Genomic DNA, 57671 nt, shown 5'->3' with positions numbered 1-57671 from the left:
CAGCAAAATCCACTATGTCGTTGCCTTTGGCATAAACAGATGCTCCCCCTGCCGATCGCCTTCCTTCCAATAGGTCAAACTGAACAATGGGTTTTCCCATTGCCATGTACTCCATAATCTTGTTCATGGTTGAACTATCATTGTAGGGCATTTTTTTATCGGGATTAGCGCATACATCACAGCTAGAAAGACGTGCCAAAAGTTCATTATCAGGAATACGCCCCGTAAATTCTACAAATTCCTGAACTTCTAACTCTTCAGATAGTGCCTGAAGCTTCTCAAACATCGGTCCACTACCGATGAGCATAAAGTGAATATCCTGGCGTTTTTTTTCATAGACAATGTAGCGCACCGATTGCAGCAGGTAATCGATTCCCTCCGGTTCTCCCATGACACCAACATACCCCACCAAATACTTTCGACCTTTACGGTAGATTGGGTTGGGCGATACGGGTTGAAAACGGGAAAGATCAGGCCCACTGCGAACAACAAAGACATCCTCTGAACTTTTGCCTCCACGGGTAAGTGCTACCGAGAGGTAAGACTCATTAGTTGAGATAACTACGTCTGCTGTCGCAAAGGTTAATCGTTCAACTAAAGAGAGTCCATAGTAGAAAATGTCTCGTCGTCCATACTTAGCTTCGTACATCTCCAGATTTATATCATGGTGGTCAAATATAACTTTTACACCTTTGAATAACTTAAACCATCCCGCCACCAAAAACAGTAGATCTGGAGGATTGCAAACGTGAACGATATCAAACCCTCGCTCTCGCCACACTCGATGTGCAAGGCGAAACTCCCAAAAAAGCGCTGTAGCATACTCCCGTAGATAACCTGAGACCGAACTGATATCAGGTGGCATTTCATGACGATAAATGTGAACCCGATCAATTACCTCGTATTCTTGTTCAAATCCTTTACCTTTAGGACAAATCACTGAAACTTCATACCCAGCTTTTGTCAGGGTAGTGGCTTCCATCCATACACGGCGATCAAAGGGAAGCGGGAGGTTCTCGACAATAATCAGTACCCTACCATGCGATGCCATGATAATCTAACTCCTTAGTTGTTTGATTAAAGACCCCTGCTAGATCCAAAATTTGCATTCCTTTAGGGGCTTCGAGTAGTACTTGGCGAAACTCTGGCGTAGTATGGGTAACCACTGCCAGATCTGCTCCCTCCAAAGCTTTCTGGGAATTTGGCACTAGTAACGCCTCAAAGTGAGGGAGGTTACTCTGAATATAGGCAAGGTTGGTTCCCATTAATCGAGCCTCATAGACGGCTGGGTCGTAAATTTTCACCTGGCAGCCTTCTCCAATCAACCGCTTAACCAGCAATACTGCTGGACTTTCTCTTAAATCATCTGTTCCTGGTTTGAATGCTAATCCCAACACAGCAATCTGCCTTGCCCCAAGGCGTAACACCTGTTGGGCAGCCAAATCAACTTGAAGGGTGTTAGTAGTTGGCAGGGCGTTTAGTAGGGGAACTGGTACATCCATGTTGCGTGCGTAGTAAAGCAAAGCACTCAAATCTTTGGGTAGACAGGAACCACCGTAGGCAAATCCAGGACGCATATAAACAGGCGAAATGTTTAACTTCGTGTCCTGCACGATAATATTCATTACTTCCCGTCCATCTACGCCAAAGGCTTTGGAGACTCGTCCGATTTCATTAGCAAATCCCACCTTGGCAGCGTGCCAGCAATTGGCCACATATTTAACCATTTCTGCGACAGAAGGTTTAACTACGGTGAACGGTGCATCTACTGTGGCATACATCTGTCGTACTACTGCTTCTGCCACAGGAGATTCAGTACCGATAATAGTGTAAGGTGGTTGGTCGTAATCTTTGATAGCCGAACCTTCACGTAAAAACTCTGGGTTAAACGCTAGATGAATAGAATTATTATCACCTGTGAGACTATTTAGCAGATTTTGACACTTTTCTAATGTTCCTGGTGGGACAGTGCTACGCAACACAACTACATGGCTTTCAGTCTTATGGATAGAGGCTTTCCCAATCTGCTTGCATACATTCCAAACGTAGGTAAGATCCGGTTCTCCCCTCTCTATTGGAGGTGTGCCAACGCTAATCAGCGAAACATCTGATCCTAGCACCGCTGCTTCAGCATCTGTAGTAGCTCTGATTAATTTAGCTGCTACTCCGTCAAGCAGCAACTGACTCAGATAAGGCTCTACAATGGGCGACTCTCCCTTGGCGATCAAATCCACTTTTTCGGGATTTACATCTACCCCAATTACTTCGTGTCCATCTCGTGCTAAACAAGCTGCTGTTACGGCACCGACATATCCTAAACCAAAAATGCTAATTTTCATATCTACCAGTTGTTATTCTTTCTTAGAGTACAAAACAATCAAGCCATTGGGGCAATTTTCATATGGCATCTTAATTTAATACTAAGCGCAGAAATGTTAATCGCTCATACAAAACTTTATCTAAATATCTAAAGTAACTCTAGAAAATATAAATTATTGAACATAAAATCATCTCCTCGAAACCAATGAACATAACTAATTCTTTAACACATCAAGATTTTAAAGAGAAGAATTTATCTAATAGTATATTTTCCCATTGTGCCAGAATAAATAAAAGCTGTAAAATTCAGATAGACTTGAGCATCATCAGATGAACCAAATTTGACCAGCATAGGTTACCTTTTAAAGTCTAGTTTACAATTATTTTTTATCTGTAAAACAAAGTATTTTTCTGTTACTAATCTGTTCAATACTAGAGAATCATTTTTTGGCAGCCCTCTCAGGATACCTTTGACAATCTTGGAAAATCAATTTATAATCACTCACAATTAAACTAATATAATTTAATCCTCCGCAAAAAATAATATTTTTTGGGTAATTTTTGTCGGAATTTTGTTAATATCAACTTTTTTGTACTAAGCGATATAAATCCATAAAGTGAACCCAATGTTTTTTTATATCTAGAGGAAAAACACTTGTTCTCGCCTTTGCTCCTAGAGAAAGCCTCACAGCCTTATTTTCAATCAAATACTTAACGGCATCTGATAACTGCTCAATATGACCTGGATTAACGATTAATCCATTTTCAGATTGAGTAACTATCTCAGTTATGCCTCCCACTGGTGTAACGATAACTGGTAACTCCCAAGCCATTGCCTCTAGCATTGCTAGGGGAAGACCTTCATTGTAAGAGGGCAACACAAAAACATCTGCTTGAGTTAGAAGAATATCACGTTCATCTGGCCCTATCCAGCCAGGCAATTTTATATAATTCTCTAGATTTAGAGTTTTAATTAAATTGCCTGCTTGTTCAATGTCTCCGTCTCCTGCCATAATCAGATTTGCTCTAGTTTTATATTCAATCGGCAAAAGAGAAAAGGCTTTAATTAAATCAAATGCTCCTTTACGTTGACCAATTCGTCCTAAAAATAGTAAGTTCACTTTTTGAGAGACTGAACGCTCTGGAACTTCGTCAGGAACTTTTACTGGATTATAAAAAACTACAACTTGTTCAGGTTTAAGACCAAGATTTTCTATATAAAAAGTTTTCCAACTTTCTGATAAGACAATTAATCGTTGACACTTACAAAATATCCAACTTAGCAATTGCTGTATCCATCTTGCAAGTTCAGCGTAGAAAACATGAAATTGACTACCATGAGCATGTATGATTATCGGTTTGTGAAATACCCAAGCTAAAAATGTCATAATTGCTTGTCGGAAAACACTACCGCGCTGTGAAATTTCCAGTTGAACAATATCAACTTCTTCCCTTAGTAACATCCACAGAAACTTCCATATAGCTTTCAAAAACACCATAATTTTGATTGCTGTAGCTCCTTCTTCGTGAGTAATAATATGACAAATCTGGACTTCAGAAGGAGCATAGTCCAAAAAAAGCTTCTCATAATTGGATATGCCACCTTGCTGGAGTAAGCTAGGACCTAATAGAATAATCTTGATAGTTTTAGTTCGACACATCTGCTGCACTTTTTCTATAATTGAGTTATCGTTAGTTAATGCATCAACTAAACAATCTAAGTTTATCATTTTAAGGTTTTTTTAAAAATTAGAGTGAACGCATAAAATATTCTCCATAAATAAGTGCTGATATAATTATTTTGCGAGCTATTGAGTAAGATTGAAAAGTCTTTATTAAAAAATTGATTTGCCCAGCTTAGAAAACGACTAGATCAATTGCCTGTGGTGTAAATTGCCATCATAAAAATAATAGCTTCAAAAGTTTTTGCAATATCTATGTTATTCTTCTGTGTTTGTTTAATTTCATGATTTTACTTTTATTTCATGTGTCATTCTTACTGATAGAGAAGCTGCCACATAGAGCATCCAATTCAAACTATTAGATTCTAACAAGGAAGATTCAGTAGTGCTAGCTAATGCTATATATGTCATATGTATAAGTGGCCAAATATCTAATGCTGTTTTACTGCGACGCATCGAAGCGAATCCTTGCAGATAACTGCGCCAATATCCTAATAAGAATAGCCCTAACCCTAAAAGACCCAAATCCAGGCAAAGAGCCAAATAACCATTGTGGGGGTGACTCGGCACCCATCCAACTATGCGCCAAATATAAGCAGATTCGCCATCCCATCCTTGCCAGAATCCGCCATAACCATAACCAAGCCAAGGATGTTTCCAAATCCTATCGATCACTAATGGCCAAATCTCTGTTCGACCCGTCAGTGTCGCATCTTTACCAAGTGAAGTAAAGAGGAGTTCACTGTTGTTCGAAAACCAAAAATAGAAAGTTTGGATGATAGTTGCCATCATTATTATTGTTGGGACCATGACCAGGTATGACCAACGCCAAATTTGAAAAGCAAAAAATGCCAATATTAGAATTAATAGATTAATTAGAGATGAAGTGGAAGTGGAAAGTAGTAAGAGTAGTACTGACAAGCTAAACCCCACCCAGAAAATCCAGCTACGTCTTTGAGTTTGATAACCAAGGATAAAAAAAACTATACTACTGGTTACCATCCTGGATCCCAGACCGTTTTTATGCATAAATACTCCACGCAACTTAGGGCTACCAATGTCTGTCTGTATCCCGTATTTAGGCAAAGCCACAGCAAAAACAAAACTCAATACTATAATAATTCCAAAGTTCAAAGCAAGTAAATGTAATTGCTGTTTTAAGCTGTATCGCGAGGCAAAATATACGCCAAATAGACTGGAACTAATTAGGGTAAAACTATTTTTTAATGTTATTGCCGGGGCAAAAGACCAAGTAATAGAAACAGCTGATAATATAATTAAAGAATAAAGCCAAACATCTTTACTTAAGATAAGGAAATAAAGAGTTTTTTTCCAACGCAAAACCAGTAGTAAGAAGGTAACTGCATAGATGAAGAAAAAAACAATCCGAATCAAAGAGCTATCATATTCTACCAAGCTCTGCTGTCCTGCTCCCCCTGAAAGAATGACATTTAAAACTGCCCCTGAAAACATCATCAAGGCTACAATTGTGAACCCCTGCTCCGCAAAAATTAGTATTTTTCTCATAAATTAATATTTATTTTGCATATTTATTTCTCTATGATAAATTTGAGCTGTTTGAGCAGCAATATTTGACCAATTTAAATCTTTCTGACAACGAGCTAGTGCCGCAGTTTGCATGCGTTGTTGCAAGTTGCGATCGCTTAACAAAGAAATGATAGCATTAGCTAGAGCTGGAACATCACGAGGTGGAACTAACAATCCATCTTTTTTATCCTGAACTATCTCACTCAATCCCCCCACCTCAGAAGCTACTACCAGCGTTCCCATTCCATAAGATAAGGCTGCTACACCACTTTGAGAGGCTTCAATGTATGGCAGAACTGTTGCTGTACTCCGTTGAAATAGATTACATACTTCTTCAAGGGGGATAAAGTCATTGATAATTTCGTAGCGTTCCTCATCATAACCATTAGGGAAATACTGACTTATGTTTTCTCCTTTTCCAGCAATAATCAGCTTGACTTCAGGTATACATTCAGCAATTAAGGGCATAGCCTCAAGCAAATATTTCAATCCTTTATAGGGGAAGATACGTCCAAAAAACAGCAAAGTATATGGCTCACGGGCTTGAGTATTTTGACTGCCCCGACGCTGATACAAACTACCAAGTTCCCCATGTGCTAAAACATTGACTCGCTCTTGAGGTATACGGAATTGTTCAGTTAGAATCTTTTTTAGTTGATGAGTATGGACAATCAATTGTTGGGAACGGTAGAAGGCAATACGCCTGGTATACTCTGAACCGAATACAGCCATGCTATCCCCTGGGTGACGGAATATATCGTGGATGGTTGTCACCAGTGGTGGCATCTTGTTGAGTAACAAAGTCCAATCATACCAAGGATCGTTAGTTTCTTGGACATGCAAAACATCCGGATCTATGTCTTTGATAATACGCATCATTGCGTACATAGACAAGAGGTTGCGCGGGTCGCGAATCCGTGGTTTTTTAAAGCTAATCACACGGATACTGGAATCAAGAACATTGCTACAAACATCTGAAACTTTTTCCGGATGAATTAGCGTTAAATCAACATATTTAACCAGACTGTTTGCTAATTCAATAGTGTAATCTTCAAAGCCAAAATGTAGTAAAGCAACCTTGATCATATAATTAAGTTTTTATGCAATATTTATTAATTACACTTTTACCAGTTTATAAATTTTTCAATTTCTATATTTTTTCTGAACTCCTACTGAATAATTTTAGCCATACACTTCGAACACCTCCGAACTTATGGATTATCAAGAAACCAGCAAGCAAACTATAAACGCAAGTTAAAATAAGCAAAACAAATATAAAGTCTAGTCTAAATTCTTGTAGTATTAACAATACCATTGCCATACCAGTGCTAATTAGCAGGGGACGGCGTATTATTCGCCATAAACGCAACGAAAATAACTTACTGTACACAGCGTATATGAGTAAGCTAAAACAAGTAAAAGCCATTGCTAATTGCATAAACGCTGCACCCATTAGTTTATATTGTGAAATCAACACCACACCTGATAATATTCCGACAATATTAGTAACAACAACCTGCCCTAAGTTAAATTTTTCAAATCCATTAGCTAAAAGTAGATACACGAATGTCCGTGCAAATGGATACGTAATGAGCGATAAGGAACTTATCTTCAAAACTAAATTTACTTGATTGAAATTAGGATCTTTATAAATAAATGTTATTAAATCATTTCCCAGAAAAATTATTACAATAATAAGCGGCAATGATACACACAAAAGCATTTCAATCACGTTTTCAGTAATCTGACGCAATTTTTCCCATCCCAAAGATACTGCCTTTGTCATAACAGGAAAAGCAGCCATACATATACTATCGCAAACCAATGTGAAGGGTAGCATCAATTGTCCGATTACGCCATAAAGACCAACCATAAGTTCACTTCCTAAGAGTGAGATAATTAAAATGGCCATTCTACTACTAAGTATACCTACTGCATCACTAAGCATAAATGTCCGAGCAGAATTTAATAAGTGCAATACAAAATCTTGCTTAATTTCCCATTTTGGCTTAACTACTTTTGTAAGCAAAACCCATTCAATTATAAAAACTAAAGTTTCGGAAATTGCTAAAATTCCAGCTAAATAATTTACTCCATAATTTAGATGCAGAAACCAGAGCATTACTAATAAACGTAGGACGTAGACTGGCACAGTAGAGATGGAAATCAAATTCATTCTCTCTTGAGCCTGAAAAATTGCCTCCGTGATGTTAGAAAGCGAAAACGGAATTATTGTTAATCCCATGATGTAGCAAGTAATTGAGGTGTCTGAATTATAGGGGAGTAAAAACACCACAATGACCTGTGCTACATAAGCAATAATGCTTAAAATTAGTTGCAAGAAAGTACCATTCACAAGGTAAACAGGCATTTCTTGTGGGTTGCGAGACAGTTCTCGTGTAAACAAGGTTTTTAGACCCTGCGAAGCAATGACCATAAAGATGTAGTAGTAACTAAATGCTAGTAGATATCGCCCTAATTCATACGCTCCTAGAGTACGAGCTATGGATGCTACTAACACAAAAGTTGTAATGCTTTGTACTAACCGATTGATCAACAATGAGAGAGAATTTGTTAGTAGTTTTCGTTGTCCCATTGTCTGTTAACTATAGTTAAATTGAGCTGAATATAAACTTGCTTGCAATATTTTATTTTTGGGCAATTAAAAAAATATTGTCTGCAAACAAATAAAGTTTTCTCAGCAATTTACTAAAAAAACGACGCAGTTTTTTACTGGAAATTAAGAAAAGAAGATTTTCTACAATCAACATCATATTCAAGTAGAAAATACCAATTCCTATTATTTTTTCTTCTTTTTTAATGCGTAGTAGAGATAAAACTTTTATCAAGTTAGCTGGGACAGCACAATAAATACGTTTGTATCCAGCCATCTTTAAAGAATCATTTAATTCACTATATGTGTACTCTTTCAGATGCATACCTTGAGGATCATCATAGCCAAAAACTAACGATATATCGTGGGGTCCTGTATGGCAATGAGGTGTTGTAAAAATGTATTTTCCTTGATTAACGAGAATTTTATAAGCACTTTTAAAGTGTGTAATTAAATCGTCTGGATGAAAGTGCTCAATAACTTGATTAGATACGACTAAATCATAAAATTCAGTCGGTTCAAAATGGTCTAGATGTACACCGTCAGAGTTACCCCAAGACAAGTTAAGTGGCGTATCAGTTACATGTTTTGAACCACGTTCTCTTGTAACTTCTGTAGCTTTGCATTCAAATCCACATTTAGCTAAATATGCTATCATTTCTCCTTTACCAGAACCAACCTCATAAATTTTCTTGGGTGGAGAGCCTATCATTTGTAGCCAAGTTTTATATCTCTCTATAGTAGGGGTGCTATCTGCCACAAAAGAGTTTTGCCATTCTAATTTACTATAAAGAGTAGTGTAGGCTTGCTCAAATACTTCCCACCGATTTTCTGAGTTCGATTCTAAAAGGTCTTTTGTTAATTTTATTTCTAACTTCCAGTGTTCAAGTATCATTTCTTCCGTAATTTCTGCTTCAGCAGGGATGCAGTAGTTGCGTTTATAGCGATTTACTAGCTCAATTCCTCTGGGTTCCATAACTAACTCCTTTAGTTTAACGGGTTTATGTAAAAGTGAAATAAAGTTAAGGCTTTACATCCCACTTGAATACTTTTTAATATTTAGATAAAAACATGTTGTTTTATATCTTGGTGGTCTTAATGTATGGATGCAAAGGTAGCTTTACCGATTTTTACAATTCAGTATTTAATGGGTAGATATAGATCAAGCTAATGAAAAAAGCTAAAGTTATTAGGAGCAAAAATATCGTTTCCTTCACTAATCCTTTAGTTTTTTCATAATCACCTTAGTAAGCACCTTCCTTTTTCAAAACTACCATAACTGTTTTGAGCAGAATTTCAAAATCTAATCCAAGAGACCAATTTTCAATGTAGTTAAGATCAAGATTTATTACTTGTTCAAAATCTAAAATATCGGAGCGACCTGAGACTTGCCAAAGACCTGTAATACCAGGTAAAACTTCATGTCTAATAAAATGATGTTCAGAAAACTTATCTACATCTCTAGTAGGTAAAGGGCGAGGTCCTACTATACTCATTTCTCCAAGGATAACGTTAAAAAGTTGGGGTAGTTCGTCTAAGCTGTAACGACGGAGAAATTTTCCAACACGTGTAATGCGAGGATCATCTTTAATTTTAAAGATAATTCCATCTTTCGTTTCATTTAAAGCTTCTAATTCTTTCTGTAATTTTTCTGCATCAGACCTCATAGTTCTAAATTTCCATACTTTAAACTGTTGCCCATGTAAACCTACACGGGTTTGTCTGTAAAATACTGTGCCGGGAGAGTCCAGTTTTATAGCTATAGCTATAGCTACATAAATGGGGAATGATAACATTACAAACAAAGTCGCCAAACAAAAATCACAACTACGCTTTATCCAAAAATCTTTACCTGTAATTATCGGACAATCCAAACTCAGACAAGGCATTCCTCCTATCTTATTAAATTCTACGTTTCTATAAATTGGTTTTAATTCCATTGGTAAAATATGAACTTGGATACCAGATGCTTGAAATAACCAACACAAAAACATTCTATTTTTTAGAGCATCCCAAGATATAAAAACTTCCGTTACACCTAATTTATTAAGTTGATTCAATGTTTGTTGACGTTGATATCTGTCTAATGAATTAGCATTTGCAGTTCCAGATACGATGTAATGTTTTTCTTTTTTTATAAAGCTAGCAATCTGCTCATGATCCTGAGGATCACAAATAATGAAGACAGAAGAACGAACTATTTTTTTCTGCTTGCGCAGATATTCAAGAGTAATATTTACAGCATATCTACCTGTACAGATAAATAATATACTCAGCAACCAAGATAATAATATTAGTTTTGGGCGTGTAATATCAATAATCGGTTTATACAAAAGACAAACAAGGAGTATTAATCCATGAGCAAAAGTTAGCGATTTGATAATATTAAAATAGTCATAGCGTTTCTGACCTTCTCGATAAATACCTTGGAGAGCTAGTGATCCTATTTGAATACCAATAGTTATTAAAATAGGTAAATAATTACTCGGTATATACCAAGTAAAATTACCATAATAAGATTGATATTCAGTTAAAATCCAAGCTAAGGATAAAAGAGCATAGTCTACTAAAAACAATGTTGTTAATCTTAACCACCACGAGCCTTTGCGTACCCTGACAAATGAAGATGCACGTAAATCTAAAGGCACTTCACTCAATTTATTTGTTGCAATGCTTTGATTACTCATAGTTAGTAACGCTTGGTGTAGTTAAAATTTGATGGAAACCTATACAAGTGAGGTATCTAACGTTTTCCTCTTAAAGAAACTTGTCTTTTATAATCTACATATTAATCATTTTCTTCAGAGTTAAGTTCTCCATCAAAAGCATCTTCCAAAGTTGGTTTGAGTGTGGCTACTACCTGAATGCTTAGATTTTGTTACAGCATAGTATCCAGTGTGGTCTGTAAATTTTGAGCTTTGATGCCAACGAGATGACTTAATTGTTGAGTTGAGTTAAGTTATATTTGCATAAAGTTCCTGACATTATATAGTAAAGCAGGTAAGCTAAAAATATTAGGATTTTTAAGTTGGGTAATAAATAGTTGGGCTAAATTATTGCAGTTCTATTGCAGATTTTCGCTTCGATAACAGAGATGTCAATTATATCTCTTTAGTAATTACTGTAACATGTTTAGTTAGACTAACTCAGTTTTGCTTAGAAGCTTCTCTGTTTCTTTATGCACTTCTCTGTTTTTTTACGCATAATTACTTATTAACAAAACTTACACACATAACATATAATAAAATGCATCAAAAATTTGATTATTGTTACAAAAATTTACATAATCGAATATCGTAGTTGGACTTGGGTCAGCTTCATGCATATTTCTAGACAATTGCTCACAGCTTAGTGAACATGAATTCTAAGAACTGAAAGTAATATCAGCAATGCCTGATATCTGTGACTCATATCATATCTGCGTTCTGGACATTTTTGCTTTCTACAAGAGAGTTAATTTTTTTGCGTCTAGATTAGATTTTGGACTGTTCTAATCTTGTCTATCAAAAACTGAGGGCTTGGGCATGGTAGTATGCAGTATAGAAAAATCAACATTGAATTTGCTGGAAGTCTTTATTTGTAGCCAAAAACCTTGAATCAGTGTCCGCTGCAATAAAAAAACAAAAATTTTATCCGTAACTTCTGTCATATTGACATAGATGCTAAATCTATGTGAAAGGTTTTCACTTTAGGTATGCTTTATATATTGTGAGAACAAATCCACCTGACGATGGTTTCACTGAGTCGGCATAACCCGCTCCCATCACTCTGGTCAAAAAAAATCTCAACCAACTTTTAAACAACAGGACTTACGCAACTGTCACAAGTGACGGTGCGCCTGCGTCGCACCGAGCGCCAAACAACTAGACAATAAACATGGGAACATTCGGGCGTTTTAGTTGCTGAACTAAATAATTGTCTACCCCGAAGTATTGAGGAGATACCCTAAAATCATCTATTTAAAATGAAAGTCTTGTTTAGCAAGGATTATTCTTTTTTCTTTGGAGAGAGTGATGAAAGACCTAGAAATAGAAAAGGATAAAGAAATAAAGGAGGGTAGAATCCTCTTTGTTCCTGCTTCTTGCCTCTTCTAACTTTTGATACCTGTTTCTGGCTGCGCCAACACTGGGAAGCGACAAGCGAACTTCTCCGTGCCTTCTACCTGATTCAAATGAGAAATTTTTATACTGATCTATCTACTTAATTAATTTAGCAAATCATAATTATAGCTTTACACTATTTTTATATCTGAAGAAACACAATGAAGATTTTGTAATAATTATTTTTTCCCTTAGCAAATTTTTATAAAAAAGGATAAAGTCTTTCCAGTATTATACTTGTAGTGTTTTAATTAGATACTAAAAAATTACAAACAAAGAAAAAATGAAAGATAATTATTGTCCATATCTTAAAGTTTTAATGAATAATTTAACATGTTGATTATCAATTGATTAGCTAGAGCGTTAAATAGCAATTATCTTTGAATATACATTCAACCTGCATACTGCAAAGCATAAATGGTAAGTCTTTGGGGAAGCAAGCTACGTGCAGTGTCCTGCTCTCAAGGCTAGCTAGGCTTTGTTTCTGTAGGCCCAGGCTTCTATTCTGACGGCTTTATATGCAGCCTCAGTTGGTATAAATACATATAGAATAAATAATAAATTAAAAAATGTGGCATTTCCTGATGGAGTTGATATATAGAAAATGGAGATAAATAACCAAACTTCAGATTATAAGCAAAATATTCCGTTAGATACCTTAACTCACATCATCGGCACTCAATTTTTACAGGAATGGAATGATACTCAAGCAGTTAATTATTTGGATCTGTGCATCCATCAAATGTTTGAGATACAAGTAGAGCGATCGCCCCAAGCCATTGCTGTAGTATTTGAAAATACACAACTTACTTATCAGCAGTTAAACCAGCGGGCCAATCAACTAGCACACCACCTACGTGGTTTAGGCGTTGGTCCTGAAGTTCTTGTGGGCATTTGCTTGGAGCGTTCCTTAGAGATGATTGTGGGACTGCTGGGAATTCTCAAAGCTGGAGGTGCTTATGTGCCTTTAGATCCATCATATCCTTCAGAGCGTTTAGCCTTCATCTTGGAAGACACTCAGGCACCAGTATTATTAACCCAAGAAAAACTGGTCAAAAATCTACCACCGCATCAGGCACAAGTAATTTGTCTGGACTCAAACTGGCAAGGGAATATCCAAAACAGTCAAGAAAATCCTGTAAATGAGACGACCAGTGAGAATCTCATCTACGTAATCTATACATCTGGCTCTACAGGACAACCCAAGGGTGTAATGATCCCTCACCGTGGTATCTGCAATCAACTGTACTGGCGGCAAACAACCTTTAGATTAACTCAAGCAGATAAAGTTTTATTGACTATTTCTTTCAGTTTCGACCCCTCAGTGTGGCAGATATTCTGGCCATTGTGCTTCGGGGGGCAATTGATTATGGCTCGCCCTGGTGGACATCAAGACACTGCCTACCTTGTGAAGGTGATTACTGAGCAGCAAATCACTGTTCTGGCCTTAGTACCTTCTATACTGCGTGTTTTATTGGAAGAGAAGGGAATTGAGAATTGCCGATTTCTCAGGCATATTACCTGTGGTGGTGAAGCCTTACCTGGTGAACTCATAGAACGCTACTTTACCCAACTGAATTTGGATAATGTTTTCCATAATTGCTATGGCCCGACAGAAGCTTCCATTGATACCACTTTCTGGACTTGCCAGCGCGGCACTAATTACACCATTGCTCCCATTGGTCGCCCCATTACTAATGCAGAGATTCATATCCTTGATGAAAATTTGCAGCCTGTGCCTGTTGGTGAATCAGGTGAACTGTACATTGGTGGTCTTGGTCTAGCGCGAGGCTATCTTAACCGTCCAGAATTGACTACAGAGAAGTTTATTTTCGACCCTTTTAGCACTGAGGTTGGGGCACGCCTTTACAAAACTGGGGACTTGGCACGTTATTTGAGCGACGGTAATATCGAGTTCCTTGGTCGGATTGACTACCAAGTGAAAATACGTGGCTTCCGAATTGAATTAGGAGAAATTGAAGCGATATTAAAACAACATCCAGCATTGACACAGACTCTAGTCATAGCCAGAGAGGATGTTCCTGGTGACAAGCAACTGGTAGCATATATTGTTGCCAACCCAGAGGAAATTCTTAGTCAGGTTGAATTGCGTCGTTTTTTGCAAGGTCGGTTGCCTGAATATATGGTGCCTGCCTCCTTTGTGTTTTTGGACACCCTACCATTAAACCCCAACGGCAAAATAGACCGCAACGCGTTACCTGTACCGCATACATCTGACCTTGGTCTGTCAACTAACTTTGTCCCACCCCAAAATGCTACAGAAGAGGTCTTAGCTACCATTTGGGTAAAAGTTTTGCGTCTAGAACAAGTAGGCATTCACGACAATTTTTTTGAATTAGGAGGCCATTCACTGCTGGCGACTCAAGTCATGTCTAGGGTTCGCCAAGCCTTTCAGATAGAAATACCGTTGCAACTATTATTTGAGAATCCCACGATCGCTACTTTAGCTCAAGCGATGCCTACGGCAACCCGAAGCAGGAACGCCCAAAACCAGACTCAAGAAAATAATCCCCAAAATCAGACTATTCCCCAAGTAACCAATCGGGAATCAGCCCCTTTATCCTTTGCCCAACAGCGAGTGTGGTTTTTGCAGCAGTTGCAACCCAACAGCCGAGCATATATCGTCTCCAATGCACAGCGCTTAACGGGCAAGTTAAATGTGGGTGTATTGCAACAATCACTAGATGCGATCGTCGTCCATCACGAGACACTGCGAACCAACTTTATTACATCACTTGATGGTAGCCCTATACAAGTAATTGGCACACCTCGGCCAGTGGAACTCAAGGTAATTAAGGTAACACAGGAGCAAGTGGAATGTCTGCTAAATCAAGAGGCGCAACGCCCCTTCAATTTAGAATATGACTTGATGCTGCGAGCTACCTTGCTTCAGGTAAACGAACACGAGCATGTACTCCTGTTGGTCATGCACCACATTGCGTCAGATGGGTGGTCAATAGGCATTCTCTGGCAGCAGTTAGCAGCTCTCTATGAAGCTTTTTTGAACAGTAAGCCTTTCCCCCTAGCAAAATTGCCCATTCAGTATGCCGATTTTGCTGTCTGGCAACACCAATGGCTATCAGGTGAAATACTCTCCAGCCAAATTAACTACTGGAAAACCCAGTTAGCAGGTGCTAATCCTGTATTAGAATTGCCTACCGACCGACCACGGCCACCAGTCCAAACTTACCAGGGAGCAGTGCAATCCCTGATCCTACCCCAGACTCTGAGTACATCACTAAAAGAACTCTCGCATCAGGAGGGTGTCACTCTATTCATGACATTGCTGGCTGCTTTTGGGACAACACTGCACCGCTACACTGGGCAAGAAGATATTCTCATCGGTTCTCCTATTGCTGGTCGCAACCAAGTTGAAACCGAGGGGTTGATTGGGTTCTTTGTCAATACCCTAGCCATACGCACTAACCTTTCAGGCAACCCAAGTTTCCGCCAGTTACTTAGTCAAGTTCGAGAAGTAACACTAGGAGCTTATGCCCACCAAGACTTGCCCTTCGAGAAGCTAGTAGAAGAACTACAGCCAGAACGAAATCTGAGTCACTCACCGCTGTTTCAGGTAATGTTTGCCTTCCACAATACCCCAAGGGAACTCTGGGAGCTTCCGGGATTGAACATTACCCCTCTAGAAGTCCATAACGGCGCAGCAAAATTCGATCTAACCCTCGACCTGGAAGAAACTTCAGAGGGGATCAAAGGTGGAATTGAATACAACACAGATTTATTCGATGCTACAACGATCGCTCGAATGCTAGGGCATTTCCAAACTTTACTTGAAGGTATTGTCGCCAACCCAGAACAGCATATTTCCGATTTACCTCTGTTAACAGCAACTGAACAGCATCAGCTACTGGGAGAGTGGAATAATACCCAAACTGACTACGATTTATCTCAATGTCTGCACCAGTTATTTGAAGCGCAGGTAGAGAAAACACCAGATGCGATCGCTGTAAAATTTGCAGACAAGCACCTTACCTACAATGAGCTAAATTGTCGTGCCAATCAGCTAGCAAACTACTTGCAAACTTGTGGAGTCCAGCCAGATGTACTCGTAGCCATTTGTGTTGAGCGTTCCTTAGAAATGGTTGTCGGATTGTTAGGGATTCTCAAGGCTGGCGGCGCTTATGTACCTCTTGATCCCGAATATCCCCAAGAGCGCATTGCATATATGCTAGATGATTGTCAAGCCCCAGTGCTGTTAACTCAAAGTAATTTGGTGGATCATCTACCCGGAAAAGCTTATAAAATTTGCTTGGATACTGAGTGGGAAACAATTTCACAACAAAGCGATATCTATCAAGAAGCCCTTCTCTACGAGACACTGCGCGATGGCGGTTCCCGTCGATTGCGAACCCCTAAAACCGTTGGCGCAGCCTCTCGTAGAGAAGACTGCGACCCCCTCACCTCTTTGCGTGTATGCAATCCCAATTCAAGCGTCAAACCTCTGGATCTAGCTTATGTAATTTACACCTCTGGTTCCACCGGCAAACCCAAGGGCGCGATGAACACCCATCAGGGAATTTGCAATCGCTTACTGTGGATGCAAGACGCTTACAAACTAAATGCAACTGATAGCGTTTTGCAAAAAACGCCTTTTAGTTTCGACGTTTCCGTTTGGGAGTTTTTCTGGCCCCTATTGACAGGGGCGCGTTTAGTGATGGCTCAACCAGGTGGACAGCGAGATGCGACTTATTTAATTAACACCATCGCCCAAGAGGAGATTACAACACTGCATTTTGTACCCTCGATGTTGCAGATATTTCTAGAAACCAAAGGGCTAGAACGTTGTCAGTCTCTAAAACGAGTGTTTTGTAGTGGAGAAGCCTTACCATTTGACCTCCAAGAGCGGTTTTTTGACCGGATGGGATGCGAACTACACAACCTTTATGGCCCTACCGAAGCGGCAATTGATGTAACATTTTGGCAGTGTCAAAGAGAGAGTAACTTAAAAAGTGTACCGATTGGGAGAGCGATCGCCAACACTCAACTTTATATTCTCGATTCCCATTTACAAGCGGTTCCGTTAGGTGCGATCGGTGAACTTTATATTGGTGGTATGGGAGTTGCTAGAGGCTATCTCAACCGTCCAGACTTAACAGCCGAACGATTTGTTTACCATCCCTTTAACGAAGGCGAAAAACTTTATAAAACTGGAGACTTAGCTCGCTATCTTCCTGATGGCAACATTGAATATATCGGTAGAGTTGATCATCAGGTAAAAATTCGTGGTTTCCGCATCGAACTTGGAGAAATTGAAGCTTTATTAGCACAACACCCCACAATACAGCAAACTGTCGTTATAACTAGAGTTGATAATCCACAGAACCAGCAACTAGTCGTCTACATCGTTCCTTACCCAGAACAGACTCCAACCACAGACGAATTGCGCCACTTCCTCAAACAAAAATTGCCAGAATATATGGTGCCTAGTGCTTTCGTTTTACTAGACACCCTACCTCTAACCCCCAACGGCAAAATCGACCGCCGCGCTTTACCATCACCAGATTCAACAAGGCTTGATTCAGAAAACACCTATGTGGCTCCTCGTGATGAATTAGAATTCCAATTGACCAAAATTTGGGAACAAATTTTAGGTGTCCAGCCCATTGGCGTCAAAGATAACTTCTTTGAGCTAGGAGGACACTCGATATTAGCAGTAAAACTGTTTTGGCAAATTGAGAAGATATTTAATAAAAACCTGCCTCTTGCGATTCTCTTCCAGTCAGGTACTGTAGAGGCTCTAGCCAAAATAATCTCCGAGGAAGATATAGCAACAAACAAGGCTTTAATAAAGCCCTTAGACAAATCAAAATCTAGCTGGTCATCCCTGGTAGAAATTCAACCCAATGGTTCCAAGCCACCTTTTTTCTGTATTCACGGACTGGGTGGAGAAGTCTTGTGTTTCCGTGAATTGGCAATGCATCTGGGTTCAGAGCAACCATTCTATGGACTACAGCCACAAGGGCTAGATGGAAAACACCCTTTCCATACCCGGATTGAAGACATGGCAACTCACTATATTCAGGAAATACAGACCCTTCAATCCAAGGGACCTTATTTTCTGGGGGGTTATTCTTTTGGAGGTATAGTTGCTTTCGAGATGGCTCGACAACTCCAAGAGCAAGGCGAACAAGTTGGTATTCTAGTTATGCTTGATAGTTGTCGTCCAGGTTATAGCTGGCGGGTATCATTTCTCAAGCGAGTTTTTTTGCATTTAAATAATATGGTTCATCAAGGGCCTATCTATCTTTGGCAAAGGGCTGTGAAATGGAGCTATTGGCGTAAGCGACATCTCGAAAATAAATATAACCATTATTTGGAAGATTTACTTGATTTACCTGAGAATGACAAGCATTTAAAGATTATAAATACTAACACTCAAGCCATTGGTGAATATATCTTCTCACCTTACCTTGGTCAAGCTATCCTCTTGCGGACAGAGGATCGGAATCGTAGTGAAGCTGTAGGCATACGATACGATCCTCAATTCGGCTGGGGCGACCTAGTAACTGGAGGATTAAATATTCATTACCTTCCCGGATCTCACCTTGACCTACTTAAAGAACCCAACGTACAGGTGTTAGCCGAAACATTGAGAAATTGCTTAACTCAGGCGCAGTCTCCAAAGAATTAATTTGAAGTTTTCCCTCGATTTAGGATTTCGACGTTACGAGCGTCACTCGAAGGGCATCTGACAAATCTCTATCTTCGCACAACCCAGTACTGCTGGGTCATTTTGCCATTTCTTATCCCAATTTGAAAGCAGTTGTTGAATTGGTATGACTTGACCTTTTCAGATTTTGGTAGATAAACAGTGAAGATATTGTATTTAAATCTACTTCTTTAGGCTCATCTTCATCCTCATTAGTATTTTTAAATAGTACTGTAAATGCACCAGCACCTAACCTATCTTGAGGAAACATCCGATAACAAGGTATTGTAGTTAAATGGGATTGATAATTGGCTAAATTACTAATTTCTATTGCCTGAAACTGGGGAAAGCGTTCCAAAAACCATTCACAAACTTGCTCATTTTCTTCGGGTGAATACGTGCAAGTCATATAAGCAAGATAGCCTTGTGGTGAAACAATTTTAGCAGAGTTAGCTATAATGCGCTTTTGCCGATTTGCACTCTTATTAATAGCAGTTGGGTGAAAACATCCGGGTGCTTTTTCACCTTTAGCAAGTAAAGATTGTCCAGTACAAGGAGCATCTACTATTACTAGATTGCTAGAGCAGGAAAACATTTCGGCAAATATACTCGAATCTCTATTAACCACTGCACTAGGGCTGATCTGACAACGCTTCAAATTAGAAATTAGCATTCCTAGACGTTTGCCAATTACTTCATTACTAATTAGTAAGTCAGGTTGTAAAGCTTTCCAAGCGAAGATACTTTTACCTCCTGGTGCAGCACACATATCAAAAACTAAATGCGCTGGCTCAGGAATAGCTAACAAAGTAGTAGCAGCAAACACAGAAGAAAAATCTAAACAATAAAAATATCCCTTTTGATGCAAGGGATGCTGACCGGGTTTTTGTCCCAGAGATAAGCGGTCTATAAATTGTGGTTGCCAATAAGTTGGGGTTTCCACTGCCAAAGGTGAAGTTTCTGGCTTTTCTTGACACCAAAGAATACTGGGTGAAAAAGGCAGAGGATTCATTAAAGCCTCGATAAATTTTTCTTGCTCATCTAGATTAGTGAACAAACGCCGCGAGACTTTAAGTAATAAATTAGAAGGTTTTTCCACGTGGATAATGAATTATAAATTACGTTAGCGTAGCGTTAGCGAGTCCGCGTACCCCTACGGGGAAGCAAGCTACGCTTTTAGCGTCTCTTCGAGAGCGTCATTAGAAATTACCAATTACGAATTAGTCTGTTGTATCAGCATCGAAATCAAACTGTTACACAAGAACAATGTAATTAAGGCTTTTGGCTTCATACTCAAAATATAATGACCGCCATTGGGATCGCAATGGCCAAGCTACCCCACTGCACCGGAGAAGGTCATGTTATTAGATAGTTTTCCGCAAAAATTACGCAAAGAAGCACAACTATGGAGGGATGAAGGATTAATTAGTTCTTCGCTGTATGAGCAAATAGCAGAACGTTATCAATTTAAAAACCTGGAAGCTGCTGCACGCGATCGCAATAAAGCGATCGCGATCGCTATAGGCAGCATCCTTTTGTGCTTAGGCATTATTACTTTTGTATCAGGAAACTGGCAGGGAGGATCGCGAGAAGTCAAATTTATTCTAATGATGAGTTTGTTTTTTGCGATCGCAATCACTGGTTTTTATAACTGGAGACAACCTGAAGGGAAGAAGCCAGAACGAAGCAAACGCTTACTGGGAGAAGGGTTGCTAATTTTAAGTGCCTTCATTTTCGGTGCAAATTTACTGCTAATGGCCCAGATGTTCAATATTGCCGGTTCAACTTCCCAACTGTTTCTCGCCTGGGGGTTGGGTGTTGTGGTGATGGCCTTCAGTTTGTCCTTAAATTCTTTAGGAATTCTGTCAATTGCCCTGGTGGAAATCGGGTATTGGACTGGACTAGAAGACTTGTGGTACGCTTCAGGTGAGTTAACTTGGTCGCGGCTAGTGGTGCAGCATATGCCTCTGTTGGCATGGCTGGTGTTTGTACCCTTAGCCTACTTCTGCCGATCGCGTTGGATTTTTGGTCTAGCAGCCTTTGTTTTTGCTAGTTCTTTACAAGCCAACCTCAATCCTCTGCCACTGCTGAATTATGCTGATATCGCCCCTTGGGTGGCATCTTTTGCTTTTGCACTCCCACCTGCATTATTCTGGAGTTATGATGACTTGCTGTTTCCAACCATAAATTACAGGTTGTTTCAATCCCTGGCCCGTAATTTAGCATTGGTAAGCTTTGGCGTTGTCTTTTATGTTCTGTCTTTTCGTTGGGTTTGGGAATCTCCAGATTATGGCTATAATCAGCCAACGAATTTGACAAACTTATTCGAGTCTCTGCCGATCATCGATTTGGGAATTCTCAGTGGCTTGGCAGTATTGCAATGGTTGTTTCTACTGCGTCAAAGAAATAACCCTCCGCGCCGCGAAGTGATTTTCACGACTGCTGTTATTGGTACCTTTCTTGTCTTTATTACCCTAGTACCTTTTTGGCATCAAACTATCAGCCGGATTGATGAACTTGGTGTTTTTATTTTCAATGTACTTATAGCAACATTAGCCTGGGGACTAATTCAAGAAGGATTGAAATTAAGCAACAGAAGTTCTTTTTGGGGCGGTATGTTGTTAGTAACACTGCAAATTATCAGTCGGGTGCAAGAGTATGATACCGATTTACTTTTCAAGTCCCTAGTCTTTGTTTTGTGCGGTTCTGCTTTAATTAGCGCTGGACTCTGGTTTGAACGCCGCTTACCTGGTGGTAGCTCTACAAGTAAAAAGTAGTGCAAATTTTAGATTTTGACTTTTAAATTTTGGATTCAATAAAAAATCTAAAATCTAAAATCTAAAATCTAAAATTCTGAAATCTCTGTGCGTCAAAGTTTTTAAAGTTTCTCTGCGTCAGTCCTAATCTGGTTACTTTTGACCTCCTCATTACCTCTGCTTTTTAGGACTACGCTCATGACTAATAGTTCTTCTGAATCTAAAAATAAACCCTTGTCTCCTGAAGCCGAATTCTCTAGTAAGGTGACTTTTCGGGATTACTTGATTGCTAGTGAACAAAAATCGAATAAGTCTTTGCCTTTTTGGCGGTTACTAGCTCCCCTGGCGCTACAAACAGGGCTAATTATGGCAGTACCAGCCCAAGCCCTTTATACAGACGTGACAGGTAAGACGGTGATTTTGCAAACCGTACCTGTAGACCCTAACAATGTGCTAGAAGGTAACACTCTAGCGTTAGATTACAACATATCCCGCACCGCAAATTTGAGTAGACTGCCCGGTTGGCAAACATTAGTTAGCAAAGGTCGGGGAAGTGGCAGAAGATTGCCTGAAGGAACCAACATTTATGTGACTTTGCAAGAGCAACTATCCTCTGGTCGCGGTGTTCCTAGAGCTTGGAGACCGTTGCGAGTGAGTAGCGATCGCCCCACAACTCTTAGAGCCAATCAGGTAGCCTTAAAAGGTGTTTATGAGGATGGCTCTGTTAACTACGGTTTGGAAACATATTACATCCCAGAAAACCAACGGCAGCAGATTAGGAACGACTTGCAAGCCCAACGTGCCCGCAGAGGACAAGTACCACCCATTGTGGTGAAGGCGAAAGTAGATCCACAGGGTAAAGCAGTGCCAGTTAGCATGTGGGTGCGCGATCGCAATTATCGCTTTTAAGCTGTTAAGCAAAGCGTGTAAACATGCAAAGTTTGTTTCCAAAATTCTGAGCGCCGACTTCCAGCACTCAGAATTTTCTGTTTGTCATTTGTAAATACAAATGACAAACAGGAAAAGTGAATCTTAATGCTAGTACTTAGAACCATTCGTGAGAGGTTAAGGTAATTGCACTAATATATCGAGGTGCACTCCAAGGGGGCAAATCCAAATTGTAGAATGGCTTTCACAAAGCTTTGGCTCTCCCAGAAATATTTATTTAATAAGTTAATTTTAATACTGGAAGACGAGTTAACCCTTTTAGTATTGAGTTGACTCTAAGTTAAGGTTGCACTTAAAGAACCTTCAACTTGTCATGTACAATCGCCTGAACCGAGGGTTACAAAGCATCCAGAATTTTATAACCCGCAAATTGGCTTATTACGCGAACTGTGAGATGAAAATATAAAGGATAGATAAAAAACAGTACTCTTATATACATTTTCCAGCAATAAACATGAAGATCCTGCAAAGATTTGTATGAGATTATATAAATCTAAGTAAATTTCCGCTATGTAAGTACTATCAGCTTATAAGCTGCTTACTGTTTTCAAGTGTCGAATAACACATTGTTTTTTGTCATTAACATCCATAGAGGTCGTTGGGATCACGACAAAGAATTCGTTAATCAATACTTATCAAGTCTGAAACTTTCTAGTTCTGACTCTATGAAATTCTGATCGAAGAAAGCCTGATCTCAGAGTTCTCTGTGAATTCTGACTTAAAGAATTCTTATTCAAAGAGCAAGACTGTCAGGGGTTAAAACTCTATCACACTCAATTGAGGAAAGTTATATTATGCCCAGACTAATTGTTTCTTTTCCCCCATTCTTAGGCACTTCTGGTTCCGATCTAGTGGTGGGTCAAGAGGATAATGCATTCCTAGCAATTGGAATTGAGGTTCTAAAAAACGGAGTCATCGATACTAGAGGAGGTAACGACACTATCAAGGGTAGTGCCACTGGTGGCGACGAAGATTTCTCCAGCAGTGAGGGCGCAGGCACTGGCGCAGGCACTGGCACAGGCATTGCTAACAGTGGCATCATCAATGCAGGGAAAGGAGATGATACTATCTCTGGCACAGGCACTGACGGTTTCGAGTATCTAAGCTTTGCACCTGGTATAGGTATCTCTAACACTCAAGGCGGCTACATTAATGGAGGAGACGGAAAAGATTTGATCTCCGGAACCGGAAACAGAGGCAACGATTTTTTAAGAGGCTTTGCTAAAGGCATCAATAATACTCAGGATAGCCACATTGATGGAGGAAAAGGGGACGACTCTATCAAGGGAACTGGAAATGGACGAGGTGGAGGTGCTGGTGTAGGAATCTTCAACAGTGGTGGCAGCGATATTAATGGGGGAGAAGGGAAGGACTCCATCTCCGGAACTGGAACTATTTATAATATTGGAGGAGATGGTACAGGCATCTTCAACAGTGATGGTAGCGTTATTAGTGGAGGGAAAGGAAACGATTCTATTACTGGTATCGGCAAGGGCGGTGAGGCGTTAGCATCGCCCGATAGGCTTAATACCCCTCCAGGTAACGGTATAGGCATCTCTAACAGTAAGGGTAGCACGATCAGTGGAGGGCAGGGAAACGACTTAATCTCTGGCACAGGCACCGGCGGTAGAGGGGACTATGGTACCCCTTTTGGAGATTATGAACCCGGTGTAGGTACAGGCATTCTTAACAGTGGCAGCATCAGTTTAGGCGATGGCAAGGATACCCTTGTCGGTACTGGCATTAGTAAAGGCATAGGTATTGTTAATACTAATGGCATTATCTGTGGAGGGGCAGGAGATGATACCCTTACTGGGTATGGTAGCAGCATTGGCATCCAAGGTGGCACAATTGATGGCGGAAGCGGTAACGATTACTTTAAAGCCCGTCGAATTGATGATAGCGGTAAACCGATTTCAGACCAAGGGGGCGCTATTGCCAATGTCTTGCTTAAAGGTGGATGTGGAGCCGACACATTTGATGTTGGTTACGGTAATGCCACAATCAATGGTGGATCGGGATGGGACAAACTAATTCTGTCTGATTTAAAAAGTGATTACACCATTCTAGGCAACTCCAATAATTACACCATTAAACGTGATGAGTTCACCCTTAATGTCTTGAATGTTGAGGAAATCGCCTTTTTTGGCGCTGCTCCACTGTAAATTGTGTTTGAGATTCCTGATCAGTAGACTGTGCTTTGGGTTTTGATCGGATCAGGGAGAGGTATCTAAAACAATAAACCTTTAATTAGGTATACAGACGAATGGCACTAAGAAAAGCGCAAATCCTTAATCTGCCTGACTTTTGGGTGTAAGGGTTGCACAGTGAAGAATTAAAAACCAAATAATACTTACAAATCAACTACTTCCTCTACACTCCCACAGCCAGAATAAGCAAGGGTTTCACCTTTTCTTCGTGACATTCGTCCTTTTGCGCTCTTTTTTAATGGCGATCGCACTACAAATTTACCAGTATTCAATAACACACTGGCTCCTGGGCACTGACCACTGCTAAGGCACAATCAACACTGGGCAAGGGGAAAGGTTAATCACACGAGTGGTAACGCTATCATCCGCTCCCTCTTCAGTCAAACCTAGCCCCCGACAGCCCATGATAATTAAATCTGCCCCGATTTCATCAGCGACATCGCAGATAGTAAAAGCTGGTTTGCCTTGTCTTTCCAGGGTTTCGGATTGAATTCCTTGCCCAGAAAATAAAGATTGGGCATTTTCTAGCAGTTTGGCAACTACCTCTGGTAACACCATCGGATCGGCGCTAGGCGCGTCTGGAGGTGGTTCTTCTACCACAGATAGCAGCACCAACCGACTGCCGTACTTTTTGACTACGTTGGTAACAACGTCAGCAGCTTCCCGCGTTTCCCGGCTTTGATCGATAGGAAATAGTACTGTCTTAAATATATCTGTCACTTGGGCACCCCTGACTCCGGTAAAATCTTGATGGTTCTACTTTCAAAACAATAACAAAAAGGCAATCAGGAGAGTTTGGTGTGTCCAAAAAAAGTTTAGCAAGTTTATCTTCGGCTGATATATCTGGAAAACGTGCCTTAGTGCGGGTTGACTTTAATGTGCCTGTGGACGATCAAGGCAACATTACCGACGATACTCGCATTCGCGCCGCTTTACCAACCATCAAAGATTTGACGCAGAAGGGAGCTAAGGTCATTCTCGCCAGCCATTTTGGTCGTCCCAAGGGTGTAGATGACAAATTACGCCTAACTCCCGTTGCCAAGCGTCTCTCGGAGTTACTAGGGCAAGAAGTCGTTAAAACTGATGACTCCATTGGCGATGAAGTTGCAGCTAAAGTTGGCGCGTTGCAAAATGGCCAAGTGCTGTTACTGGAAAATGTCCGTTTTTATCCAGAAGAAGAGAAAAATGACCCAGAATTTGCGAAAAAATTGGCAGCTAATGCTGATTTCTATGTAAATGATGCTTTTGGTACTGCACACCGCGCCCATGCTTCTACTGAAGGTGTGACTAAATTCCTCAGCCCTTCTGTGGCTGGATATTTGGTTGAGAAGGAATTGCAATATCTGCAAAACGCCATCGAAAATCCCCAACGTCCTTTGGCAGCAATTATTGGTGGTTCCAAAGTTTCCAGTAAAATTGGCGTGATTGAAACGTTGCTGGAGAAGTGCGACAAGCTGATCATTGGCGGTGGGATGATTTTCACGTTCTACAAAGCCCGTGGTTTGAATGTCGGTAAGTCGTTGGTGGAAGAAGACAAGCTAGAACTAGCGAAGTCTTTGGAAGCTAAGGCTAAAGAACGGGGCGTTGCTTTATTGCTGCCCACAGATGTTGTATTAGCAGATAACTTTGCCCCTGATGCCAATTCTCAAACCGTTAGCATTGAGAATATCCCAGATGGTTGGATGGGTTTGGATATTGGGCCAGACTCGGTGAAGTTTTTCCAAGAAGCCCTTGCAGATACCAAAACGGTAATTTGGAACGGGCCAATGGGTGTGTTTGAGTTTGATAAGTTTGCGGCAGGTACAGAAGCGATCGCTCATACCCTCGCCGAAATTGGTAAAACTGGCACAACTACCATCATTGGCGGCGGTGACTCAGTAGCGGCTGTGGAAAAGGTTGGTTTAGCTGACCAAATGAGCCATATCTCCACCGGCGGCGGCGCTAGCTTGGAGTTACTTGAAGGCAAGGTATTGCCTGGAATTGCAGCTTTAGATGATGCTTAATAGCCATCTTTAGAATTATGTAGAGACGTTACATGTAACGTCTCTACATTAAATAGAGGAAAAACTGTGGAAACTCAATGGCTGGAATGGGCGCAAAAGTTACAAGCGATAGCTCAAAATGGTTTGACTTATTCTGAAGGCCCTTTTGACATTGAACGCTATAAACAATTACGAGCGATCGCCACGGAAATTATGGCGACTTACTCAAATGTAGAACACAGCTATGTCCTCGATTTATTTAGCCGTGAACTAGGATATGCAACTCCTAAAGTTGATGTGCGAGGAGCAATTTTTTGTGATGATACTATATTGTTAGTCAAGGAAAGAGCTGACGGCTGCTGGACTTTACCTGGTGGATGGGCTGATGTTGGCGAGTCGCCCAGTCAGGTAGTTGTGAAAGAAGTATATGAAGAATCTGGATATCAAGCACGCGCTATCAAATTACTAGCAGTCTTTGACAGAAACAAACAGGGACATCCACCATTGCCGTTTTATGTCTATAAGCTGTTTTTTCACTGTGAAATTATCGGTGGTTCTCCATCATCAAGTATTGAAACTGAAGAAGTAGGCTTTTTTCCTGAAGATGCGTTACCAGAACTTTCTCTCGGACGTGTGACACCTACGCAAATTACCCAGCTTTTTCAACATTACCGCAATCCAGATTTACCCACAGACTTTGATTAGTAGCCGTTTCGATATTTAATATACTTGGTTATAAATTTGCGAGTGTACCAGAGTTTAGCTTATGGAATAAACCGTAGTACAACATTTTTGACTTGCCAACTTTCTTAGGTAAGATACTACTAGATCAATTTCCTCTCTACACTAATTGACTATATAGTTTGCTTGCTCCAAAAACAATTGCATAACAATGACTCCAATAACTAAACATCAACCAAGACTCGGAGTTGAAGTCCTGCGGTGTTGCAATCTTAGCGACCTCACAAATCTAGAGTCGCGTGAATTAAAGGAATCACTCTGGGAACATGGCGTTGTAGTCGTCAGACAGCAACAGATGACTGCACAACAATTAAAAGAATTTGCCAAGCAGACCTTTGGCGATTTTATGTTTGGCGGCCCTCCGAAAACATTAGATCCTGAGATTAGTCCAGATTTACAAAGCCAAGATGTCTATATATTGGGCAATCCTAAAGGGCCGGTTGCCGATCCAGCCGGGAAATATGCATGGCAATGGCATCATGATAAAGATGGTCTCCCCCGTGCAGAGGGACTGGATATGAACGCACTATATGTTGTGATGCTTTATGGAATACAAGTGCCGGAAGGTGTAGATGGGCAACCTCACACTACTGAGTTCCTCGATATGGTGGAAGCGTACAATAACCTAGATCCTCAACATCAGCAGCAGTTAGAGCAGATGTCGATGTATCACTCACCACCAATGTTTTCTAAAAAACCCAATGTAGATACTGATATACCGAAGAAACTGCATCCCATTGTGTCCACTCACAAAGTCACTGGTAAAAAGGGATTATATTTAGGTTCGGACACTGCGATCGCAGTTGGTATGGAAGATCGACCAGAGGAAGCAAAACGTTTCTGGGAGGATTTGTTTGCGACTGTTCTAGACTGCACGCCAGTCTACTCCCATGTTTGGCAGCCAGGAGATATTATTTTTTGGGACAACTCACAAGTGATGCACAGAGGTAGACCCTATGATGCAACGAAATACCAGCGAATTGCGTTGCGTTTAGGGGTTGTGGACAAGGGATAATTTGAGGCAGGGGAGGCAGGGGAAGCAGGGGGAGAATTTTGGAAGTTAATCATTCCGCAACTATGCAACGTCCTTTACTGAGGTGCTGTCTCTGGCGTTGGTGTCGTCGTAGGAGTGGGGGTTTCTGTGGGAGTTGGCGTTGGCGTGGGGGTTTCTGTGGGCGTGGGCGTGGGTGTTGGCGTGGGTGTTTCCGTGGGCGTTGGTGTTGGTGTTGGTGATGGGGGAGGGGTGGAATTTTCCGCTGTAATGCTGAGTTGATAATCTACTGGTTTCGATGCTGTGGAAACCACAACAAACTCGTAAAATCCGTTTTCTGGTAATTTAGTTGACAAACTACGCTGGGTAGAATCTTCTAAAAATTGGATTTTGCCAGAGGGGGAATAGACTGATAACAAGACTTGGGAATTTGCTTGTAGTTTCAATTCCATAGATTGATTTTTAGCAAGTCCAGCAATGAATACTTTGCCACCACCAGCTTGAAGAGTACCGCTGACTGTTTTGCCAGTAGCGCCCGGATCAAAGACAAGTTTTTGGAAAGCGCTACCGGCGAGGATAGCACTGAGTTTATCGCTAACAAATCCGTACCAAACTTGTCCAATCGGCTGATCTCGAAAATCTTTACCTCGCTGTTCAGGAAATACACCTAAAAAAGCAGCATCTCCCAAATCAAACAAAGAACGACTACCAACGTTGATTTTGTTGACTTCTACTTTCCAGCGATCGCGTTCAGCAGTTGTGTAACTTCCCAGTTGTCGGCGTGTATTTGAACTCAATGGTGCAAGTTTTTCCAGCAATTCTGAGGCTGTTTTATCCCATTCTGCCCGCAAACCCTCATCTTCAGAGCTATCACTGAGAGTGCGTCCTCGTAAACTGGGATTTCTATCCCAAAAAACTTGATTCACCAAGTTCACGTAGAAGTTAGAGTTAATACCCAACTGTTGACGGCGATCGCTTAATCTTTCTTTGCGTTCCCTTTCTGCTGGTGAATATTGCGCTAAAGGATCGGTCGGTTGCTCACTGGTTGGAATTGGTCTGGCTGTAGGATCGGGTTTGACTTCCCCCACATCTCGACTGCTATTGACTCCCCACCAAATCAATCCAATCGTACTAAATGCTACCGCCGCCACAAGGAAGGTTTTTGTTGGTGTCCACCAGCTTGTGGGTTGAGGGGATGGAGGAGATGAGGGGTATGAGGGTGATGGAGGAGGTGGAGAGACGGCGACAGTGGCGGATGTTGGTTCTGGTGCTGTGGGATATTGAGTTGGGGGAAAGTTAGCTGGGGGTGGGTTGATAGCTTGGAGTACTTGACGGGCTGATTGATAGCGATCGCTTGGTCTGGCAGATAACATTTTATCTAATACCTGTGCCAAAGTTTGACTCAGGCTTACTTCCCGTTGCCACTGCCAGGTGAGATTATAGGTATCAATTAATTCTTGAGGTTGTTTTCCTGTTAGTAAAACCAGCATTGTTGCGGCCATTGCATACAAGTCGCTGTGGGGAGATACTAACCCAGTCTGCATCTGTTCTGGGGGAGCAAATCCTACCTTACCTAATAGGGTTGGTGATGGGGAAGATGCAACTACGCCAGGTTGGTAATATTGGGAAGCAACCGTTGCTACTACTTGTTTTACACCACCAAAATCAATTAATACTGGTAGTTTGTCAACAGTGCGAAGCATTAAGTTATCTGGAGAAATATCTCGATGAATAACGCCTATGGAGTGGATATACTCCAACACTGGCAAAATTTGCTGCAACAATTGGCGGACTTCCGCCTCTGTAAAGCGCAAACCCTGCTGTAACCGGGCATTTAACAACGAGTTGTATGTTTCCCCTTCTACATAATCTTGCACCAAAAACAGATATTCTTTCCCCCCTAAGTTCATCCGAAGCAGTTCCCGGAAACGAGGAATTTGGGGATGTTGCAGTTTATAAAGAACACTAGCTTCTCTCTCAAACAGTTCTTCAGCTTTTTGGACAACGTAAGCGGTTTGAACTTGGGGGGAAAATTCTTTTAAAACACAAAGTTCGCGGAAACGATTGACATCTTCAGCTAAATAAGTGCGTCCAAAGCCACCCTGGCCAATTTGACGCACAATTACATAGCGATCGCCTAAAGTTAGTCCTGGTTGGATACCATAACTCATGGGCGTACCCAACAAATTTTCACCACACTGGAGACAAAAGCGACTACCTGGGGAATTTTCATGTCCTTTAGAACAATATATTTTAGTCATTTGTTATTTGTCATTTGTCATTTGTTATTAATTACTCTTCCCCAGTCTCCAGTGCCGTTACTTGCCAGATTGTACTTTACTGACTTGATCATCTGCGATCGCATACCAAATTTGACCAAAAGTCTTTTGATTCAGTTTCCCACGCTCCTGATCGGGAAACAACCGATCAAATTTTTCATTTGTGTCTTTGGTCAGCCGATCAATTGTATAGTTCCCCAACTGCCCCGATCGCGCTTGTTGTCTCCATATTGCATAATCTTTTTGACTATAGTTCCCCAATTTGCGACGAGATGCTGTACTGAGGTTAGCCTGTTCTAGTTTATCCAATAAATCGTCAGCGATACCAGACCATTCATCTCGTAAACCAGCATCTTCAGGTTTAGATGTCAGGCTACGTCCCTTTAATTCTGGTTTTTTTGTATAAAATAAATTATCTACAAATGGAGTAAAAAATCCTTCAGTAATTTCTAGCTCTTGACGACGATTGATAATTTCCTGGAGACCGCTGTTTTTTCCTTTGTCACTGACTGGTTTTCCAATCGGATTTGGGAACTGTGGAATTTGCGGTAATGATATTGATGGAATAGTGATTGAAGTTACACTCCGGATGACCGCATTTACCACCGCCCAAGCACCTGCGCCACTTAAGACAACTAAAGCCGTTCCGCCGAGACTCATCACAAAAGGGCGAATCCAAACGGGCAAAGTTCTCGGTTTAGCAATTGCTTGCGTTTTGTTTTGGAATCTACTCATCACAGCACTGGCGCGTTGTCTTCCCGGAGCTACTACCATTGTCTTAATCTTGGTAGTAATATAATTACCTGGGGATTTAGTCGCAGTTGACGATGGTAAATCTTTGAGGATCTGCTCGGCTCGTTGGTAGCGATCGCTCGGTTTATAAGCCAGCATCTTTTTTAATACCGCTTCCAGTTGGGGACTAACTCGAATTTCCTTTCCCCATCCCCAAATTCCCTGGTAGCTGTCGTATAATTTTTGCGGTTCTTGTCCTGTGAGCAACACTAGTGATGTCACCGCTAAAGAATATAAATCACTACTAAAAAATGCTTTTCCCTGCCGTAGCTGTTCTTCTGGGGCGTAGCCCTTTTTACCCAGCAAAGTGTTATTTTCCGCTAACTTAGTCCGCCAAAAACCTTGAGAAGCTGGCAATTGTTTGACACCACCAAAATCAATTAGCACTGGCAGATTATCAGAACGCCGCCAAATCAAATTATCGGGAGAGATATCACGGTGAACTACATCTCGCGAGTGGATGTAGGATAATACGGGTAAAATCTGTTGCAGTAGGGTGATTACTTCCTCTTCACTGAAAGTCTTTCCTTGACTCTCACGCTGTTCTAATAATTGGTAGTAATTGTCACCATCTACATAATCTTGCACTAGAAAGAAAAAATCTTTAGTGCCTATCTTCACTTGTAGCGAGGCGTGAAAACGCGGAATTTGTGGATGCTGGAGTTTTTTCAGAACATTGGCTTCTCGCTCAAATAACTCTTTCGCTTTTTGTAAATCTTGATGTTCTTGTACTTGGGGTGCAAATTCCTTCAGCACACATGTTTGATGGGATTTATTTATATCCTCCGCCAAATAGGTGCGTCCAAAGCCGCCCTGCCCTAATTGACGGATAATTTGATAGCGATTATCCACAACCTGTCCCACAGCAAGAGGTAATGGCTCACCACAATGGGTACAAAAGCGGTTACTACCATTATTTGTGTGTTGTTTACTGCAATAGAGCTGCATGGTGCTGAAGGATAAATAAAGGTTTTATTGAATGACTACAACGCGCATACCCTCATTTTCGGATATCTTACCAAACGTTAGGAGCGGAGTGTTCCTATATTAAATCTCTGTTGCTAAGAATCTCTGGGGTTTTGGGGGTATTAGATAACAGCTAAAATACTGGCAGCAAGTAACGGTGTTGGTTCTACTTCAGGATAAACAACAAGCGTCATGAACCGCAAATCAAGACAGCAGCAAGTAATTAAAGCATTTGAAGATTTTTTGTCTACCCCCCTAGAAACTCTACTACAACGGCATCTCAACACTCAAACTTCAACAGCTTTGAGTTTATTTCACGATGTGGCGGCTAATATACCTGCCTACAAGGCTTTTTTAGCAGAAAGGGAAATTAATCCCGCGACTATCCAAACCTTGGAGGATTTTCAGAAACTCCCAGCGATCGCTAAACAAAATTATATCCTGCGTTATCCCTTAGCTGACTTGTGCCGCAACGGACAACTAGAAGCGTGCGACATGATAGCTGCTTCATCAGGTTCTAGTGGTAAACCGACATTTTGGCCTCGTTTTTTCACAGATGAACTCCAAATCGCCACACGCTTTGAACAGATTTTTCACGATAGTTTTTATTCAGATACTAGACGTACCCTAGCTGTGATTTGTTTCACTTTGGGCACTTGGGTAGGTGGAATGTTTACTACTAATTGCTGTCGTTATCTTGCTAGCAAAGGTTATCCCATCACCGTAATTACTCCTGGTAACAATAAAGAAGAAATATTGCGAGTTGTGCAGGAACTTGGTTCCACTTTTGAACAAGTGGTGTTATTGGGATACCCGCCATTTTTAAAAGATGTGATTGATACTGGTATCGCCCGTGGTGTGGAGTGGCAGCAATATCAGATTAAATTAGTGATGGCGGGAGAAGTATTTAGTGAAGAATGGCGGAGTTTAGTTGGTGAAAGAGTTGGCTCACAAAATCCTTGCTATGATTTTGCATCACTTTACGGCACTGCGGATGCAGGAGTTTTGGGTAATGAAACACCGTTAAGTATCTGCATTCGCCGTTTTTTGGCAGAAAATCCCGATGCCGCTAGAGCTTTATTTGGGGAATCGCGTTTACCCACGCTGGTACAATACGATCCCTTCACTCGCTTTTTTGAAGTTCACGATGGCGGATTGTTATTTTCGGGGGATAACGGCATTCCTTTAGTGCGTTATGACATTTTAGATACTGGCGGAATAATTAGTTATGATGCCATGCTGCAATTTTTAGCAGAATGGGGATTTAACCCGCTCGAAAATCTGCGTTTTAACACTCAAGAATTACCTAGAGGTATTCATCAACTACCTTTCGTTTATGTATTCGGTCGTTCTAACTTTACAGTTTCCTACTTTGGCGCAAATATCTATCCCGAAAATGTAACGGTGGGATTAGAACAACCAGGAATTCAAGAATGGGTGACGGGTAAGTTTGTGTTGCAGGTGAAGGAAGATGCTGACAAAAATCGATTTTTATCTGTGGTTGTGGAGTTAGGAGCAGGGGTAGAGGGTAGTGAAGAGCGAAGACTTGCGATCGCATCTTCTATTCTTTCACAACTGCTACGTTTAAATAGCGAGTTTGCTAATTATGTTCCCGCAGAATATCAAACGCCACAGGTTACGTTAGCGCCAATGGGTGATTTTGAATATTTTCCTATTGGGGTGAAACATCGTTATACGCGTCAATAATGATGAATCAAACACAAGAAGACGCGATGAATCGCGTCTCTACAAGGGGGGATGGGGTGGTTGTTCGCGATCGCGTTCCCAATTGATTGGGTTATTGATAATATATTGTCTAATGCGATCGCGGGCGAATTCATTACGAATGATGTTGTCATGAAACCTTTCTTGCCATCCAAAACCTTCATATATTTGATTAATTTCAAATGAACATCGTCCCTTGTACCACCTAATAATTTTAGAAAGGGAATTTTTAGACAACATCGGATTAAATAACCCAGTAACCCCGCCCCGTTCACCATCCCCCTGTTGACTTGTAGAGACGCGATGAATCGCGTCTTCTTCCTGTGTTAGTGGATTCATCACGTCTCCTTCTCGTATTTGATTAATAACCAAAATCCCATGAATATGATTAGGCATGACGCAAAACGAATCTATCTGACAATTAGAAAAATGATTAGGAATCTCGTACCACAATTTATGAGCAATTTCTCCAATTGGCGATCGCTGCATTTCACCCTGTACAACCTCACCAAAAAAGCATTTTTTCCCGTCGGTGCAAATAGTAATGAAATATCCGGCATTGCTGGCATAACTCCACGCTGGTAAACGTGTTGAATCAATTCGATATTTACCTTTGTATTTAGGTTTGTCGTTTTTTGGTTGAGGCTCATCATTATTCATGATTACATCTTTTATACAAAAATTTATGCAATTATTGCTTTGCATTGATGTAATTGCCAACCCAAAAAACTCAGAATTATTCGCGCTATGTAAATGTGGGAAAGAAAGAAAGACGCGATTCATCGCGTCTCTACAAGGGGCGATCGTTTTTGCGATCGCATTCCCATTCTGTTCACAATATCTGTTTTATTAGGGGCGTCGCATTCCCTGGATTGCGGAAATATCGGACGCGATAGATTTACCAGACGCTTACGAGATGTGATGAATCGCGTCTTTACAAGGGATTGCTGCTTCTACATTTCGCTTATGTTTTGGCTGGAGGAAGTATTTTTCTTTCTTACTCTCGATCTTTCACTTTCTCTTGTTGATGCCAAGCTTGATAAAAAGCTGGATAGTGCATACTTTGGGCGCACTTCCAGATAACTTTGTAGCAATTATCAAATCGCTTAAAGTCATTTTTGTAAGTTTCAGGTGATAAGTAATCCTTCAATACGGTGACAACACTCGGCATCTGTTCCTCTGACAGAATTTTCCCTAAGCTTTCTGCCGCTAGCCATCTATCATCCAGTAGTGGTTTGCCGATTTCCACCAAAGCATCAATCACTTTTTGGTTGCCAGGGTCAATTTCCCCTAAGCTTTCTGCCGCTTGCCTTCGGGCAGAATCATCCAGTTGTGGTTTGCCGATTAACTCCACCAAAGCAGCGATCGCTTTTTCGTTGCCAGGGTCAATTTTCCCTAAGCTTTCTGCCGCCTCCCTTCGGGTATAATCATCCAGTTGTGGATTGCCGATTAACTCCACCAAAGCAGCGATCGCTTTTTCGTTGCCAGGGTCAATTTTCCCTAGGTTTGATGCCGCTAGCGTTCGGGTAAAATCATCCAGTTGTGGTTTGCCGATTAACTCCACCAAAGCAGCGATCGCTTCTTCGTTGCCAGAGCCAATTTTCCCTAGGTTTGATGCCGCTAGCGTTCGGGTAGAATCATCCAGTTGTGGTTTGCCGATTAACTCCACCAAAGCAGCGATCGCTTCTTCGTTGCCAGGGTCAATTTTCCCTAGGTTTGATGCCGCTTCCCTTCGGGTAAAATCATACAGTTGTGGATTGCCGATTAACTCCACCAAAGCAGCGACCGCTTTTTCGTTGCCAGGGTCAATTTTCCCTAAGCTTTCTGCCACTTGGATTCGGGTAGAATCATCCAGTTGTGGATTGCCGATTAACTCCACCAAAACAGCGATCGCTTTTTCGTTGCCAGGGTCAATTTTCCCTAAGCTTTCTGCCGCTTGGATTCGGGTAGAATCATCCAGTTGTGGATTGCCGATTAACTCCACCAAAACAGCGATCGCTTCTTTGTTGCCAGAGCCGATTTTCTCTAAGATTGCTACCGGTACCCTTCGGATAAAATCATCCAGTTGTGGATTGCCGATTAACTCCACCAAAGCAGCTATCACTATTTGGTTGCCTGGGTCAATTTTCTCTAAGCTATATGCCGCTTGCATTCGGGTAAAATCATTCAGTTGTGGATTGCCGATTAACTCCACCAAAGCAGCGATCGCTTTTATGCGATTTGTCTGAGGCAGTGCTGTCTTTGCTCCCTCTGCGATTGGTCTGAGAAATTCTACCCCCTTGTTTTGTTCAACCTTAAACTCGCCAAAGTGCCATTTAACTATTTCCGCCACAATAGCATCTGCGTTACAAGAATTTTTCCACTCATCAAGCGCCGCAGCAGCGAGAAAATAAGCGCGAAACTCATAAAATCCCCTTCTGACTCTATCAATAGCTCTGTATTCTCCGCACCCATCATCAAATTCCAGCAGCACCTGAATAAACTCTTCCTTCTCCTTCCTCCCCACATCCTCACGTCCCAACCACAGCAAAATCACTTCTTTCCACTGCGGAGCAAAAATGCGATAAACACCTAGCGCAGGGTTGTCGGGAACATGATTCAGAAACTCGTCGCAATCATCGATCGCCAACGCTGCAAAATATTCCTCAAATGTGGGATGGTAAAAAGCGTAAACTTTCTCTTTCGTTGCTGATTCCGCAGCCAGCCCAACTTCATTTAGCCATCCCAACTTTAACGCTAACGAAAATAAAGAATTTTGCTGTTTTGCATCACCTAGTTCCTCACGCACAAACTTATGTCGTAGCCGAAACCGTGACGTTTCTTGATCGATTGCCCGTTTTGCCAAACGTCCCAACGCAGCGTTTAATTCCTCTTGCTGCTCTTCTGTGGTAGGGAAGCGGTTTTGTTTCCACTTGTAAAACTCTTCCACAAACTGCTGATAAAGTCCGGCTTTAGTTTCCGGTAAACCTTTATCAGAACCTTGCCAAGTGCTACACAACAGCGCTAACCGCAAAGGATTTTTAACTAAATCTTGGATGCGCTGACGTTCAGGTTTATCTAATTCCTGCCATAATCTTTCGTCTTTGTCTGCATCCTTGTTGTGAAACCAACGCCCAATAAACTCTTGCACTTGTTGCGGATATTCAAAATTGAGTAACCGATACGTCTCAAAATTTTCTAAAGCGTTGGCGTTTGCTTCCCAAACATTCACTCGACAAGTCAGCGCAACCCGCGCATTTTTCACCCATCCCGTCAATTGCTGGGAAATCTCAGTTAATGGTTGGGGTGAAGACATTTCATCTGCTGCATCCAACAACAACCACACACGATTATTCTTGAATAAATCTGCAAAAGCGTTTTCCTGTTCTTCTGTTACACGCACGACTTCTAAAGCATTCTTCAGCCAATCTTGCAGCAGATAATTTTCTACACTCTTTCCTTGCAAGTCTGCCAAAGAAATCCAAATTGGTAAACCCAGATTCTTCTTTAATATCCAAAAAGCTATAGTTTGCAACTGAGTAGTTTTGCCCGCACCCGGTTCCCCAATTAAAGCGATGCGGTGTCCTTGAGTTTTACCAACACCATCACGGATAATTTGCTCTAAAAAAGCCTCATGTTCAAATCGCTGCTTCTCTTCATAACTCGGTTCGTAAAGTCGTGAACCTTGTTCTGCGGAAATATCCTCACTGCACTTCTTCGGTTTGTTACGCTCCACCAATGCTAAAGGTACATGAATTTCCTTTAACTCAAATTTCATCTCATCATCAGCAAACAGCAACTCATTTGTGGTGAGACGCTTGTGCTTTTCCAGCATAGCGCCGCAGATTTCTTGCCAATCGAAGCTATTATCTGTTGTTTCTACCTGGGATATTTCTTTTAAATTTGTCTTTTGGTATTCTTTCCACTTCTGTTTAACTACCTCCAGATTATCTTTTATCGTTGCCGTCTGATGTTTTAGCGTCAGGGTAAATTTCCAATAACCTTGACTTTTTGTAGATTTTTGGTCTTCTCGCACTCCCAACTTTTTCAACCAGTCGAGTGCAGTTTGAAGCTCGTCTAATTCTCTTTTTTCCTGAGAAACGTTAAGTTGTGCTTTTTGCCAGGGAAGTTTTAAAGTTTTGCCAGCATCTTTAATCTGGTTGAGTAAATATTCCTTCTTTGTACCAACTTCAGTTGTTTTGCTTCTGTTTCCTCTTGTCTGTTCGCTTTTATATCCGGTAATTCGCAGCTTATCAGCATTCCAGACAACGCAAAGTGGAAGTTTTGACTCACAATCTTGCTCTACCGACAGTTGCAGCAATGCTTCTACCAGACTGATTACATTCTCTAAAGCTGATTCATCTCCACGAATATTTCTTGACATCAGTCAAATAATTTTTAATTACCCAAACAAACAAGCTTCCCCAAACCGCAAAACCTGATGATACAAGCATTATAGACGTTGCGTGGGGGATGTGTCTGGGGAAATACCCAAAAAAATAATTGACCTTGTAAGCCTAAAAACAAGGTGAATTCTGATGTCAGCTAAAAAACGTGGTCAAAGTGCAAGACAAAGAGCGATGTCTACGAGGGCCACTGAGCGCAGCCGAAGTGCGGGCTACGCCTACGCTTTCTTGCTAATTTTAGAAACAATGTTAATTGGCGTAAATGCCGAAAACCTCATTCAGCAAGGAGACTCACCAATCGAGGTTTTAATCTGGATCGTTAAAGAGTCGATCTCACTTGTGAAACAAGCTAGCAGTTTGCAAGAAAAACAGAAAAAGAGCCTGTTACCCAGACATCGCCGTTCTGAGGAGCAATAGTATCATAAGCCCCTCTTTGCAAGCAAAAAGGGGCTGTGGCTATATTGGTTGTTACAGGAATCCGGTTTAATTGCATGAAAAAATCTAATACCAATTTAATTAATGATTGCAATACATCCTTGGTTTAAGACGCGATGAATCGCGTCTCTACAATATGGTCTATTTGTGACACGTTTTTCGATTGCGTGCAATTCGGTTTGCATCGGGTTTTTTGATCAAAATTAGACGCGATGAATCGCGTCTCTACAATATGATCTATTTGTGACACGTTTCTCGATTGCGTGCAATTCGGTTCGCATCGGGTTTTTTGATCAAAATTAACGCTTTGTAGAGACGGCGATTTATCGCGTCTCTCTTGTTCGTCCACAACACGAGCTTATTCGTTCAGAACACAAGCTCATTCGTTCAGAACACAAGCTCATTCGTTCAGAACACAAGCTTATTCGTTCAGAACACGAGCTTATTCGTTCAGAACACGAGCTTATTCGTTCAGAACACGAGCTTATTCGTTCAGAACACGAGCTTATTCGTTCAGAACACGAGCCTATTCGTCCAGAACACGAGCTTATTCGTTCAGAACACAAGTTTATTGTCGTGTAATTACTGAGCTAGTAATCCAATCTTATTACAAAAAACACCTTTTTTTGCAAGTTTTACTGAACCACTATATTGTGCCATTGAGACACTCTAGAAAGATAAAGTTTAGTAAAAAGTCTGCATTGATGCCACGCCAAAAAAGAACCTCTCCCGTGCTAGAAAAAACCGAACAGAGAGTAATCGGATTTAAATCGATTAATTCCAGCCTCGACTTTGGTGATTCGATCAGCTTAAACCATTTAACCCAGTTAACCGGGCAACTCCGCAACCAGATTGATGAGTATAATATGATGCTAACTGCCATTGATTCAGCAAAGGCAAACATAGAAACCCTTGAAAAGACAATTCGGGAAACCTCAGAGCGCTTAGTCAGTGGTGTGGCATTGAAGTATGGCAAAGACAGCCGGGAATACGAGATGACAGGCGGGGTACGCAAGAGCGATCGCATTCGTAAAGCCACCATCACACGTTTAAAATCCACCGCAGACTCAAAAGCGGCTTCTACACAGACGGCGTAATGAGCAACAAGTAGGCATCATTCACTGTGAATGATGCCCATGTTTTGCGTAGGCGTAGCCCGCCGCAGGCATTGCAGGATCGCAGTTTTATTCCTCAATCAACTCAAAATCAACTCGCTCATAAATATCACGCAAGGTAATTTGAAATTCGATAGAATTTAAAACTAAAACTGCATCTTCACCTTCATATTCTTTAAAAATCCATTGACCTTCTGCTTGCTTTGCAAATTGTTCCACAGCAAAACTATACTGGTCAATCATAATATATTCTTGAAAACCAGGAATTGAACGATAATATTTAAACTTATCTGTTTTGTCATAATTTTTAGTTGAATTTGATAAGACTTCAACAATTAATAAGGGATTAGTAATAGTTGTTGTACCTGTTCCCTCATAAATAGGCTTACCTTTGATGACTATAATATCAGGATAAGTATAGAGGCGATACAGGGGTATCCATACTTTAATATGGCTTATGTAGATGTCATAATCTTGTGCTTGCACTGTTAAAGGGAATTTTCGACAAAAATTTCCGGCAATTTTATTGTGATTAGTTGTCTCTCCTATTATTGGTATAATTTCTCCATCTTTGTATTCATTTTTATATTCAGCCTTCTCTTCTAATTCCAAATATTCTTCTGGGGTATAGCGTTGTTCTGTTTGTAAAACCATATTAATTAACTCATAAAATTAGGGAATGGATATGTTATCAATAGCGTAACGTACCCTAAACATAGGGAAAATAAATATTTTTGTTATACAAATACGGTTGCAGACAATGTAACAATAGCGATCGCAAGCAAATACTTTTAGCCATATCCACCAGTGAACGCCCCTACCAATATCTCTGCACAAACCCAGAATCGCAAAGCCGATCACATTCGGATCTGTTTAGAGGAAGATGTTCAGTCTCATCAAATCACCAATGGACTGGAACGTTATCGTTTCACCCATTCTTGCTTACCCGAACTTAACCACAACGATATTGATATCAGTACAACTTTCCTGGAGAAACACCTTGACGCACCCTTGTTAATTTCTTCCATGACTGGGGGAACAGAACAAGCCGCAATCATTAACCAACGTTTAGCCCAAGTCGCGCAACACTACAAAATTGCAATGGGTGTCGGTTCCCAGCGCGTAGCAGTAGAAAAACCCCAGGTAGCTGATACTTTTGCTGTTCGCAAGTATGCCCCCGATGTTCTCTTATTTGCGAACTTGGGCGCTGTGCAACTTAACTATAAGTACGGTTTAGATGAATGTTTGCGGGTAGTTGATATCTTAGAGGCTGATGCCCTGATTTTACACATTAACCCTCTACAAGAGTGCATTCAACCCAAAGGTGATACTAATTTCCGGGGGTTGCTTGACAAGATATCTGAATTGTGCGGCAAACTGCCAGTACCAGTGATTGCAAAGGAAGTTGGTAACGGCATTTCAGCAGCGATCGCCAACAAACTAATCGCCGCCGGAGTAGCAGCAATTGATGTGGCGGGTGCGGGGGGTACTTCTTGGGCAAAGGTAGAAAGCGAACGGGCAGAAAATCCCTTACAACGTCGCTTAGGGAAGACTTTTGCCGATTGGGGTTTACCAACGGCAGAGTGCATTACAACTATTAGAGCGATCGCTCCAGATGTGCCCTTAATTGCTTCGGGAGGTTTGCGTCATGGATTGGATATTGCAGCTGCGATCGCCTTGGGAGCAGATATAGCTGGTTTAGCAATGCCTTTCCTGCAAGCAGCAGCAACATCAGAGACAGCAGTTGCGGAACTTGCTGAAGTATTAATCGCCGAAATCACCACAGTCTTATTTTGCACTGGCAACGCCACCTTGTATCAGTTAAAGCACTCTGGTAGTTTACAGCGCATAGAATAAGTAAATAGGTAATTGGGCATTGCTCAATGCCCAATGCCCGATAACTAATAATTAATAACTAATGCGTAATTTTATCAAACAAACTTTTGCTAGTTTAGTTGGCACTTTACTAGGACTAATTATTTTCGGTGGTTTAGGAACCACTGGACTGTTCTTGCTGATATTGGCTGCTAGCTCCTCTAAAGATACTGGGCCAAACGTGAAAGATAAGTCAGTGCTGGTTTTTGACTTGTCAATGAAAATTACTGATGGCGAACCTAGTTCCGGCGAACTGTTTCAAAACACAATATCAGGTGTGGATGACGAAAGGATATCACTCCGCAAAGTTGTGGAAACTTTGGAAAAGGCCCGACGCGATCCGCGAATTGTCGGGATCTACCTAGATGCAACAAAGACAAGCCAAGCTAGTAACGTCGGCTATGCCTCCCTTAAAGAAATCCGGAAAGCGCTGGAGGAGTTTCGCGCTGCTGGGAAAAAGATTGTCGCCTATGGCAGTGATTGGAGTGAAAAGGAATATTACGTTAGTTCAGTGGCAGATTCCATTGTACTTAATCCTCTGGGAATGATGGAAGTCAACGGTTTGAGTTCACAGCCGATGTTCTTAGCGGGAGCATTGCAGAAATATGGCATTGGTGTTCAAGTCGTGCGGGTGGGTAAATTTAAGGGAGCTGTTGAACCGTTTATCCTCACAAAGTTGAGTCCAGAAAACCGCGAACAAACTCAGAAATTGTTGGATGATGTTTGGGGAGAGTGGCGCACTGCTGTAGGCGCAAGTCGGAAAATTGAACCTAACCAGTTGCAAGCGATCGCAGATAATCAGGCGCTACTGGAAGCTGCACAAGCTAAAACCAGCGGTTTAGTCGATCGAGTCCAATACCCCGATCAAGTGGTGACTGACCTGAAAAAGTTGACAGATAGCGATAAAGACGACAAAACATTCCGACAAATTAGCCTGAATAGCTACGCCCAAGTTTCCGGCAAATCTTTGGGTGTAGAACGTAGCTCCAAAAATCAAATTGCCGTTGTTTATGCTGAGGGCGAGATTGTCGATGGTAAAGGAGAAGATGGGCAAGTAGGAGGCGATCGCTTTGCGAAAATCTTCAACAGACTGCGACAAGATAAAGATGTGAAGGCTGTTGTATTACGAATTAATAGTCCTGGTGGTAGCGCTACCGCATCTGAAGTCATGCAGCGAGAAGTGAAATTAACTCGTGAGGTAAAACCAGTTGTAGTGTCAATGGGTGATGTCGCCGCCTCTGGTGGTTATTGGATTGCTAGCGACTCTAACCGCATTTTTGCCGAACCAAATACGATTACAGGCTCAATAGGGGTGTTTGGGGTGCTATTTAATGGGCAAAAGCTGGCTAATGATAATGGCATTACCTGGGATTCGGTGAAAACCGGAACCTATGCTGATAGTCAAACAGTTTCGCGTCCGAAATCGCCTCAAGAGTTAGAAATTTATCAGCGCAGTGTTAACCGCATTTATAATATGTTTTTGAATAAAGTTTCTCAAGGTCGGAAACTCCCAGAGCAAAAAGTGGCAGAAATTGCTCAAGGAAGGGTTTGGTCGGGTGTGGCGGCCAAGGAAATTGGTTTGGTGGATGAAATTGGTGGTTTGAATACTGCGATCGCCTATGCTGTTAAGCAGGCAAAATTAGGAGAAGACTGGGAAGTGCAAGAATATCCTCGCACTAGCAGCTTTGGAGAACGCTTTTTTGGGCGTGCAACAGAAGAGGCGCGGACTGCTTTTGGAATTGAGGGTACGCAACTCAAACAATCCAATCCCCTCACCGCTGAATTTCAGAAATTGCAACAGGAAGTAGAGATTCTGCAAAGGATGAACGATCCACAAGGGGTTTATGCCCGCTTGCCTTTCAACTTGAAGATTGAGTAGATATTTTTTTGAGCATCAATGGGCAAAAACTCAATACAGTTCAGATAAACCCAAAGCACAGATTGTAGAGACGCGATTTATCGCGTCTTGAAAGACCAATTACCTACACCAATAACCCTTAACCCAAGCGTATTAGGCAAAACTTACCGAATACTAATTTGTGAAACTAGTTTTGAGGCTTTGTAGTCAGGATTTTAGTGCTAAGAAAATAAAGACCAAAGTCCTTACTACAAAATTGTTTACCCATAATTTTAAAGACAAACCAGTACGGCGAAGCCCATGAGTTTGCCTCGCCAGCCATAAACCAGCTGACATTTGCTGCTCGGATGTGTAAAGTAGTTGAGAGTCAACTACAATTTCCAACCTTTGACAGAATTTTAGATTTGGAATTTTGCTGAAGCAGCCCAATTAAACAGTGGCTCAAGTATGGAAAAATCTAAAATTTTTTATCTAAAGCAAGTGTATTTACATACCGACCCAATTTAAAGTCTAAAATACAAAATTGAGTAAAACATCCATCTATGGCTAGAAAAACACAACGTCTTTTGCTGCTAATTGTTTCTTGTAGTATCACTGGTGTAATTTTAGGAGGTACTGCTGGTTGGGCAGAAAGTAGTCTCTGCCTGGAAGACAGTAAGGTTACAAATGAGTGCCTAACTCAAGATCCATTCCAAAAAACTATCCAAGGAATGAGTACTGGATTGTTAGCTGGCGCTGGGGCCGCTTTCGGTGCAGTCTGGCAGTTACGGAATGAAGATTGAGTATGAACTACTACTAACCCGGAACTCCGGGTTAGATTAGGTTTCTGTACTAATTAGCCAGTGCCTTCACTTTGACTTTTGCCCAGCATTAAAGTCATGTGAGTCAATTATTCTAATTTATGTGGCTTTAGAAGAATAGCGATCTATTAATGCACGACCAAATTTATGGTGTTGTTCAGCTAGATATTGAGGAGAGATAAACTGAGCATTACCCATGAAGCGATACACCCAGCGACAAAACTCCTCCAGCGATCCCTCAGGAAGTTTAACAATATAATCTACGTAAGCAGGTTTGCCATTTTTTCCCTTAGGCCCTAGTTTGATATCTTGCTTAGTATGTCGCTTCTCCCCCTCCTGAATAAATTCCATAACTTCAGGAAAAAATCGAACTTGCACTTCCACAAGCTTTAGTCCTCCATGAATCGACTGAGCAAGGAAACTGCACAGCATTATTTTACTAAAACTCTGGCTGAGAGAGTTTTATGAGTGCTTACAGACAGCCTTTCTTACTTTTTTTCCTAGCGTGAATCCTCAATGACTACTTAGACTGTGGCTGGCTTTGCATGTGGCGGTGGCTAGATCATTTGAATTTCGGGACATCAGGCTAGTAAGGGCTGATTATAAGTGAGTTGTTTTTTTAGTTTAAGTTTCTATATTATGTGTGATTTTACTGAATTACAAACAATTCGTAATAATTTTCGAGATGATTTAACACAATGGTTTGATATCGCACATACTCTTGTAGCTTTAGCTTCACTCGGTAGTGATACAGTATTTGAAAACCTTGATATCAATCCGGTTTATAGTTTTCGTGTTCCTATTAAAACTAGCTTAGGATTGAGTTTAGCAAGTATCAACGACTTAAAATATTCAAAAATGGGTGAAATTTATTTAAATCATAAATTAGCTATTCCAGAATTAATTTTTGAGCGCCTTATTCAGCTTTGGTATAAGTTCCTTAATCAAATAGTAGAGCAACTTGTAAAAGAAAGTCTTGCAGGTAGTCAAAATTATCCTGAAATAGAAAAACTAATAATCAAATCAAAAGGTAAAGAGGAAATTATAAAATTAATTTGTAAAGAGTTTGAATTTGATATTAAGAATATCAAAAAAACGAAGAAAATTGAAAATTATCTTGGACAAAAAATAGATGCTGCTCATCATCAAAATATAACTGTAGCTATTATTCTTAGGAATTTACTAGAACATAATAAAGGTATTATTCGGGAAAATGACTTAAATAGTTTAAATAGTAACTCTATTAAATTAATTAATGATTCATGTCAAGAACAAAATTTTTTACTTGGTGAGAAAGTTAAAATTACTATTTATGAAGTATACAAATTAAAAAATTTGCCGTATCATATTTCTAAACAATTGATTCCAGATTAATTATATTAATTTTCACCTCTCCAATTTAAACAGTTAGACTAAAAGAGAAATTTGCTAGAAAAGCGAGCGCACTGCGTTAATGCCATTTATCAAGCATTTACAGGGACTTATAAGCTAAATGTGGCAAAAAGGGAATTATCACACAGCAAAAAATATCATTTAGGCTTTACCAGTAAGGAATCACAAGCAAAAAGCAACAGTGTATAATAAGACTTATTTACCACAAGCTAGTCTTTAACTATGTCCAAGAAAGACTCTCAAAAGAAAAGAGATCAACTACAAGATCCATACACTTGGATAGCAGAGCTTAATAAGAGTAATGATAGAGCTTGTGTAATTGTGGGTGCAGTATTTTTAGAAATTCAACTTGAACAACTTCTTATGAATTTTCTGGTTGATGATAAGAGAAAAGTAGAAAGATTATTTGATTTTAATCAGCCATTAGGCAGTTTTAGCTCAAAGATAAGCATGGCTTACTGTCTTGGGCTTATTGGTTCAGCATTATTCGACGATATCACTATTATTAGAGATATTAGAAATGATTGTGCCCATGAGTTACAAGCTATAGATTTTAGTAACCAAAGCATAGCTGACAAATGTAAAAACTTTAAATTATTTAGAAATGTGATTGATCATACAGGTCAACCAGCATCTACTAGAGATCATTTCTTATCTGTAGTAAGTTTAATCTCAATTTATTTAGCTACTGAAATAGAAGAAGCCCAAAAAGAAAAGAGAATAATTCAAGGCGATCTTGCTATAAGTGATGAAGAAATAGTTAGATTACCCCGCTAAATGATTGTGTATCTAAATTACTAGAGTAAATTCCCAGATAATCAGTATTCGTCATCGTGGAGAATATTTACAAGCGATCGCATAATACATGGACGATAGCAAGGCATTGTTTGATTACTGGCATGACCGAGTTCGGCTGAAAAACAATGAGCTAATTGCAACTCCTGGACACGTCAAAACCCAGGATCATTGTCTAACTGTGCTATCCGTTGCAGCTAACACTTAGCTGCAACAGACTGAATCGATATCTGGGTTGGGATGCAAAGAAGTAAGCCTATGGGTGCATTTGCTTTCTTGGTAGCTTATAGAGAATAATCACAAATAAAGCAGCTTTGGCATCTTCGTGCGAGAGAATAAATATAAAATATGGCGATCGCAATCGATTTTGGTACTAGCAACACAGTCATTGCTCGTTGGAACCCTGTAACCCAGCAGCCAGAAACCCTGACTCTACCAGGTTTATCAATTAAACAAAGTCTCAATCCGCCACTGATTCCCAGCTTGGTTTATGTTGAAGACGCAACCCAAAATAAAGTCTTAGTAGGGCAACAAGTACGCGATCGCGGTCTTGACCTCAAAGGCGAAACGCGATTTTTCCGCAGCTTTAAGCGGGGTATTGGTGCAGATATTCAAGGTTTCTTACCCGAACTAGATGGGCAAATTGTCACCTTTGAGCAAGTAGGACAATGGTTCCTCACCCAGGTGATTGAAGAACTAGCACCCCTGCAAGGTGGTTTAGATTCTTTAGTGTTAACCGTACCCGTAGACAGTTTTGAAGCTTACCGCCACTGGTTGGGGAAAGTTTGTCAAGCCCTTCCCGTTGAACAGGTGCGGATGCTGGATGAACCCACAGCTGCCGCCTTGGGTTATGGCTTGGCAGATCAAGAAATTCTCTTGGTGATTGACTTTGGCGGCGGGACTTTGGATTTGTCCCTTGTCCGGTTAGATCGAGGCGTGCAAGCAACCACAAAACCACTCGGATTTATCCTCAAGTGGGGTAATAAGTCCCTGGCTGAAGATTCAAAACAAAAAGTCAAAACTGCCCGTGTCCTGGCGAAAGCTGGGCAAAATTTGGGTGGTACTGATATTGATAATTGGTTAGTAGATTACTTTGCCAAAACTCAAGAACTGGCGGTAAGTCCCTTAACAACACGATTGGCAGAACGGGTGAAAATTCAACTATCAACCCAAAACCAAGCTAGTGAAGTTTATTTTGATGATGAGACATTTGAAAGCTATGAACTGGAACTAAACCGCGACACTTTTGAAAATATCCTCAAAGAACATGCATTTTTTGAGTTACTAGATGAGTCGATGACGACACTGTTGCAGCAAGCAAGACGCCAAGGGATAGAACTTCCAGATATTAATGCAGTTTTGTTAGTTGGTGGGACGGTGCAATTGCCGGCAGTGCAGACATGGATCAAACAGTATTTTGAGCCAGCAAAAATCCGTTGCGAACGTCCCTTTGAAGCGATCGCTCAAGGTGCATTACAGCTAGCTCAAGGGATACAAATCAAAGACTTTCTCTACCATAGTTATGGTATCCGCTACTGGGATCGTCGCAATCAACGTCACAAATGGCATTCTCTAATTAAGGCTGGACAAGCATACCCGATGAGTCAACCAGTGGAATTGGTCTTAGGCGCTTCTGTAGAAAATCAGCCCAGCATTGAATTAATTATGGGAGAATTGGGAGCAGATACAGGTAGTACTGAAGTTTATTTTGATGGCGATCGCTTGATTACTCGCCGTCTGGACAGTAATGAAACCAACGTCAAACCCCTCAACGATCAAGAAGGCGCGAGGACAATTGCCCAACTGACACCAACAGGATATCCCGGAAGCGATCGCATCAAAATTTTCTTTCAAGTTGATGAGCAACGCTTTTTGCGAATCACAGTTGAAGACTTGTTAACGAATGATACGCTGTTGGAAAATCAACTTGTGGCACAGTTGAGTTAATTAACTAAAAGGATTTAAAAGTGGGATACCGCAACCGTCGAAATCCCGGATGTTGCGCGTTACTAAGGTCAATTGATGAATTTGAGCAGTAGCAGCAATCATCATATCTGCTTGGGTGTGTGTTTTCCCACTTAATCTTAGTTGACCTCGCAATTCACCAGAGCGCTTGGCAATTTCAATGGTGATGGGCAATACTTGGCAGTTATTTTCCAAAAAGCTCTCGAACCATATTTGAATTCTAGAGTTGGGCTTGGATGTCAGTCCATAAAATATTTCTTCAACGGTAATTGCACTCAGAACTATTGAGGAAACTCTTTCTGCCCATTTCAGTACACCAGAGTTAGGTTGAAGTCTTACTAATTCGCTGAGAATGTTAGTCTCACAGAGAAAAGTCATCAATGGCATCAGTGAAAAGGCTAGGACGGTCTTGGCGGGAGGGTACTTCGAGGATATAATCTTCTTCAGCAGCTATCTGAGGTAGTTCTTTGAAGGCATCAGCTAAAGAAAACTGTTCACGCTGCTTGCGCCACGTCAAGAATTCCTCAAACATCTCAGCTTCAACAACAACAGCTACTAGTTCATTTCGGTTGTAGATGAGTTGCGGTTCTTTAGTTACAGCATGAATTAGTTCGGAGAACCTCTGTTTCGCTTCTGCAATTCTCCAATTCATTGTCCTGCTTCTTTTATTGATAATCACGTCTATTATAGACATGATTTATGTCTATAATTTCGTTTTCGCCAGAGAGCGATATCTATGACAGGCTATGCCTATACTCCTTTCTTCTCATTCCAGCCGAGTTATTTCTATTTGCCCATCTTTAACCAACCAAAAACTTGATTGACGGTTAGTGCAAGTTGAATTTCTGGTAATACAGGCAAAAAATCTTCTCCCTGGAGTAACACTGGCTGTTGCTCCGGTACAAATACCAAAATACTGAGGTCATCAGGGTCAAGAAACCATCCCAGGCGGCTGCCATACTTCAGACAGTGAAGAATGTTCCCAATTACTTTGTTGGGTTTTTGTTCTGGCGAAAGAATCTCAATCGTCCAGTCTGGTGGAAGTTCAAAATTATCAGGTACTTCATTATCAATGGTGAACGGTATGTGTTCCCAGTGAAATACAGCTACATCAGGTACAATTGAGCGCTCCCCAAAAGTACACTGTAATTCGGGAAATGCATAGGCAATCTTCTGATTCTCCGTGACTTCATTGACAACAGCACAGAGTTTACCTTGTAAGCGGCTGTGTCTCCCTTTCGGCATTGGCTTTTGAATAATCTCACCGTTAATATATTCACTTGCAGGCTTTGTTTCTGGGAGCTTCAGAAACTCTTCCAGGGTGAGAGTTTGGGTAGTTGTGGCGCTCATAGCTCCTGAATCCCTCGAAGATGTGTTTTTAGTTTAGCAGTATATATGGACAGGTGCGTTCACGGAGTATAACGCACCTGTCCATACATCAACGTAAGAATTGCAGCAACGATCAATTCATCATCGCGATAATTCGTTATTGAAACTCTTAATTACGAATTACGTAGTTTGCTTCTCGCCGGAGGCGAGTATTAGGAATTATTTCCGCACCACTACTAAAGTTCCTGTTGAAGCCCAGTTGTAAAGATTGCGAGCTTGCTTAACAGGTAAATTTACGCAACCGTGACTAACTGGAGTCCCAAAACGGTTATGCCAGTAAGCACCGTGGATGGCATAGCCTCTGTAGAAATACATTGTGTAAGGAACATCAGGAATATTGTAGCCCCTACCTCGCATCCGGTGAGTGCGATACTTGGAATTAATCCGAAATCTACCTATGGGTGTGGGGGTCGATCGCTTACCACCGGAAATTCGGTATGAATGAACAAGTTTATTACCTTCCCATGCACGTAAACGTTGTTCTGACAAGTCAATTTCAATCCAGCGAGGTTGGGATGTTTGCCTGATATAAGATCCAGTGATGCCGTTTTCATCAACTGACGTGGCTGTTGCTGTAGTCGAGTTGGGTGTACCTGTTAACGGTGATGACCAAGAAAATAAAGTCACCACCATCAGCGCCACGCCTGTACAAAAAGTTCCTGAAGAACGAATTCTACCACTGCGAATCCAGGATTGCATTATGCCTCACCTTCTAAACTACGCAAAAATTATGAAGTGAAGTAATTTTCTGGAAAACTACTAATTTCCAAATAGACTACTCACTTCCTGTAGAGGATTTACGCAATTCATCCGCTAATATCGCAATTTTGCCCTTTGCCTTTGGTTAAATGATGAGTCTTAACTAATGACTAATGACTAATTACAAAGGACAACCTTTACAAAAAATCTGTCATTTAAATGCCTAAATGCAAACTTCCCCCAAATTCATATTTGCATTTGTAATTTCACACAGAAATTGCCAGGATTTACACTGATATTTTTGGGCAAATCGTTAAATGCCCTCTTCTATATTTTATTTCATGTTCAGTAATTCCGACTCCGAAGATTCCCAGCAAGATTTTATGCTGGGAATCACTTAATTGTCTTGATTTGTTGTTATTTATGATTTTGCTTAAATTGCCTTTTGGTTGCTTCACCTACTATTTCTGGATGACTACTGGTGTCCCTACTGATGCCCACTCGAATAGCCATTTTGCATGTTTAGGTGCGAGATTCACACAGCCGTGGCTGACTGGAGTGCCAAACCTTTTATGCCAGTAAGCACCGTGAATACCGTAATTACCTTGGTAAAACATCGCATGAGGAACGTTGGGAACATTGTAGTTTTCTCCCCGCATCCGCGTAGTTTTGAATTTGGATTGAATATTAAAAGTACCAACAAGAGTGGGAGTGGCTTTTTTGCCAGAGGAAATAGCACTTCCATAAACCACTCTGTCACCTTCCCAAGCTATTAACCGTTGTTTTGAAAGATCAATTTGAATCCAGCGCTTATCCGATTTTTGTAATGTCTGGATTTTTTGGGCAATCACTTGATCTTTGGAATTCGCCCAAACTTCACTCGTTCCAGTAGTAGTAAAAACACTTAAGGACAGTGCTGTACCAGTGAGTAGTATTTGTAAGCGACGCACCCAGTCAGAATAAATTAGTTTTTTCATTTTAGATACACTCACACTCAAATCATGGGGTCTTGAGAAACTTATCAGTTTTCACCTTTATTTCCCTATCTATTACTTTAATAGACGTGAATTTTTGATGATTTGTTCTAAGTTAACCTAACTGTCGCATCAGCTTTCTTGCCTGAGTTGCGATCGCCTCCCAATTTCCATCTGTGACAAGCTTTTTGGGAAATAATTCACCGCTCAAACCTACAGCGATCGCTCCGGCTTGCAAAAATTCTTTAGCATTTTCTAGTGTGACGCCGCCAGTAGGAATTAAGGGAATCTGACCTAGTGGCCCTTGCAAACTTTTGATATAATCAACCCCTCCCACTGCTTGCACGGGAAATACTTTTACACAACTAGCACCCTGACTCCAGGCGGTAACAATTTCTGTAGGAGTCAGCGCTCCTGGTATAATAGGCACATTTTTTTCTTGTGCTGCTTGAATCATTTCCGAATCAACATGGGGTGTGAAGAGGAATTGTGCCCCAGATGCGATCGCTTCTTGTAACTGTTGCACATTGAATAGCGTACCAGTGCCAATGGTACAGGCTGGTAATTTTGAGCGTAGTTGACTAATTAATTCCGCGGCGCGATCGCTATTCCAGGTAATCTCAATCAACTGCATTCCCCCAGATGCTACAGCCATTGCCATTTGCTGTCCCACTTCCATTTTAGGGGCGCGGATGACTGCGATCGCTCGATGTTTTTCCAACTGTGATAACCAAATTTGATTAGGCATTTTGACTAGGGATTGGGGATTGGGGACTAGGGACTGAGAACTAGAGAATAGTTTTCACTCTAGATAAATACCTAATTTCCAATACTAATACCCAGTACCTAATACCCAATGCCCAATAACCTTAAAACTTGCTTCTTGTATCAAGTTATGAGATATTAAATACAAATATCGTTAAACCTATCGACTTACCGTAGTTTAGAACTAAATACCTCAGCCTTTAAGTATAAAGGAGTAATTAAAATGACAATTGTGCGACAAAACACAGCAGCATCCTTAGCAATTACCATTCACAATTCCAAAAGCGTGAATATAAGTAACCTGTGGAAGCTTATGCGACTAAATGCAAATGGATTTTGGTGGCGCACTAAGGCATATGGAACGATTCTGGGAGTTATGTTGCTAACCTTGGTGAGTCTGATTTTTCTAAGTATGCATTGGTCTTATCACAGACTGTTCCCATTTCTCAGCCATCGAGTTATTGACAGTAATTGGGATAAGCAATTAAAAATTAAAAGCTAGAAATGTACCCTTACAGGGATCTTGCTACGTTTAGCGTCTGGTAGAGAAGAAATGCAATTATGGATTTCCAGAAATTAAATTATCCCATTTTTAGAGCCAAGACGATGATCGGATTCTTCCTCCCCTGCTCCCCCTGCTTACACAACGATGGGACATTTTTTTAATTGGAAGTCCCTTATGGCAGGTATCCTGGCGATGCCCAAGTGAGGAATGGTAGTAATAAAGTTGCTACGACTACGCCTGTCGTAGACATTGCCTGATTTTGCTTCCTTTACATTACTTTAGAGACAGTCGTTGAAAACTCAGCTTAATTCTTCTAGTAGAGGAGAGAGCTAACTAAAATGCATATACTGCAATTACCAAGCAATAGTTTGATAAGCCCCTAGTTAAAGACCTGCTAGGAGCTTTTTTTTAACCTCGTAGCAATAAAACTATTCCTTATGGATATTAATAGTTAATTCTGATGGAAGATGGAGCCAAATATGAACATAGTTAATATGTATTTGTAAGTCAAAAACGTTTACCAAACTAATAACAATGAATATTCTTGCTTGGATTGTTTTAGGTCTAATTGCTGGTGCGATCGCAAAAGCTATCTACCCTGGTCATCAAGGTGGCGGAATTCTGGGAACAATCTTGTTAGGAATCATCGGTGCTTTTGTTGGCGGTAGCTTAGGCGTATTTTTCAGTACAGGAACGTTAACATTAGCAGCTCCTACTCTTAGTATTCCTGGTATTGCGCTAGCAGTTCTTGGTGCAATTGTTGCAGTTTTCCTATGGAACTTAGTAACCCGTCGCGGTGCTGTATAAAAGCAAGTTGCGTACAATCAATGAGGGGAATTTAAAAAATTCATTTAAATATTGTGAATTAAATCAAAAAAGTAGTGCTAGCCTGTCATTAGGGTGGCACTATCTTTTTGATTATTGATAAACAAAATAATAATTGGTGTAATCTAATATCGTGCGATCGCTGTTAAGGAACTTCTAATTAAAAAAATATCCATTAATCGTAGGGTGTGTTAGCGATAGCGTAACGCACCGCGACAGACCAAGATAATGTATGGAGAGACCAAGATGATGTGTAGAGCGTTATGAGGTTCCGTCTAACGCAACAAAATATTTTACCCTTCTCCCTCTGTATACCGTCACGTTAGAAGGGATTTTTGTATGTATTATGAGCCAAGGAAGTTTGAGTAGCAGTGTTGGCAGAATAATTTATCCAGACTCAATTCCTTGAGATTAAAGCGGAAAGAATTTAATTCATCCGCTTTTAAATGTGTAATTGATACAAGCGAAACCCTTTTTTAGCATCTACATCAAATTTCAACCCAACTTCCATTCCCCTACTTGTTTGCACCTCATTAACCGATATGTCATTAATCTTAATGCTCTCAATACTAGCCAAATAGCAGCAAGATGACCCTTCATTAACTAGGAAAAGACTACTTCCGATTGATAAAATCGTTTCCTCAACCTTTGCTACCCCAGCTTCATGCTTCTTATACCACTCAGTAATTCTACCAACCTCCTTAGCTTGACCTATTGATTTCTTGCGCTCAATAACCTTATAAGTGACCAACTCAGCAAGTGCTTGACACAAAGTTTCGACAAAATCACATATTGAGTTCTGGCCAAAGTTCTAATCCAGTTAATATGAGACGATTTTCATAAAAATCCCGAAGGGCGGTAATTCTCTGTTGACCATCCATTACCTCATAAAAGTTAAACTCCTTCTCGTAAAGAACAATTGGAGGAACAGGAATGTTGATCAAAAACGACTCGATAAGTCGTGATTGCATCTTTTCATCCCACCGATCCCTTCTTTGGTAAAAAGGGCGTACATCCATATACCCAGGCTTCTTTAGTGCATCGACAAAACTCGGAAGTTTTTCACGGTTCATTTCAGTGAGTATTCTTTGCTCACCAGACTCATACTTGTTGTTAATTTCACTATCAGACATTTGGATGCGATTCTGGAAGGCTGATGCTTCCCACATCTGTTCTTCAGTTGGTGCAAGTTGCATTGACTACATCCCCTACAAGGGCAGCGTGATACGATATTAAACTAGCTGAATATAGCCTAGCGCTTTCTTATGCGGCAAAGTTTTATGATGTAAGTCAATAACAAAGCTGCATTGAACTTAGGTAAGTATAAATACACTAAAATCTAGAGTTTTCATGAAATTTTCAAGAAGTTGCACTAGTCGCTACACACAAAGCGACAATGTTTCGTTAAGCTGTAAGCGCTATGATTAAAGTATATTGAACGTCTTATGCATTGGTTGTTATCTGGGCCGTTGAGTATAGAGAAATTGACGGTTAACATTGCAGGCTTGCCCGCATCGTTACAAGGTAAGAAGCTGGTGCAGTTGTCAGATTTTCACTACGATGGTTTGCGGCTGTCGGAAAATATGTTAGAAAAAGCGATCGCAGTTACTAACGAAGCTGAACCAGATTTAATTCTATTAACTGGTGACTACGTAACTGACGATCCGACGCCAATTCATCAACTGGTACTTCGACTCAAACATCTGCAAAGTCGCAGTGGTATCTATGCTGTTCTTGGCAATCACGATATACATTACAAACACGCAAAAGCAGAAGTTACAGATGCTCTTACTGGCATTGGAATTCACGTCCTTTGGAACGAAATTGCCTATCCACTAGGAAAAGAATTGCCACTTGTTGGACTAGCAGATAGTTGGTCACGGGAATTCCACCCTGCACCAGTTATGAACCAGCTAAACCCCAACACACCTTGCATAGTTTTATCCCACAATCCAGATACTGCGGAGATATTACAAGCATGGCGAGTTGATTTACAATTATCTGGTCATACTCACGGTGGTCAAATTGTGATTCCCGGAATTGGCCCTGCAATGCATATTTACGAGAAGCTTGCAGAAAGATTACCCAAAAAAGTGCGGCGTCGAATCCCCTTTTTAGAAGAAAATGTTTCTGTAGTCAGGCATTGGGAATGGGCACAGGGTTTCCATCGGCTAGGAAAAAATCAGCTATACGTCAATCGTGGTTTGGGAACTTACCTCCCAGGACGCTTATTTTGCCGCCCAGAAGTTACTATAATCACCCTACAAGGTGAATGAGATAGGCCGGAGGTACGAGGAAAACCCCAGAACTAAATTCAGCGATTTCAAATAAATCAATTAGTTAATCGTATCTGGAATATGTGACATAAATTCTTGTAGTTTCTCAAGTTGCATTTTGATTTTTGGTAAGCTGTAAGCGCTGGTATGAGGAGTATCGGTTGCCTTATGCATTGGTTGTTTACGGGACATTTAAGAGTAGATAAAATCACGGTTAAGATTGCGGAACTTCCAGCATCTTTACAAGGTACAACGTTAGTGCAGTTGTCAGATTTTCACTACGATGGTTTACGACTGTCGGAAGATATGTTAGAAAAAGCGATCGCAGTTACTAACGAAGCTGAACCAGATTTAATTTTATTAACTGGTGACTACGTAACTGACGATCCGATGCCAATTCACCAATTGGTGCTTCGACTCAAACATCTGCAAAGTCGCTGTGGTATCTATGCCGTACTTGGTAATCACGATATCTATTACAGCCACTCAAAAGCAGAAGTTACACAGGCCTTAACTAGCATTGGGGTGCATGTGCTTTGGAATGAAATCGCCTATCCATTAGGAAAAGAATTACCATTGGTAGGACTAGCTGATTATTGGTCACGGGAATTTCACCCCGCACCAGTCATGAATCAACTAGACTCCGTTACACCCCGCATTGTTTTATCCCATAACCCAGATACAGCCAAGATATTGCAACAATGGCGCGTAGATTTGCAACTATCCGGTCATACCCACGGTGGTCACATCGTAATTCCGGGCATTGGGCCTTTAGTACTCTATTATAAAAAACTACTCAAACAAATTCCCAAAAAATTACGGCGTTGGGTAACATTTTTCCTGGGAGACTGTTCTAAAGTGGTGCGATATTGGGAGTGGGCACAAGGGTTTCACCAAGTAGAAGAAAATCAACTATATGTCAATCGTGGTTTAGGAACTTATAAACCAGGACGCCTATTTTGTCCGCCAGAAGTGACTGTAATTACCTTAATTAGTCATTAACAATTCTGAACTTTTTAATTAACTCAAAGCAGAAACCGCCTGAAGCTACGATGGATAAATATCAGCAGCTTGGGGCGGTTTCTTGAAGATTGAAGAATTCAGAAGTAAATAACTCAACGGGAACATCCACTTTTGGAAGAAACACCTAATCAGACAGCAAGTAAACCATTAAGATAAGCACAACGAACAGAGAGGATGTGATTAACACTTTCAATATTCCACTGTGCGCCAGAAATTTTAATCCTTAAGCCAATTTGTTTAATTGCAGACTCAAC

The 57671-nt window shown here is 40.9% G+C and carries 46 protein-coding genes and 1 pseudogene (1 of these 47 running past the window's edge); 21 read left to right on the top strand and 26 right to left on the bottom strand.

Features of this window, described 5'->3' with window-relative positions:
* The 8 genes from RM347_RS28020 to RM347_RS27985 form a co-directional block, all read right to left on the bottom strand.
* On the bottom strand, positions 1-1051 hold the 5' portion of the coding sequence (locus RM347_RS28020) for a glycosyltransferase family 4 protein (RefSeq protein ID WP_322721429.1). 146 nt of this gene lie to the left of the window's left edge; only the first 1051 of its 1197 coding nucleotides appear in the window; it begins with the start codon at positions 1049-1051; its stop codon lies beyond the left edge, outside the window.
* Complete coding sequence (locus RM347_RS28015) at positions 1035-2339, bottom strand: UDP-glucose/GDP-mannose dehydrogenase family protein (RefSeq protein WP_322721428.1); 1305 nt, start codon at positions 2337-2339, stop codon at positions 1035-1037. The genes RM347_RS28020 and RM347_RS28015 overlap by 17 nt, the downstream gene beginning before the upstream one ends.
* Positions 2340-2900: 561 nt before the next feature.
* Positions 2901-4049: a glycosyltransferase family 4 protein gene (locus RM347_RS28010; RefSeq protein WP_322721427.1), complete on the bottom strand. Its 1149-nt coding sequence runs from the start codon at positions 4047-4049 to the stop codon at positions 2901-2903.
* Between the two features lie 234 nt (positions 4050-4283).
* The gene (locus RM347_RS28005) at positions 4284-5528 is read right to left on the bottom strand and encodes an O-antigen ligase family protein (RefSeq protein ID WP_322721426.1); all 1245 of its coding nucleotides are present in this window, start codon (positions 5526-5528) and stop codon (positions 4284-4286) included.
* Positions 5529-5531: 3 nt separating this feature from the next.
* Entirely contained in the window at positions 5532-6635 is a 1104-nt protein-coding gene (locus RM347_RS28000) for a glycosyltransferase family 4 protein (protein WP_322721425.1), read from the bottom strand.
* A 64-nt stretch (positions 6636-6699) separates the two neighbouring features.
* Entirely contained in the window at positions 6700-8145 is a 1446-nt protein-coding gene (locus tag RM347_RS27995) for an oligosaccharide flippase family protein (protein ID WP_322721424.1), read from the bottom strand.
* Positions 8146-8197: 52 nt separating this feature from the next.
* Positions 8198-9139 carry a class I SAM-dependent methyltransferase gene (locus tag RM347_RS27990; protein ID WP_322721423.1) on the bottom strand — a complete coding sequence of 314 codons (942 nt, stop codon included), beginning with the start codon at positions 9137-9139 and terminating at the stop codon, positions 8198-8200.
* 268 nt (positions 9140-9407) lie between these two features.
* Entirely contained in the window at positions 9408-10850 is a 1443-nt protein-coding gene (locus RM347_RS27985) for a sugar transferase (RefSeq protein WP_322721421.1), read from the bottom strand.
* A 2017-nt stretch (positions 10851-12867) separates the two neighbouring features.
* Here RM347_RS27985 and RM347_RS27980 point away from each other — a divergent pair.
* Entirely contained in the window at positions 12868-18933 is a 6066-nt protein-coding gene (locus RM347_RS27980) for a non-ribosomal peptide synthetase (RefSeq protein WP_322721420.1), read from the top strand.
* Positions 18934-19045: 112 nt separating this feature from the next.
* On the opposite strand, the gene RM347_RS27975 is transcribed toward RM347_RS27980, so the two are convergent.
* Positions 19046-20050, bottom strand: coding sequence for an RsmB/NOP family class I SAM-dependent RNA methyltransferase (locus RM347_RS27975; RefSeq protein WP_322721419.1), 1005 nt, complete (start codon positions 20048-20050; stop codon positions 19046-19048).
* A 259-nt stretch (positions 20051-20309) separates the two neighbouring features.
* On the opposite strand from RM347_RS27975, the gene RM347_RS27970 reads away from it, so the two are divergent.
* From RM347_RS27970 to RM347_RS27960, 3 genes are all read left to right on the top strand, one after another.
* The gene (locus RM347_RS27970; protein WP_322721418.1) at positions 20310-21728 is read left to right on the top strand and encodes a DUF2157 domain-containing protein; all 1419 of its coding nucleotides are present in this window, start codon (positions 20310-20312) and stop codon (positions 21726-21728) included.
* 177 nt (positions 21729-21905) lie between these two features.
* Positions 21906-22616, top strand: coding sequence for a GDYXXLXY domain-containing protein (locus tag RM347_RS27965; RefSeq protein WP_322721417.1), 711 nt, complete (start codon positions 21906-21908; stop codon positions 22614-22616).
* 833 nt (positions 22617-23449) lie between these two features.
* Positions 23450-24820, top strand: a complete 1371-nt coding sequence (locus RM347_RS27960; RefSeq protein WP_322721416.1) for a hypothetical protein — start codon at positions 23450-23452, stop codon at positions 24818-24820.
* A gap of 188 nt (positions 24821-25008) precedes the next feature.
* Here the strand turns inward: RM347_RS27960 and RM347_RS27955 are convergent, their stop codons facing one another.
* Positions 25009-25143 (bottom strand): hypothetical protein, encoded by a 135-nt coding sequence (locus RM347_RS27955; RefSeq protein WP_322721415.1) that lies wholly within the window; start codon positions 25141-25143, stop codon positions 25009-25011.
* Between the two features lie 25 nt (positions 25144-25168).
* Positions 25169-25576, bottom strand: coding sequence for a universal stress protein (locus RM347_RS27950; RefSeq protein WP_322721433.1), 408 nt, complete (start codon positions 25574-25576; stop codon positions 25169-25171).
* Positions 25577-25665: 89 nt separating this feature from the next.
* Here RM347_RS27950 and RM347_RS27945 point away from each other — a divergent pair, with 89 nt between their 5' ends.
* The 3 genes from RM347_RS27945 (at position 25666) to RM347_RS27935 (ending at position 28603) form a co-directional block, all read left to right on the top strand.
* Positions 25666-26868: a phosphoglycerate kinase gene (locus tag RM347_RS27945; protein WP_322721413.1), complete on the top strand. Its 1203-nt coding sequence runs from the start codon at positions 25666-25668 to the stop codon at positions 26866-26868.
* Between the two features lie 66 nt (positions 26869-26934).
* A complete protein-coding gene (locus RM347_RS27940) occupies positions 26935-27552 on the top strand; it encodes an NUDIX hydrolase (RefSeq protein WP_322721412.1) in 618 nt (205 codons plus the stop codon).
* 187 nt (positions 27553-27739) lie between these two features.
* Entirely contained in the window at positions 27740-28603 is an 864-nt protein-coding gene (locus tag RM347_RS27935) for a TauD/TfdA dioxygenase family protein (RefSeq protein ID WP_322721411.1), read from the top strand.
* A gap of 74 nt (positions 28604-28677) precedes the next feature.
* Here RM347_RS27935 and RM347_RS27930 read toward each other — a convergent pair whose 3' ends face one another.
* Both RM347_RS27930 and RM347_RS27925 read right to left on the bottom strand, forming a co-directional pair.
* Positions 28678-30840: a serine/threonine-protein kinase gene (locus RM347_RS27930; RefSeq protein WP_322721410.1), complete on the bottom strand. Its 2163-nt coding sequence runs from the start codon at positions 30838-30840 to the stop codon at positions 28678-28680.
* A 57-nt stretch (positions 30841-30897) separates the two neighbouring features.
* On the bottom strand, positions 30898-32598 hold the full coding sequence (locus RM347_RS27925; RefSeq protein ID WP_322721409.1) for a serine/threonine-protein kinase: 1701 nt from the start codon (positions 32596-32598) through the stop codon (positions 30898-30900).
* Between the two features lie 210 nt (positions 32599-32808).
* Here RM347_RS27925 and RM347_RS27920 point away from each other — a divergent pair, with 210 nt between their 5' ends.
* Positions 32809-34323, top strand: a complete 1515-nt coding sequence (locus tag RM347_RS27920) for a phenylacetate--CoA ligase family protein (protein ID WP_322721408.1) — start codon at positions 32809-32811, stop codon at positions 34321-34323.
* Positions 34324-34362: 39 nt separating this feature from the next.
* On the opposite strand, the gene RM347_RS27915 is transcribed toward RM347_RS27920, so the two are convergent.
* Positions 34363-35001, bottom strand: a complete 639-nt coding sequence (locus RM347_RS27915; RefSeq protein WP_322721407.1) for a transposase — start codon at positions 34999-35001, stop codon at positions 34363-34365.
* A gap of 25 nt (positions 35002-35026) precedes the next feature.
* Here RM347_RS27915 and RM347_RS27910 point away from each other — a divergent pair, with 25 nt between their 5' ends.
* A complete protein-coding gene (locus RM347_RS27910; RefSeq protein WP_322721406.1) occupies positions 35027-35194 on the top strand; it encodes a hypothetical protein in 168 nt (55 codons plus the stop codon).
* Positions 35195-35338: 144 nt separating this feature from the next.
* Here RM347_RS27910 and RM347_RS27905 read toward each other — a convergent pair whose 3' ends face one another.
* Positions 35339-38704, bottom strand: coding sequence for a HEAT repeat domain-containing protein (locus tag RM347_RS27905; RefSeq protein WP_322721405.1), 3366 nt, complete (start codon positions 38702-38704; stop codon positions 35339-35341).
* Positions 38705-38858: 154 nt separating this feature from the next.
* Between RM347_RS27905 and RM347_RS27900 the strand changes: the two genes are divergently transcribed.
* Positions 38859-39143: a hypothetical protein gene (locus RM347_RS27900; RefSeq protein ID WP_322721403.1), complete on the top strand. Its 285-nt coding sequence runs from the start codon at positions 38859-38861 to the stop codon at positions 39141-39143.
* A 722-nt stretch (positions 39144-39865) separates the two neighbouring features.
* Positions 39866-40258: a hypothetical protein gene (locus RM347_RS27895; protein WP_322721402.1), complete on the top strand. Its 393-nt coding sequence runs from the start codon at positions 39866-39868 to the stop codon at positions 40256-40258.
* Between the two features lie 87 nt (positions 40259-40345).
* Here the strand turns inward: RM347_RS27895 and RM347_RS27890 are convergent, their stop codons facing one another.
* Positions 40346-40930, bottom strand: coding sequence for a Uma2 family endonuclease (locus RM347_RS27890; RefSeq protein ID WP_322721401.1), 585 nt, complete (start codon positions 40928-40930; stop codon positions 40346-40348).
* 153 nt (positions 40931-41083) lie between these two features.
* On the opposite strand from RM347_RS27890, the gene fni reads away from it, so the two are divergent.
* The 3 genes from fni to RM347_RS27875 all read left to right on the top strand — a co-directional run bounded on the left by fni (position 41084) and on the right by RM347_RS27875 (position 44791).
* Complete coding sequence (fni, locus tag RM347_RS27885) at positions 41084-42133, top strand: type 2 isopentenyl-diphosphate Delta-isomerase (protein WP_322721400.1); 1050 nt, start codon at positions 41084-41086, stop codon at positions 42131-42133.
* Between the two features lie 61 nt (positions 42134-42194).
* The gene (sppA, locus tag RM347_RS27880) at positions 42195-44030 is read left to right on the top strand and encodes a signal peptide peptidase SppA (RefSeq protein ID WP_322721399.1); all 1836 of its coding nucleotides are present in this window, start codon (positions 42195-42197) and stop codon (positions 44028-44030) included.
* A 521-nt stretch (positions 44031-44551) separates the two neighbouring features.
* Positions 44552-44791, top strand: a complete 240-nt coding sequence (locus tag RM347_RS27875; RefSeq protein ID WP_322721398.1) for a hypothetical protein — start codon at positions 44552-44554, stop codon at positions 44789-44791.
* Between the two features lie 117 nt (positions 44792-44908).
* On the opposite strand, the gene RM347_RS27870 is transcribed toward RM347_RS27875, so the two are convergent.
* Positions 44909-45241: a WYL domain-containing protein gene (locus tag RM347_RS27870; protein WP_322721397.1), complete on the bottom strand. Its 333-nt coding sequence runs from the start codon at positions 45239-45241 to the stop codon at positions 44909-44911.
* Between the two features lie 207 nt (positions 45242-45448).
* Between RM347_RS27870 and RM347_RS27865 the strand changes: the two genes are divergently transcribed.
* From RM347_RS27865 to RM347_RS27855, 3 genes are all read left to right on the top strand, one after another.
* Positions 45449-46183, top strand: coding sequence for a hypothetical protein (locus RM347_RS27865; RefSeq protein ID WP_322721396.1), 735 nt, complete (start codon positions 45449-45451; stop codon positions 46181-46183).
* Between the two features lie 240 nt (positions 46184-46423).
* Complete coding sequence (locus RM347_RS27860) at positions 46424-46978, top strand: MltR family transcriptional regulator (RefSeq protein WP_322721395.1); 555 nt, start codon at positions 46424-46426, stop codon at positions 46976-46978.
* A 366-nt stretch (positions 46979-47344) separates the two neighbouring features.
* Entirely contained in the window at positions 47345-48943 is a 1599-nt protein-coding gene (locus tag RM347_RS27855; protein WP_322721393.1) for an Hsp70 family protein, read from the top strand.
* Here the strand turns inward: RM347_RS27855 and RM347_RS27850 are convergent, their stop codons facing one another.
* The 6 genes from RM347_RS27850 to RM347_RS27825 form a co-directional block, all read right to left on the bottom strand.
* On the bottom strand, positions 48944-49339 hold the full coding sequence (locus RM347_RS27850; protein ID WP_322721391.1) for a type II toxin-antitoxin system VapC family toxin: 396 nt from the start codon (positions 49337-49339) through the stop codon (positions 48944-48946).
* On the bottom strand, positions 49323-49613 hold the full coding sequence (locus RM347_RS27845) for a type II toxin-antitoxin system prevent-host-death family antitoxin (protein ID WP_322721390.1): 291 nt from the start codon (positions 49611-49613) through the stop codon (positions 49323-49325). The genes RM347_RS27850 and RM347_RS27845 overlap by 17 nt, the downstream gene beginning before the upstream one ends.
* A gap of 134 nt (positions 49614-49747) precedes the next feature.
* On the bottom strand, positions 49748-50311 hold the full coding sequence (locus tag RM347_RS27840) for a Uma2 family endonuclease (RefSeq protein WP_322721389.1): 564 nt from the start codon (positions 50309-50311) through the stop codon (positions 49748-49750).
* 198 nt (positions 50312-50509) lie between these two features.
* Positions 50510-51049, bottom strand: coding sequence for a L,D-transpeptidase (locus tag RM347_RS27835; protein WP_322721388.1), 540 nt, complete (start codon positions 51047-51049; stop codon positions 50510-50512).
* A gap of 461 nt (positions 51050-51510) precedes the next feature.
* Positions 51511-52026 (bottom strand): L,D-transpeptidase, encoded by a 516-nt coding sequence (locus RM347_RS27830; RefSeq protein WP_322721387.1) that lies wholly within the window; start codon positions 52024-52026, stop codon positions 51511-51513.
* 112 nt (positions 52027-52138) lie between these two features.
* Positions 52139-52771 (bottom strand): bifunctional 4-hydroxy-2-oxoglutarate aldolase/2-dehydro-3-deoxy-phosphogluconate aldolase, encoded by a 633-nt coding sequence (locus RM347_RS27825; RefSeq protein ID WP_322721385.1) that lies wholly within the window; start codon positions 52769-52771, stop codon positions 52139-52141.
* A 240-nt stretch (positions 52772-53011) separates the two neighbouring features.
* Between RM347_RS27825 and RM347_RS27820 the strand changes: the two genes are divergently transcribed.
* Together RM347_RS27820 and RM347_RS27815 are read left to right on the top strand one after the other, a co-directional pair.
* Positions 53012-53290, top strand: a complete 279-nt coding sequence (locus tag RM347_RS27820) for a hypothetical protein (protein WP_334771045.1) — start codon at positions 53012-53014, stop codon at positions 53288-53290.
* Positions 53291-53827: 537 nt separating this feature from the next.
* Positions 53828-54100 carry a GlsB/YeaQ/YmgE family stress response membrane protein gene (locus RM347_RS27815; RefSeq protein ID WP_322721383.1) on the top strand — a complete coding sequence of 91 codons (273 nt, stop codon included), beginning with the start codon at positions 53828-53830 and terminating at the stop codon, positions 54098-54100.
* A 460-nt stretch (positions 54101-54560) separates the two neighbouring features.
* Here the strand turns inward: RM347_RS27815 and RM347_RS27810 are convergent, their stop codons facing one another.
* Together RM347_RS27810 and RM347_RS27805 are read right to left on the bottom strand one after the other, a co-directional pair.
* The gene (locus RM347_RS27810) at positions 54561-54890 is read right to left on the bottom strand and encodes a hypothetical protein (protein ID WP_322721381.1); all 330 of its coding nucleotides are present in this window, start codon (positions 54888-54890) and stop codon (positions 54561-54563) included.
* A 13-nt stretch (positions 54891-54903) separates the two neighbouring features.
* Positions 54904-55314, bottom strand: a complete 411-nt coding sequence (locus RM347_RS27805; RefSeq protein WP_322721380.1) for a DUF262 domain-containing protein — start codon at positions 55312-55314, stop codon at positions 54904-54906.
* 249 nt (positions 55315-55563) lie between these two features.
* Between RM347_RS27805 and RM347_RS27800 the strand changes: the two genes are divergently transcribed.
* Together RM347_RS27800 and RM347_RS27795 are read left to right on the top strand one after the other, a co-directional pair.
* Positions 55564-56394, top strand: coding sequence for a metallophosphoesterase (locus RM347_RS27800; RefSeq protein WP_322721379.1), 831 nt, complete (start codon positions 55564-55566; stop codon positions 56392-56394).
* Between the two features lie 168 nt (positions 56395-56562).
* Entirely contained in the window at positions 56563-57396 is an 834-nt protein-coding gene (locus tag RM347_RS27795) for a metallophosphoesterase (RefSeq protein WP_322721378.1), read from the top strand.
* A gap of 149 nt (positions 57397-57545) precedes the next feature.
* Here the strand turns inward: RM347_RS27795 and RM347_RS27790 are convergent.
* Positions 57546-57671 (bottom strand): annotated as a pseudogene (locus RM347_RS27790) (ISKra4 family transposase); the annotation flags it as partial.

The sequence above is a fragment of the Nostoc sp. ChiQUE02 genome (assembly GCF_034531305.2).
In the GTDB taxonomy this organism is placed as follows: domain Bacteria; phylum Cyanobacteriota; class Cyanobacteriia; order Cyanobacteriales; family Nostocaceae; genus Nostoc.
This window is presented reverse-complemented; position numbering and strand designations above follow the sequence as displayed.

Coding starts and splice junctions, on each gene's coding strand:
- RM347_RS27910 (WP_322721406.1), top strand. CDS start 35,027: ATGCAATTATTGCTTTGCATTGATGTAATTGCCAACCCAAAAAACTCA.
- RM347_RS27990 (WP_322721423.1), bottom strand. CDS start 9,139: ATGGAACCCAGAGGAATTGAGCTAGTAAATCGCTATAAACGCAACTAC.
- RM347_RS27840 (WP_322721389.1), bottom strand. CDS start 50,311: ATGAGCGCCACAACTACCCAAACTCTCACCCTGGAAGAGTTTCTGAAG.
- RM347_RS27920 (WP_322721408.1), top strand. CDS start 32,809: ATGAACCGCAAATCAAGACAGCAGCAAGTAATTAAAGCATTTGAAGAT.
- RM347_RS27815 (WP_322721383.1), top strand. CDS start 53,828: ATGAATATTCTTGCTTGGATTGTTTTAGGTCTAATTGCTGGTGCGATC.
- RM347_RS28005 (WP_322721426.1), bottom strand. CDS start 5,528: ATGAGAAAAATACTAATTTTTGCGGAGCAGGGGTTCACAATTGTAGCC.
- RM347_RS28000 (WP_322721425.1), bottom strand. CDS start 6,635: ATGATCAAGGTTGCTTTACTACATTTTGGCTTTGAAGATTACACTATT.
- RM347_RS27845 (WP_322721390.1), bottom strand. CDS start 49,613: ATGAATTGGAGAATTGCAGAAGCGAAACAGAGGTTCTCCGAACTAATT.
- RM347_RS27835 (WP_322721388.1), bottom strand. CDS start 51,049: ATGCAATCCTGGATTCGCAGTGGTAGAATTCGTTCTTCAGGAACTTTT.
- RM347_RS27855 (WP_322721393.1), top strand. CDS start 47,345: ATGGCGATCGCAATCGATTTTGGTACTAGCAACACAGTCATTGCTCGT.
- RM347_RS27800 (WP_322721379.1), top strand. CDS start 55,564: ATGCATTGGTTGTTATCTGGGCCGTTGAGTATAGAGAAATTGACGGTT.
- RM347_RS27820 (WP_334771045.1), top strand. CDS start 53,012: ATGACAATTGTGCGACAAAACACAGCAGCATCCTTAGCAATTACCATT.
- sppA (WP_322721399.1), top strand. CDS start 42,195: ATGCGTAATTTTATCAAACAAACTTTTGCTAGTTTAGTTGGCACTTTA.
- RM347_RS27980 (WP_322721420.1), top strand. CDS start 12,868: ATGGAGATAAATAACCAAACTTCAGATTATAAGCAAAATATTCCGTTA.
- RM347_RS27805 (WP_322721380.1), bottom strand. CDS start 55,314: ATGCAACTTGCACCAACTGAAGAACAGATGTGGGAAGCATCAGCCTTC.
- RM347_RS27985 (WP_322721421.1), bottom strand. CDS start 10,850: ATGAGTAATCAAAGCATTGCAACAAATAAATTGAGTGAAGTGCCTTTA.
- RM347_RS27960 (WP_322721416.1), top strand. CDS start 23,450: ATGCCCAGACTAATTGTTTCTTTTCCCCCATTCTTAGGCACTTCTGGT.
- RM347_RS27850 (WP_322721391.1), bottom strand. CDS start 49,339: ATGACTTTTCTCTGTGAGACTAACATTCTCAGCGAATTAGTAAGACTT.
- RM347_RS27875 (WP_322721398.1), top strand. CDS start 44,552: ATGGCTAGAAAAACACAACGTCTTTTGCTGCTAATTGTTTCTTGTAGT.
- RM347_RS27930 (WP_322721410.1), bottom strand. CDS start 30,840: ATGACTAAAATATATTGTTCTAAAGGACATGAAAATTCCCCAGGTAGT.
- RM347_RS27900 (WP_322721403.1), top strand. CDS start 38,859: ATGTCAGCTAAAAAACGTGGTCAAAGTGCAAGACAAAGAGCGATGTCT.
- RM347_RS27915 (WP_322721407.1), bottom strand. CDS start 35,001: ATGAATAATGATGAGCCTCAACCAAAAAACGACAAACCTAAATACAAA.
- RM347_RS27860 (WP_322721395.1), top strand. CDS start 46,424: ATGTCCAAGAAAGACTCTCAAAAGAAAAGAGATCAACTACAAGATCCA.
- RM347_RS27925 (WP_322721409.1), bottom strand. CDS start 32,598: ATGCAGCTCTATTGCAGTAAACAACACACAAATAATGGTAGTAACCGC.
- RM347_RS27965 (WP_322721417.1), top strand. CDS start 21,906: ATGACTAATAGTTCTTCTGAATCTAAAAATAAACCCTTGTCTCCTGAA.
- RM347_RS27825 (WP_322721385.1), bottom strand. CDS start 52,771: ATGCCTAATCAAATTTGGTTATCACAGTTGGAAAAACATCGAGCGATC.
- RM347_RS27935 (WP_322721411.1), top strand. CDS start 27,740: ATGACTCCAATAACTAAACATCAACCAAGACTCGGAGTTGAAGTCCTG.
- RM347_RS27830 (WP_322721387.1), bottom strand. CDS start 52,026: ATGAAAAAACTAATTTATTCTGACTGGGTGCGTCGCTTACAAATACTA.
- RM347_RS27865 (WP_322721396.1), top strand. CDS start 45,449: ATGTGTGATTTTACTGAATTACAAACAATTCGTAATAATTTTCGAGAT.
- RM347_RS27995 (WP_322721424.1), bottom strand. CDS start 8,145: ATGGGACAACGAAAACTACTAACAAATTCTCTCTCATTGTTGATCAAT.
- RM347_RS27795 (WP_322721378.1), top strand. CDS start 56,563: ATGCATTGGTTGTTTACGGGACATTTAAGAGTAGATAAAATCACGGTT.
- RM347_RS27890 (WP_322721401.1), bottom strand. CDS start 40,930: ATGGTTTTACAAACAGAACAACGCTATACCCCAGAAGAATATTTGGAA.
- RM347_RS27970 (WP_322721418.1), top strand. CDS start 20,310: ATGTTATTAGATAGTTTTCCGCAAAAATTACGCAAAGAAGCACAACTA.
- RM347_RS28010 (WP_322721427.1), bottom strand. CDS start 4,049: ATGATAAACTTAGATTGTTTAGTTGATGCATTAACTAACGATAACTCA.
- RM347_RS27905 (WP_322721405.1), bottom strand. CDS start 38,704: ATGTCAAGAAATATTCGTGGAGATGAATCAGCTTTAGAGAATGTAATC.
- RM347_RS28015 (WP_322721428.1), bottom strand. CDS start 2,339: ATGAAAATTAGCATTTTTGGTTTAGGATATGTCGGTGCCGTAACAGCA.
- RM347_RS27870 (WP_322721397.1), bottom strand. CDS start 45,241: ATGCTGTGCAGTTTCCTTGCTCAGTCGATTCATGGAGGACTAAAGCTT.
- RM347_RS27895 (WP_322721402.1), top strand. CDS start 39,866: ATGCCACGCCAAAAAAGAACCTCTCCCGTGCTAGAAAAAACCGAACAG.